This is a genomic window from Novosphingobium terrae, assembly GCF_017163935.1.
GTDB classification, from domain to species: domain Bacteria; phylum Pseudomonadota; class Alphaproteobacteria; order Sphingomonadales; family Sphingomonadaceae; genus Novosphingobium; species Novosphingobium terrae.
Map to the genome: position 1 here is coordinate 2680485 of NZ_JABVZR010000001.1, position 56034 is coordinate 2736518.

Consider the following 56034-nt stretch of genomic DNA (forward strand, 5'->3'; position numbering starts at 1 on the left):
CACCTTCCGGGGCCATGCCGGGCAGACCAAGCATCCCAAATCAGCGCTTCAGGAATGGGCTGCCGGCAACCGCCGCCGCCCGCCCGAATATGCGCTGATCGACCGTTCCGGCCCGGATCACTCGCTGCAGTTCACCGTCTCCGTGGCGGTGAAGGGCGTGGGTGAGGCCCGCGCCACCGCCAACAGCAAGCAGGAGGCCGAAACCAAGGCCGCCGGCGAATTCCTCCGACTTTACGCCTGAAAGCCTTTGTTATGACCGACCAACCCTCCACGCCCCCGATGACCTGCGGCCTCGTTGCCGTGCTGGGCGCGCCCAACGCTGGCAAATCCACGCTGGTGAATGCGCTGGTCGGCCAGAAGGTGGCGATCGTCAGCCAGAAGGCGCAGACCACCCGCGCCCGCCTGATGGGCATCGCGCTGGAGCAGAGCGACAAGCACAACGCCCAGATCATTCTGGCCGATACGCCGGGCCTCTTCGCCCCCAAGCGCCGTCTGGACCGCGCGATGGTCGCCGCCGCATGGGATGGCGCCGAGGAAGCCGATGCCATCCTGCTGGTGGTCGATGCCGCCAAGAAGCACCGCGACTATCTGGAGCCCATCCTTGAGCAGCTCCAGAACCGCAAGGAGCGCAAGATCCTCGTGCTCAACAAGGTGGACCTGACGGCCAAGGAGCCGCTGCTGGTGCTGGCGCAGGAGCTGACCCAGAAGGTGGACTTCGCGGAAGTGTTCTTCGTCTCCGCCCAGAGCAATGATGGCGTGGCCGGGCTGAAGGCCCATCTGGCCGGGCTGATGCCCGAGGGCCTCTGGCACTTCCCCGAGGATCAGGTGTCGGATGCCTCCGAACGCCTGATGGCCTGCGAGATCACCCGCGAGCAGCTCTACCGCCAGCTGCATGACGAATTGCCCTATGACAGCACGGTTCGTCCCGAAAGCTACAAGCACCGCAAGGACGGTTCAGTTGAAATTCATCAGCAGATCGTCATCGCCCGCGAGAGCCAGAAACCGATTGTTCTTGGTAAAAAAGGCGCGCGCATCCGGGCCCTCGGCGAGGCATCGCGTGCCGAACTGACACAGATTCTCGGGGTGCCGGTCCACCTCTTCCTCCATGTCAAAGTGGATGAAAACTGGGCCGATGCCAAGGAAATCTATGAGGAAATCGGCCTGGAATGGGTCCGCTGAGGCATTTTGCCGGATTTTCCATACCGGTGCAGCCAAGGCTTGTTATGAACCGCCTCTGCGCCCTATAGCGGCGTGATGGCGTGAAGCCATGTTCTGTGGATCGGGCCTGCGGGGGCGGGCCGGTCCATCGGGATCGCTGTGCAGGATTTGAAGGATGGTGGAATTCATCGCGGCACTGCCAGGGCGGGCGCGGGTTGCGCTGCTGGGCAATCTGGGCGTGCGGCTGCGCGTCCTCGCCGGCGACAAGGCGCTGGTGCTGCTGACCTATACGGTTCTGGCACTGGCCCTGCGCGGCTTCACCTTCGGCTCCCCCACGATCCAGATCGACGAACAGTTCTACCTGCTGGTCGGTGACCGCATGCTTCACGGTGCCCTGCCCTTCGTGGACATCTGGGACCGCAAGCCGATCGGCCTCTTCCTGATCTTCGCCGCGATCCGCCTGCTGGGCGGCGAGGGCATCGTGCAGTACCAGCTTGTCGCCATGCTCAGCGTGGTGGCCACCTCTCTGGTGATCTGGCGCACGGCGCGGATGATTGCCTCACCGCTGGGCGCGCTCTGCGCCGGCGTGGCCTATCAGCTTTTCCTCTCGGTGTTCTTCTGCTTTGGCGGGCAATCGCCGGTCTATTACAATTTGCCCGTGGCGCTGGTCGGCCTGTGGATGACCGATCTGATGATCCGCCGCCGCAAGCCCGGCGCGCTGCTCTGGCATGGGCTGGGCGTGATGCTGGTGATCGGCGTCGCCCTGCAGATCAAATACACCGTGATGTTCGAGGGTATCGGCTTTGGTCTGGCCCTGATGTGGCGCATCCGCCGCATGGGCTGGAACCGCCCGCAGGTCACGCTGGCCGCCGCCGCATGGTGCGCCGCCGCCCTGCTGCCCACCGCCGCCGCGCTGGCCTATTACGCCGCCATCGGCCATGCCGACGCCTTCATTCAGGCCAACTTCCTCTCGATCTTCGCCCGGCATGAGCCCTATCTCGCCTCCCTGTGGCGCCTGACCAAGGAGATGCTGGCCCTCACCCCCTTCTGGCTGGCACTGTTCCTCGCCCCCCGCCGCTTCGGCAAGCTGGGGCTGACCGCGGGCGGCGAAGCCCCACAGGCCCTGCCCTTCCTGCGCATCTGGGGCCTGACGGCCTTCGGCGGCTTCTTGCTTCTGGGCACTTGGTACGACCACTATCTGGCGCCCGTGCTGGTGCCCCTCTCAATCCTCTCCGCTCCCGCGCTGGGCCGCATGACTCCGCATCGCTGGTACACCCGCCTGCTGCTCGGCTTCGGCGCTGTCGCAGCACTGGTGGTGACCTCCGTGAACATGAGCGACCATGGCTCGCGCGCCGAGATGGATGTTCTCCTCACACAGATCGAAAGCGCCCGCGCCAAGGGCTGCCTCTATGTGGCCGAGGGCGATCCGATGCTCTACCATCTGTCGAACAGCTGCCTGCCCTCGCGCTACGTCTTCCCCAACCATCTGGTGAGCCTGACCGATTCCGAGGCTCTGGGCGTGGACGCGCAGGCCGAAGCACACCACATCATGGACAGCCGCCCGGACGTGGTGGTGATCACCGCGCAGCCTCAGGCGCATCCGGTGAACTGGCCGGTGCGCAACTTCCTGATGACGCGTTTGGGCAGCGATTATGTGCTGTATGGCAAAGCCCGCGTGGGGACGCGCGATTTTCTGGTGTTCCAGAACAAGGCTTTGAGCCGGAAGCGGGCTGTCGCTTCGCGTTAAGAAGCAGGAAGAGGAAATGCGAGGGTGTTACACCCTCGCGCTCCCATTCATTGTCAGCCAAAGCGCTACGGGTTCAGCCATAGATCTAACGTCGCAGCGCCGCAGGCTTTGAGACGAGAAAAGGCGCCGAGGCATCCCTGCCTGCGGCGCCTTTTTCGTGCCCGCGGAAAGGTTGCGCACCGATCGGATGCCACCAACCTTTTTGTCGGGAGAAGTCATGGGAGCGCGAGGGGGTAACCCCCTCGCACTTCTCTTATTCCCTTACTCTGCTGCTGCTTTCTTGGCCGGAGCCTTCTTCGCCGCAGGCTTCTTTGCAGCTGCTGCCTTCTTGGCGGGAGCCTTTTTCGGAGCCTCCTCACCGTCAGCCTTCTTCGCAGCGGCTTTCTTCGGCGCAGCCTTTTTGGCAGGCGCCTTCTTCTTACCCTTCGCAGGCCCCTTTGCCGCACGCTCGTCGATCAGCACCACGGCTTCTTCCAGCGTCAGCTCTGCCGGGTCCTTGGCCTTGGGCAGGGTGGCGTTGGTGGTGCCATCGGTCACATAAGGCCCGAAGCGACCAGCCATCAGCTTGATCTCACCGCCGTTCACCGGATGCGCGCCGAAGACCTTCAGCGGCTCGGCGGCGGCGCGGCGGTTGCCGCCACCGGCGGCGGCCTCGGCCAGCTTGGTCACGGCCATGTTCATGCCGGTGTCGAAGACCTCGGTCGTGCTGCGCAGGCGGGCGTATTTGCCGCTGTGGGCCAGATAGGGGCCATAGCGGCCGATGCTGGCGGTGATGGGCTCTCCCGTTTCCGGATGCGAGCCCACGGTGCGCGGCAGGCTGAGCAGCTTCACCGCCCAGTCCAGCGTCAGCTCCCCGATGTCCTTGGGGATGCTGGCCATCTTCTTGTCATCGCCATCGCCGGTCTGGATGTAGGGGCCGAAGCGACCGGCCTTGCGCATGATGGGCAGGCCGGTGTCGGGGTGCTTGCCGATCTCGCCTTCCTCGCCGCCATCCTGCGATCCGCCGGGCTGGGCGAATTTGCGGGTGAACTTGCACTCGGGATAGTTCGAGCAGGCGATGAAGGCGCCATAGCGGCCACCGCGCAGGCTCAGGCGCCCGGCGTGGCAGGCAGGGCATTCGCGCGGATCGCCGCCGCCGTCCTTGGGCGGGAAGAGGTAATCGGCGAGGAATTCGTCCAAAGCCTCGGTCACTTCCGAGGGCTTCTTCTCCATCACCTCGTCGGACTTGGGCTTGAAATCACGCCAGAAGGCTTCGAGCACGGCCTTCCACTCGCGGCTGCCGCCCGAGACGTCGTCCAGCTCTTCTTCCATGCCCGCGGTGAAGTCATAGCCGACATAGCGAGGGAAGAAGCGTTCCAGAAACGAGGTGAGAAGTCGCCCGGTTTCCTCTGCGAAGAAACGGTTTTTCTCGGCGCGCACATAGGCGCGGTCCTTCAGCACCTGAAGCGTGGCGGCATAGGTCGAGGGGCGACCGATGCCCAGCTCTTCCAGCCGCTTGACCAGCGAGGCTTCGGAATAGCGCGGCGGCGGCTGGGTGAAGTGCTGGGTGGCGTCCACGCCCTCCTTCACCGGCATGTCGCCCTTGTTCATCAGGGGGAGCAGGCCGCTTTCGTCCTCCTCGCTGTCCTGCTTCTGGTCACGGCTTTCATCATACACGGCCATAAAGCCGGGGAACTTCACCACCTGGCCGGTGGCGCGCAATTCATGCTGCCCGGTGCCGTCGCGCAGGGTGACGGTGGTGCGCTCCAACTGGGCGCTGGCCATCTGGCTCGCCAGAGCGCGCTTCCAGATCAGATCATACAGGCGCGCTTCGTCGCCGCTGCCATAGGTGTTGCGCGAGAAGTCGGTGGGGCGGATCGCCTCATGCGCTTCCTGAGCATTCTTGGCCTTGGTCTCGTAATGACGCGGCTTTTCCGGGCAGAAATGGCCCGAGAAACGCTCGGTGATTTCCTTGCGCGCGGCGTCGATGGCGCTGGGGTCCATCTGCACGCCGTCGGTACGCATATAGGTGATCGCGCCCGCCTCATACAGCGTCTGCGCCACGCGCATCGTGTGCATGGCCGAGAAGCCCAGCTTGCGCGCGGCCTCCTGCTGCAAGGTCGAGGTGGTGAAGGGCGGATAGGGATTGCGGCGGGTCGGACGGGTCTCGACCTCTTCCACACGGAAGGCGCCGCTTTCCACGGCGGCCTTGGCGCGCTTGGCGATGCCTTCCTCGCCAAGGCTCAGCTTGTCGAGCTTCTGGCCCTCAAACTTGACCAGACGGGCCGGGAAATGCGTGCCGTCATGCAGCAGCTTGGCGATGACCTGCCAGTATTCCTGCGGCTTGAAGCTTTCGATCTCGCGCTCACGCTCAACGATCAGGCGCAAAGCCACCGACTGCACGCGCCCCGCGCTCTTGGCGCCGGGCAGCTTGCGCCACAGCACCGGCGAGAGCGTGAAACCGAACAGGTAATCCAGCGCGCGGCGGGCCAGATAGGCGTCGATCAGATCCTGATCCAGCTCGCGCGGATGCTTCATCGCCGTGGTGACGGCATCCTTGGTGATCGCGTTGAAGGTCACGCGCTCCACCTGCTTGGGCAGGGCGCGGCGCTTCTTCAGCAATTCCTGAACGTGCCAGCTGATCGCCTCACCCTCGCGATCAGGGTCAGTCGCGAGGATCAGACGGTCGGCGGTTTTCGCGGCATCGGTGATTTCGCGCACGCGGGACTGTTTGTCGCCATACAGCTCCCAATCCATCGCGAAGCCCTCATCGGGGCGGACCGAGCCGTCCTTGGGCGGCAGATCGCGGATATGACCATAGGAGGCCAGAACCTTGTAGTCCTTGCCGAGATACTTCTCGATGGTCTTGGCCTTGGCCGGAGATTCGACGATGACGAGCTGCATAGGGCGGTTTCAGACACTTTCTTCGCGTGACTTCGCGTACACGCACGAGGGTGGTTCGCTGCGCTCCCTGCGTCAAGAGGGCGCTTATCGCAAGAGATAGGGACAAAAAGCCTCAGGCAAAGACCTCGCCGAGCGGGTCCTTGTCATGGGCCAGTTCCAGAAAGAAGCCGATCGCGAAGGCCAGCGAGGCAGCGGCACCCAGCGCCGTCAGCCCCATACGCGCCAGGGCAAAGGCGCTGAAGGGGCTCATGCCGTTGATCGCCAACAGCCCTCCGGCACTCCATGCCAGAAGCCCATAGGGCACCAGCCATAGCGTGAGCAGCACGCAAAGAGCCCCCAGCATCGCGCCGCGATGGCCCCGCGTGGCATCGCGGCTGGCGGCCAGGGCCTCAAGCGCGTTCATGCCGCGTGTCAGCGTGAAACCGGGGGCGATGAGCCAGCGCAGCAGGATCAGAACGCCCGGCACAACGAGCAGGATCATCCCCAGCAAGCCCGCGACATTGATCAGCATCAGCGCGAGAACGAAATGGCCATAACGCGCGGGTGTTTCCGGGCGAGCATAGCCTTCGCGCCGCAGAACCTGCCGGTAGACAAAGGCCTGGAGGCTGAATTGCAGCAAGACGGCCACCGTGGTGTACAGCAAGATCCTCGTCAGGCTGCTGGTGAAGGAGGGGTCATACATGGCCGGGTTCAACAGTGCGCGTTGCGCCATCTGCATCACAGCCTCGACCAGCCCGGTGCCCAGCAGCCAATGCCATTGCCGCAAGAACAGTCGCCAGCTTGCCCCGATCAGCGTGCCTGCCGTGATACGCATGATTGCCCCTTTCCTCCCTTACACCGCCCGGCTAACCCGCCCCCCGGCATGGCGAATGATCGCGCCGGTCAGCTCCATATCGACCAGTGCGGCCTGCACCACGCCGGCGGGCAAGCCGCAATGGCGGATCAGATCGTCCACACCGATGGGCGCCACGCCCAAGAGCGCCGTGATCCGCTCATCAGCACCATGACTGGCGGAGGATTGTTGCACCGGTGCTTCATCGGGAGCGGACACATCCGCAGCAGAGAGCGGCAGCGCCTCCTGCTTCGGCGCGCGCAGAGGCATGCGGGGGGCGCCCTGAAAGTCGGTCAGCAGCTCCAGAATATCCTCGACACGCTGGACCAGCACGGCGCCCTCACGGATCAGATCATTGCCGCCATGCGCGCGCGGATCGAGCGGAGAGCCCGGCACCGCCATCACCGCCCGCCCATAGTCCCCCGCCAGCCGCGCGGTGATCAGCGAGCCCGATTTCGGGGCCGCCTCCACCACCACCGTACCCATGGCCAGCCCGGCGATGATGCGGTTGCGCGCGGGGAAATGGCGCTGGGTCGGCTCGGTGCCGGGGGGCATTTCGCTGATCAGCAGGCCTTCATTCGCAATGCGCTCCTGCAGGGCGGCGTGTTCGGGGGGATAGGCGATGTCGATCCCGCCCGCGATCACGCCCACCGTGCCGGCACCGTTCTCCGCGCCCAGAGCGCCCTCATGCGCGGCAGCATCCACACCGCGCGCAAGGCCGGAGATCACCGCGCAGCCCTCGCCCGCCAGATCGCGAGCCAGCATGCGCGCCAGCTTCATCGCCCCTGCAGAGGCATTGCGCGCACCGACAATCGCCACCGGGCGCCGCTGGGCCATCAAAGGATCGCCGCGCACGATGAGGATGGGCGGCGCCCCCTCGGCCAGCCCCAACAGGGCGGGATAATCGGCACCATCATGGAACAGATAACGCCCGCCTGCCCCGCGCACGGCGGCCATCTCCGCCTCGACAGCCTTGACCGGAAACGGCCTGAACCCGGATTTGCCCAGCCCGGGCAGCGCCTCCAGCGCCGCGCTGGCCGAGCCGAAGCGGGCCAGCAGCTGATGATAACTCACCGGGCCGATGCCGCCGGAGCGGATCAGCCGGATACGGGCCACGCCTTCCTCGCGCGTCAGGCCACTGGGCTTGCGCGGTGGGGAGGCGTGATCGCTCACTCAGTCCTGTTTTTTGCTTGAGGAACCGACACGCGGCTCGGTGCCCTGCATCAGCCGGGCGATGTTCTGATGATGGCGCGCCACCACCAGCACCGCCAGCGCCGCCAAAACCGGCACCAGCGCGATATGGCCCAGCGCCAAAGCAGCCAGAGGCGCCGCAACCGCCGCGCTCATCCCGCCCACCGAGGAAATCTTCGAAAGCCGCGCCGCCGCCGCCCAGGCCAGAGCACTCACGAGGCCCACCGGCCAGACCAGACCCAGCGCCACGCCCAGCACCGTGGCCACGCCCTTGCCGCCGCGAAAGCCCAGCCACACCGGGAAGCAATGACCCAGCATCGCGCCCGCCGCTGCCAGTTGCGGAGCGGCGGTCCAATCGCCCGCAAAAGTGCCCGCCTCGCCCCAGAGCGCGCGGGCGATCATCACCGCCACCACGCCCTTGGCCATATCCAGCAGCAGTGTCGCCGCCGCCAGCCCCTTGCGGCCGGTGCGCAGCACATTGGTGGCGCCGATGTTGCCCGAACCGATCTGGCGCAGATCGCCCGCGCCCGTCACCCGCGTAAGGATCAGGCCGAAAGGCACCGATCCCAGCAGATAACCCAAGACCAGCGCCCCCAGCAGCGGGCTGAAACCTGTCGCACTCACTTGAAAAACCTCTCGATCCATATCGGGGGGCATGACTGCGCAGGCGCAACCTGCGCCTCTCCCCTGCCCGGCCCTTGTAGCGCCCGGCAGCCGCGACAGGAAAGCCCTGTCTTTGCTTTTTGCGCCGACGCCTTTTAGAAGCGGACGCCTGATCCCCCTGCCCAAGGCCCTGAAACGACGTGACCCAGCCAGCGATTGATCCAGCTTCCCCCGTGCTGATGTTCGATTCGGGCGTGGGCGGGCTGACGGTGCTGGATGCCTTGCGCGCCCAGCTTCCCGACGCTCCGGTGATCTATGCCGCCGATCTGGCGGGCCTGCCCTATGGCGAGAAAAGCGAGGCGCAGATCGCCGCCCGCGTCTCGGGCCTGCTGGGGCGCATGACCGAGCGGCTCAAGCCCCGTCTGGTCTGCATCGCCTGCAACACCGCTTCCACCATCGCCCTGTCCGCCGTGCGCGAGGTGCTGGAGGTGCCCATCGTCGGCACCGTGCCCGCCATCAAGCCCGCCGCCGCCATGACGCAGAGCGGCACCATCGGCCTGCTGGGCACCGCCGCCACCGTCCGCCAGACCTATGTCGACCAGCTGGAGGCCGAATTCGCCCAGGGCAAGCGCCTGCTGCGCCATGGCGCAGGCGAGCTGGTTTCCGCAGCGGAGGCCAAATTGCGGGGGAAGCCAGTGGACAAGGCCGTCATCGAGCGTGCCGTGAACGGCCTGCGCAGCCAGCCCGGCGGGCAGGACATCGATACGGTGGTGCTGGCGTGCACCCATTTTCCCCTGCTCATCGAGGAATTGGGCCAGATCTTCGGCCCCGGCGTGCGCTTTATCGATGGCGCTCAAGGCATTGCCCGCCGCATCGCCTCGCTGACGGAGGGGCAGAGCTTCGCCCGCACCCATGCCGATAGTGCTCTCTTCACCGGCACCGCAGGCGATGCAGCCCTGATGCCTGCCCTGCACCTGCGCGGACTGGCAAGCGCCGCACAGTTCTGACACCTGCGATAACATTCTTGCTTATTGCGCAACATAGCCTGCACTTTTGCGCAAATCCGACCGAAATGCCTACTGACAAGGGGCAAAAGTGCTGTCATCCTGACATTCGATCACTGTCTTTGACTCTGGTCATTTTACGGGTGCCACGCTATGTGGCATCGGGAGAAGACCCCAAAAATGGGGCGCCAGCAGGATGAATGCACTCGTGAATTACGACCAGATTTTCGATTCAGCGATCCAGCGCCTCCACACCGAGGGGCGCTACCGCGTCTTCATCGACATCCTGCGCAACAAGGGCGCCTATCCCAACGCCCGCTGCTTTGCCGGACACAACGGCCCCAAGCCGATCACCGTCTGGTGCTCGAACGATTATCTCGCCATGGGCCAGCACCCCAAGGTGATCGCCGCCATGGAGGAAGCGCTGCATGACGTCGGCGCGGGCTCTGGCGGCACGCGCAACATCGGCGGCAACACCCATTACCATGTCGATCTGGAAGCCGAGCTGGCCGATCTGCACGGCAAGCAGGGCGCGCTGCTGTTCACCTCGGGCTATGTCAGCAATGAGGCGACTCTGGCCACGCTGGCCAAGATCCTGCCCGGCTGCGTGATCTTCTCCGACGAGCTGAACCACGCCAGCATGATCGCCGGCATTCGCAATTCGGGCTGCGAGAAGAAGGTCTTCCGCCACAACGACCTCGAACATCTTGAGGAACTGCTGGCCGAGACCGATCCCGCCCTGCCCAAGCTGATCGCCTTCGAGAGCGTCTATTCGATGGACGGCGACATCGCCCCCATCCACGAGATCTGCGACCTCGCCGAAAAATACAACGCCCTGACCTACATCGATGAGGTCCATGCCGTGGGCATGTATGGCCCACGCGGCGGCGGCATCACTGACCGCGATAATGCCGCCCACCGCATCGACATCATCGAGGGCACGCTGGGCAAGGCTTTCGGCGTGATGGGCGGCTATATCGCTGCCGACACGCGGATCATCGATGTGATCCGCTCCTACGCGCCCGGTTTCATCTTCACGACCTCGCTGTCGCCGGTGCTGGTGGCGGGCGTGCTGGCCAGCGTGCGGCACCTCAAGTCCTCCAGCGTTGAGCGTGACGGCCAGCAGGCCGCCGCTGCAAAGCTGAAGAGCCTGTTCCGCGAGGCCGGTCTGCCGGTGATGAACAGCACCACCCATATCGTGCCGCTGATGGTGGGCGATCCGGTGAAAGCCAAGAAGATCAGCGACATTCTGCTCGCCGAATATGGCGTCTACGTCCAGCCGATCAACTTCCCCACCGTGCCGCGCGGCACAGAGCGTCTGCGCTTCACTCCCGGCCCGGCGCATACCGAGGCCATGATGGAAGAGCTGACCAAGGCTCTGGTGGAAATCTGGGACCGGATGGATCTCAAGCTGGCGGCTTGATTTCAGGGTTTCAAGAAACAAGAAAAGAGGTAATGCGAGGGTGTTACACCCTCGCGCTCCCATGAATGTCTACGTGGCGCGTAACCTATCGGTTCGGCACGAGTTCATGGCGCCGCAGGCAGGAAGTGCCTGGCGAAAACCTAGCGTTCAAATCTGAAATCTGATGGCCTGCGGCGCTTGGCATCGCGCCGGTGGAGAGCCTATGCGCCACATTTCGGCGCCACAACCCTATCGTCGGAAGACGTTATGGGAGCGCGAGGGGGTAACCCCCTCGCATCATCCTTCCTCCCTTAACCCTGCGCCAAAAATCAAAGATGATGCGTACACAGGGCAAGCAGCAGGATCACCGGAACCGGCACACCGATAAACCAGAGAATAACAGAGCGCATAGCGTATCTCCATGGCTGGGCCGAGGTTTCGGCGGGACAGCCATGGAGTGCGTAAACAGCCCAAAAGTTCCGTTTCGGGACGGCGCGCTTATTCCTCACCCATACGCAGCGCGGCGATAAAGGCCTCCTGCGGGATCTGGACCGAGCCATACTCGCGCATGCGCTTCTTGCCTTCCTTCTGCTTGTCGAGCAGCTTCTTCTTGCGGCTGATGTCGCCGCCGTAGCACTTGGCGGTCACGTCCTTGCGCATGGCGGCGATGGTTTCGCGCGCGATCACCTTGGCGCCGATGGCGGCCTGAATGGGGATCTTGAAGAGGTGGCGAGGGATGAGGTCCTTCAGGCGCTCGCACAGCTGGCGGCCGCGCGGGTCGGCCTGCGAGCGGTGAACGATCATCGACAGCGCATCGACCGGCTCGTTGTTCACGAGGATGTTCATCATCACGAGGTCACCCTCGCGCAGGCCGATCTGCTCATAGTCGAAGCTGGCATAGCCGCGCGAAATGCTCTTCAGGCGGTCATAGAAATCGAACACCACCTCGTTGAGCGGCAGCTCGTAATTCACCTGAGCGCGGCCACCGACATAGGTCAGCCCGGTCTGAATGCCACGGCGGTCCTGACACAGCTTCAGAATGCTGCCCAGATACTCATCCGGCGTGTAGATGGTGGCCTTGATCCAGGGCTCTTCCATGGTCTCGATTTTCACCGGATCGGGCATGTCGGAGGGATTGTGCATCTCCTTGACCGTGCCGTCCTTCATGGTGATGCGATAGACCACCGAAGGCGCCGTGGTGATGAGATCCAGATCGTATTCGCGGCTCAGGCGCTCCTGAATGATCTCCAGATGCAGCAGACCGAGGAAGCCGCAGCGGAAGCCGAAGCCCAGCGCGGCGCTGCTCTCCATCTCGAACGAGAACGAAGCATCGTTCAGGCGCAGCTTGCCGATGCTCTCGCGCAGCTTCTCGAAGTCGGCGGCATCGACGGGGAACAGCCCGCAGAACACCACCGGCTGCACTTCCTTATAGCCCGGCAGAGCCTCGGTCGCGCCGCCCTTCTGGGTGGTGATGGTGTCACCCACCTTGGCGGTTTCGACTTCCTTGATCTGCGCGGTGATGAAGCCGATCTCGCCCGGCCCCAGCTCGGCCAGTTCCTCGCGCTTGGGCGTGAAGCAGCCGACGCGGTCGATCAGGTGATCGGTGCCGCCGGCCATAAACTTGACCTGCAGGCCCTTCTTGATCACGCCATCGATCACACGCACCAGAATGACCACGCCCAGATAGGGGTCATACCAGCTGTCGACCAGCATGGCCTTCAGCGGCTTGGAGCGATCGCCCTTGGGCGCGGGGATCTTCTTGACCACCGCCTCAAGGATTTCCTCGATGCCGATGCCCGCCTTGGCCGAGGCCAGCACGGCTTCGGAGGCATCCAGCCCGATCACATCCTCGATCTCGGCCTTGACCTTTTCGGGCTCGGCGGCGGGCAGGTCGATCTTGTTGATGACGGGCACGATCTCGTGGTCATGCTCGATCGACTGGTAGACGTTGGCCAGCGTCTGCGCTTCCACGCCCTGCGCCGCGTCCACCACCAGCAGCGCGCCTTCACACGCTGCCAGCGAACGCGACACCTCATAGGCAAAGTCCACATGGCCCGGCGTGTCCATGAGGTTCAGCTCATAGGTTTCGCCATCATGGGCCTTGTAGTTCAGGCGCACGGTCTGCGCCTTGATGGTGATGCCGCGCTCTTTCTCGATGTCCATGTTGTCGAGCACCTGCTCGCTCATTTCGCGCGCTTGCAGGCCACCGGTGAACTGGATCAGCCGGTCAGCCAGCGTCGACTTGCCATGGTCGATATGGGCGATGATGGAGAAATTGCGGATTTTCGCGAGGTCGGTCATGGCGGTCTTTATATGAGAACGGGGACCGGAAGGCAGCGAGCCCCCCGGTTCATCGAGTCGCCGTTAGCAGCGTGTGGGGCTTATGTCACTCGCCTGTAACGGGGGTTTCCGGATCAACCTCCGGGTTGAGCGGGCCTTTGACCGCGCCCACCCATTCGCGCCACAGCAGCATCAGCACCGCCATCACCGCCGGGCCCATCACCAGCCCGATCAGGCCCCATGTCTCGACGCCGCCCAGAATGCCCAGCAACACCCAGAGGAAGGGCAGCCGCGTGGAGCCGCCGATAAAGGCCGGGCGCACGAAATGATCGGCCACGAAGACCACCACCCCGCCGATCACGCCCACCGCCACCGCCGCCGCAATGCTGCCGCTGGCCGCCAGCAGCGCCACCGCCGCGATCAGCGCCACGGTGGCGCCAAAGGGAATGGCAGAAAGCAGCCCCGTCACCAGCCCCAGCAGCGCCGCATGGCTGGCCCCGGCCAGACCATAGGTGATCCCCAGCAGCACGCCCTCGCCGAAGCCGACGATCACCAGACCGTTGACCGTGCCGCGAATGGCCTGCGTCGCCTGACGGATCACCCTTTCGCCCGCCTCGCCAAAGGCGCGGCGGCTGCCGATCCGCACGGATTTGGCCACATATTGCCCATCGCGCAGCAGGAAGAACAAGGTCACCAGCATAAAGCTGAGCAGCAGGAAGCGATGCGCCAGCCCGGTCAGGATCTTGCCGCCCCGCCCGATCGGCAGGCCGGTGGCGTGATGGGCCAGCCGGTCGATGGCCTCGGGCGTGGCCAGAGCCGATTGCCACCAGTTCATCAGCTGATCGCTGTAAGGCAGATGCTGAAGGAAATCGGGTGCGGGCACGCCCTGCTCGCGCGCCACAGCCAGCCATTGCGCCAGCGCCACGCTGTCATGCACCAGAGCCGCCGCCACCATCACCAAGGGAATGACGAAAACCAGCAGGATCAGCAGGGTGAAACCGGCGGGCAACAAAACTTTCTCGCCGCGCGGCCAGCGCTGCACGCTGCGCTCATAGAGCGGCCAGAGCGAGATGGCGAAGATGCTGCCCCAGCCCAGCGCGGGCAGAAAGGGCCGCAAGGTCCAGATCCCGGCCAGCACCAGCAGGATGATCGCCACCAGCACGGCGATGCCCTGCCCGCGTGACCAACTGCGCGGCCCCGCCGCAAACCAGGTACCGGGGGGCGAGCTGTCGTGATCCTCATGCATGGGGGGAGGCTAGACCATGCAAGGGCGCCGCGCCAACCCCTGTTTCATCAGCCTGCCCCAGCACTTAGGCCTCCTGCCCCTCTTCGACCTCGGCGCGCTTGTCGATGGTGACGCGGTTGCGGCCATCGCGCTTGGAACGGTAAAGGGCGGCATCGGCAGCGGAGATCAGCGTCGATCCGTCGCGCTCCATGCTGTCCTCCCATGTGGCGATGCCGAAGGACATGGTGACCGTGCCCAAGGTGCGCCCGGCGTGATGGACGGCCAGTTCGCTGATCGCCTGCCGCACCATATTGACACGATTGCTCAGGGTGGCGGCATTGGTGCCCGGCGCGATGATGGTGAACTCCTCGCCGCCAAAGCGGCAGATCACATCGCCGTCGCGGAAGCGGGCGCGCATCTCGGCGGAAACCGCCTGAAGCACCGCGTCGCCCGCATCATGGCCGAACTCGTCATTGTAGCGCTTGAAGTGATCGACATCGCACATCACCAGGCTGAGCGCGCTCTTCGAACGCGAGGCACGCGCCACCTCCAGCGCCAGCGTTTCCTCCATATAGCGGCGGTTGAACAGGCCGGTCAGCGGATCGCGGATGGTCTGTTCGCGCAGGCCGCGCTGCAGGCGATGGTTGACCAGCGCCGAAGCGATGTTCTCGGTCAGCACCGTCAGGCGGAAGCGGTTTTCGGCCTGCACCACGCCCTTCAAGTACAGCACACCGATCACCTCGCCGCCCGCCAGCAGGGGTTCGCAATGGTAATGGTCGGGCTGGTCATGCGGATTGTTCAGCACATGGGCGCAGACGATGTCCGATCCCGGCTCGATCACGAAATGGCTCTGGCCGCGCCTCAGGGCCCAGCACTGGTCGGGGGCGAAGCCGCTGCTTTCCACCTCCAGCCCGCCCCAGGCCGCGATCGGCACCAGCAGGTTGCGCGAATTGTTATGAGCATAAAGCGCACCGGGCATATCGGTCAGCACACGCGGCACGAAGACGCGGATGACAGATGCGAGTTCCTCATCGGTGCGCGCCGCCTGCATGCGATGCGCCATGCCGCCCAGCAGTTCGATCACCTCGCCGCGCTCACGCAGTTCCTCGCTGTTGCGGCTGAGTTCGAGATTGGCGATGCGCAACCGCTCCTCACTGTGGTTCTGATCGGCCACCGCCACAGACAGCTCATCGGCCATGGCATTGTAGCCCTGCGCCAGACGCTCGAACTCTTCCGAGCGCATCGCACCCTCGATGCGCGCGCTGCGGTCACCCGCGCCAAGCTGGCTCATCACCGCCATCATCGCCTCGACCGGGCGACGGATGCGGCGGATCAGCACCAGCCCCATCAGCACGATCAGCAGCATGGTGATCGGCACGCCCCCCACCACCAGCCAGCGAATGCCATCGAGGCGCGACCCCGCCGTGGCCATCCGCGAGTTGGACAGCATGCGCTCCTCGGTCAGGAAATCGCCCAGCCGCGCCTCGACCAGCAGCATGATGAAATGGCCACGCGCGCTGGTGGCGGGCTCAGCCGGGTCGCGCTGGCGGATCTGCTCGGAAGACTGGTGCAGATTGGCGGCGCGGTCGTCGATCAGCGCACGCACATTCTGGGCACGGGCGTTCTGGGAAGGATTGTCCAGCGTCAGCCAGGCGATGGTCGCGGCGGAGCGCCGGGCCTGCTGGCTCTCGCTTTCGATGAGTTTTGCCTGCTCGGGCTCATGGTTGAGCAGATAGGCGCGCTGGGCGCTCTCCGCAGCGCGCAGATGGCCAAGCGCCTGATTGGCGGTCTTGAGCACTTCGGCGGAATGCGAGACCCAGCTCAGGCTGCTGTGCATCTGTGCTGCCTCTTCAAGCAGCAAGCCGCCAAACAGCACCAGCACGGCGCAGACCATGCCACACAAAATCATGATCCGGCGGGAGAGCGATCCAGCCAAGGAAAACTCCACTATCCTGCGCCGCACGCGGCAGACGGCTAAGCGATGCCGCAAAAAACCATCAAAATGGTTAATATCCGGCAAATTGGGCGCGCGTCTGTTTCGATCCGTCGCATGGAGGGGGAAGTCAGAAGCAAGCGAGGGGGTTACCCCCTCGCGCTCCCATATCGTCTTCCGGCGACAGGGCAGTGGTAGCGTGTCCTTGCGTCCGAACGCTCCCCCTGTGCCGTCAGCCGCCGAGGCGGTTGCCGTAGCCGATGGTCACCGTGGCAGCCAGCAGGATGACGATGCCGCCCACCACCGTGGCCTTCACCCCGGCGCTGGCGCCCTTCCATTCCTTCAGCGCAAAGCCCCACAGCGTGCCGAAAATGATGATACTGGCCATATGCAGCACCCAGCTTGAAAAGCCGTAGCGCCCCATATTGCTCTCACCCATGGTGTAGAAGAAGAACTGGAAATACCACAGCGAGCCGCCAAAAATCGCCAGCAGATAGTTGAGCGCCAGCGGAGCGCTCTGCGCCTCGCCCTGCCCCAGCCATTGGCCAGCAGAACCATTGCGGCGTGTCAGGATCAGGCACCACACGCCATTGGTCAGCAGGCCGCCGAACATCACCAGACACAGCACCGGCAGGCCGGTCCACAGTGGGCCCGTGCCATGGGCGGCGGCAATGGCCTTCACCGGCTCGCCCGCCGCGAGGCCAAAGGCGAAGCAGGCCGACATCACGCCCGAAAAGATCGCCACAAGAATGCCCTTGCGGAAGTTGAACTCCGCGACGGTGGCGGCCTTTTCCTCGGGCGACTGGGCGCGGTCCTTGGCGGCGCCCGCCATGGCCACCACGCAGATGCCCAGCACGGTGATCCCCAGCCCCAGCAGCACAATCCGGCCCGACAGCGTATCGAGCAGCTTGGCCGCGAAATCGCCCTGCACCAGCGGCGGGATCAGCGTGCCGAACACCGTGCAAAGCCCCAGCACCACCGCCATGCCCAGGGACAGGCCAAGATAGCGCATGGTCAAACCATAGGTCAGCCCGCCAAAGCCCCACATCACGCCGAACAGCACGCAAAGCCCCACGATATGCGCCGGGATTTCCGCCATGATGCCAAAGAGATCGGGCACCAGCAGGCTGCCCATCACCCAGGGCATCACCACCCAGGAGAAGACACCGCCGGTCAGCCAGAAAATCTCCCAGTTCCAGCGCTTGATGCCGCGATACGGCACATAGAAGCTGGCTGAGGACAGGCCCCCCAGCCAGTGGTAAAACACGCCGATCAGCGGGTTGGCATCCATTTGGTCTCTCCCGGAGCGGCTTTTGCCTGCTCCCCCGTGGTTCAGTTCATTCAGGTGAGGTGGAACACCGTCTCCAACGGCACGCTGACCGGCGAGCCATCGGGATTGGTCTCCATCAGCGGCGCCATGGAGGTCCACCAGCGCTGCATCACCTCCAGCGAGGGCAGCGCGTCCATCGTGTGGGTCTCCTCACGCCACAGCGTGGCGAAAAGGGCGTTGGTTTCGGCATCGTAATGGATCGAATAGTCGCGGATGCCCGCAGCCTTGAGGACCTCGACCAGATCGGCCCAGATTTCGTCATGGCGCTTGCGGTATTCATCGAGATGGCCCGGTTTGAGGGTCATCCTGAAGGCGATTTTTTCCATACAAGCTGATCCTTAAACGTCGAGGCCGAGGCGGTAGATATGGTTGGCATTGCGGCCCCACAGGTCGCGCTGCTCATCCTCGCTGAAGCCTGCGGTGAAGGCCCGATAGGTCTCCAGATAGCGCGGCAGCGGGGCGAAAAGCTTGTCGGTGGGCGTATCGCTGGCGATCATGGCGCGCTGCGTGCCGAAGATATCGACCACCTCGCGCAGCAAGGGCAGCACCAGAGCCTGATCCCAATCGCGCCGGATAAAACCAAGGCCCGACAGCTTGATCGAGACATGCGGCAGCGCCGCCAGAGCGCGCAAACCGGTACGCCATGTCTCCAGACCATCGGCGTCCGAAATCACCGGCATGCCCAAATGGTTGATGATCACGGGCACTTCGGGATGGCGCGCGATCAGCGGCACAAGGCCCGCAAACTGGCCGGGATAGCACTGCAGATCGAAGGAAAGCCCATGCTCGCCCAGCTTGGCGAAGCCGGCCTGCCATGCCTCATCCTGCGTCACATCGCGCGGCGTGTAGCTGCGCTTGGGGTCGGCATGCCAGTTGACGATATGGCGGATGCCACGCACCCGGTCGTGCCGTGCCTGAGCCGCCAGCAGGATGTCGATCTGCGGATCATCCAACGCGGCAAAGGCCACCAGCCCGGTCGGGAAGGTCCCATCCTGCTCGGCCTGACCGTTGAGCCAATGCGTTTCATCGATGGCCTGAGCACCATCGGCACCGGCATCGACATGCACCGCGCCCACGGGGTTCCAGTCGGCCAGATCGCGGCGATAGTCGGCGGTCAGATAGTCCTGTGCGATGGGTTCAACGCTGCCGTTGGGGCCGTTATCGTCAAAAGGCCCGGTCAGCCACGCATAGCGCAGATGGTCGAGCTTCCAGAGATGGATATGCGCGTCAACGAAGGGGATCGCTCCCATGGTCCTGCTCCCTGCCCTTTCTGGCGGGCCCCGTCTTGAGTGGGGCTCCGCCAGATCAGTCGATCAATAGGTGGTGCGCCCGCCCGAGGTGTCGAACACCGAAGCGGTAGTGAAAGAGCATTCCTCGCTGGCCATAAAGCAGATGATCGCGGCGCTCTCCTCCACCTCGCCCAGACGGCCCATGGGGATCTTCGAACGCATATAATCCACCTGCGACTGTGGCAGCTGCGCCAGAATCGGGCTTTCGAAGGTGGCCGGGGTCAGCGCATTGGCGATCACGCCCTTGCCCGCCAGCTCCTTGCCGAGGCTCTTGGTCAGGCCGATCACCGCTGCCTTGCTGGCGCTGTAGGCGCTGGCGTTGGGATTGCCTTCCTTGCCCGCCACCGAGGAGACGTTGACGATGCGCCCATAGCCGCCCGCCAGCATATGCGGCACCACGGCGCGGTTGCAGTAGAACAGGCCGTTGACGTTGATGTCGAAGACCCGCAGCCAGCTGTCGATCGGGAACTCATGTACCGGCACGGTGGCGCCCGTAATTCCCGCCGAGCAGACCAGCACATCCACCTTGCCCAGCGCCTTCACGCTGGCCTCGGCAGCGGCGGCCACGGCGTCAGCATCGCTGACGTCGAGCGCCACGGTGAAGCTGGCGCCGGTTTCTGCCTTGCCGGCCTCCAGAGCATCGGCGTTCACATCCCAGAGGGCGACAGTGCCGCCCTCTGCCACGATGCGTGCAGCCACCGCCTTGCCGAGGCCGCTGGCCCCGCCCGTCACGATGGCAGCGCGGCCATCGTAACGGCCCGCATAGACCGCGCTCATGCCAGCTTCGCCAGATCGAAGGCGACGACATCCTGACGCTGCGTGCCAAGGCCCTCGATGCCCAGTTCCATCACGTCACCGGCCTTCAGGAAGATCTTCTCGGGCTTCTTGCCCTCGCCCACGCCCGGAGGGGTGCCGGTGATCACCAGATCGCCCGGCTCCAGCGTGACGAAGCGGCTGGCATAGCTGATGAGCTGGCGCAGATCGAAGATCATGGTCTTGGTGTTGCCGGTCTGCATGCGCTCGCCGTTCACGTCGAGATACATCGGCAGGTCCTGCGGATCGGTGATGTCCTCGGGCGTCACCAGCCAGGGGCCGACGGGGCAGAAGGTGTCATGACCCTTGCCCTTCGACCACTGCGTGCCGCGCTCCTTCTGGTTGAAACGCTCCGACACGTCATTGGCCAACACGTAACCGGCAACGTGATCGAGGGCATCCTCTTCCGAAACATAGCGCGCGGTCTTGCTGACGATGAAGCCCAGCTCGACCTCCCAGTCGCCATGGGTCGAACCCTCGGGCAGCATCACGAAATCATTGGGGCCGGTCAGGCTGGAGACCGCCTTCATGAACATCATCGGCTCGGCCGGGATCGGCAGGTTCGATTCGATGGCATGGTCGCGGTAGTTGAGACCGATGGCGACGATCTTGCCGATGCCCTTCACCGGCACGCCGTAACGCACATCGCCCTCGACCACCGGCAGGCTGGCGACATCCACGCCAGCGATCTGCGCAAGGGTGTCGACGGTGATGTCGGCCACATGGGCCGAGAGATCGCGGATCTTGCCCTCGGCATCGACCAGACCGGGCTTTTCAGCGCCCTTGGCGCCGTAACGAACGAGTTTCATGGGAAGATTTCCTTAACGAGCGTAGGGGCGATGAAGCGGAATGTCGCGGTTCAGCTCGACACCGAAACCGGGCTTGTCGAGCGCGCTGGCCTTGATGCGGCCATTGACGGGCACCGGCTCGCCCAGCAGCTGCGGGGCGAACATGGGCACGATCTCGGTCGGCCCGGGGTGCATCATCAGGAACTCGGCGAAGGGCGAGTTATGGCGCGTGATGACGAAGTGGTAGGAATAGACCGACGAACCATGCGGCACCATCATCACGCCCTTGCTGTCGGCGTAATTGGCGATCTTGATCAGCTCGGTCACGCCGCCGCACCAGCCCACGTCTGGCTGGATGATGTCGCAGCATTCCATGTCCATCAGCATGCGGAAGCCCCAGCGGGTCGACTCATGCTCGCCGGTGGTGACCAGCAGGCCCTTGGGGGCGTTGGCCTTCAGCTTCTGATAGGCCCAGTAATCGTCGGGGCTCAGCGCCTCCTCGATCCACTTGAGGCCGCATTCGTCCCAGGCGCGATGGGCAAGGCGCGTTGCGTATTCGACATCCAGCGACATCCAGCAATCGAACATCAGCCAGAAATCGTCGCCGACACGGCTGCGCATCTCGGCCAGTTCGGCGATGTTCTTGTGCAGGCCTTCCTCGCCCTCGGCGGGGCCGTGGTGCAGCGCCATCTTGCCGCCGATGAAGCCCAGTTCCTTGGCGATATCGGGACGGGCGCCGGTGGCATAGAACTGCAGCTCGTCACGCACCGCGCCGCCCAGCATGTGGTAGACCGGCTCGTCGCGCAGCTTGCCCAGCAGATCCCACAGGGCCAGATCGACGCCGGAAATGGCGTTCACCACCAGACCCTTGCGCCCGTAATACTGGGTCGAGAAATACATCTGGTCCCAGATCTTCTCGACCTCGCGCGGGTCGCGCCCTTCCAGAAAGCGCGAGAGGTGCTTTTCCACGATGCAGCAGGCCGGTTCGCCGCCCGTCGTCACCGCGAAACCGACGGTGCCGTCCTCGGCCTCGATCTCCACCACCAGCGTGCCCAGCACATTGATGCCGAAGCTTTGGCGTGACTGGCGATACTCGGGGTACTTGGCCATCGGGGTGGAAATATGGTCGTCGATCCAGTGGCCCGCGCCCTGATCGTGATAGTCGGCCCCGCCGCCTTTTGCGGTAAAGGCGCGAACGTGCTTGATACGTGGAAAGGGCATAGAATGATCCTCGTCACCGACGGCGGCTGCGTTCTTTTGCTACACAGCATCTTGCCACATCGTGGGAATGTGATTTAGGATATGGAAATCATGGCGTCAACCACCAACCCATCCTCCGGCGAAAATGCGCCCGAAACCGCTTCCAGCGCAGGGGGCGGCGCGCAGACGCTGCTGCGCGGCCTCGACGTGATCGAGGCGGTGGCCGATCAGACGCTGACCGCCACCGAACTGGCTGAAAGACTGGGGCTGACGAAGAGCACCGCGCATCGTCTGGCCAGCGCGCTGGTGGATCGCGGCTTCCTCGCCAACACCCCGCGCAGCGGATATCGCTTGGGCCCGCGCATCCTTGCGCTCGGCCATCGCGCCAGCGAGCAGGCCGACATCATCCAGCTGGCCCGCCCGCATCTCGAGTCGCTGGGCACGCTGACCGAGGACACAGTTCATCTGGGCATCATGGACGCCGATCACACCGCCGCGCTCTATCTCGACAAGATCACCGGGCGGCGGCGCATCAACATCTCCAGCCGCGTGGGCGAGCGCCATCCGCTGACCTGCACCGGGCTGGGCAAGGCGCTGATCCTCGATGAGAGCGAGGACTGGCTCGCGCAGCGTTTCGCGCTGGATCAGGCGGCGGGCGCCCCGCATGCCGATGCCGCGCTCTGGCAGGAGCGGATGCGCGGCTATGCGCAGGGCGGCTATGCCTTCGACCTTGAGGAAAACGAGGACCGTATCCGCTGCGTCTCGGCGCCGATCCGCAATGCCTCGGGCAAGATCGTCGCGGCGATCAGCGTGTCGAGCGCCGCGCAATATATGGATGACGACCGGATGGCCGGGCTGAGGAGCGACGTGCGCGCCACAGCCCATGCCATCAGCCACGAACTGGGCTGGAGCGACCAGCCTTAAGACTTTCAAGCATTTCGGGAGAGATTGATGACTTTGCTGGCAGGTAAGCGCGTTCTGATCACAGGCGGATCGACCGGCATTGGCGCGGCCGCTGCGGTTGAGGCCGCGCGCCAAGGCGCGGATGTGGCGATCAACTATGCCAGCAGCGAGGCACGTGCCTTGCAGGTCATCGAACAGATCGAGGCGCTGGGCCGCAAGGGTCTGGCCGTGCAGGGCGATGTCGCCGATCCGGCCACAGCCACGGATTTCGTGAACAAGGCAGTTGAGGCTCTGGGCGGCGTGGACGTGTTTGTCACCAACGCCGGGATCTGCCCCTTCCACGCCTTCCTCGACATGCCGGTCGAGGTGGTGGACCGCACCTTTCAGGTCAATCTGCATGGCGCCTATTACATGGTGCAGGCCGCCGCCAATCAGATGGTGAAGCAGGGCAAGGGCGGGTCCATCGTGGCCGTCTCGTCGATCTCGGCGCTGGTGGGCGGCGAGTTCCAGACCCATTACACCCCCACCAAGGCCGGTGTGCATTCTCTGATGCAGAGCGCCGCCATTGCGCTGGGTAAACACAACATTCGCTGCAACTCGGTGCTGCCCGGCACGATACTGACCGAGATCAACAAGGACGATCTGGCCGACACCGAAAAGCGCGACCGCATGGCCGCCCGCGTGCCGCTGGGCCGTCTGGGCGAGGCCGACGATCTGGCCGGGCCGATCGTGTTCCTCGCCTCGGACATGGCAAAGTATGTCACCGGTGCGGCGCTGCTGGTCGATGGCGGCGCTTTCGTGAACCTGCAGTAAGGGCCGGGCCGATGAAAGCCGCATCCGCGCTCGATTACCGCGAGCTGGCGCGCCGTCGCCTGCCCCCCTTCCTGTTCGAATACATCGACGGGGGCAGCTATGCCGAGGTGACCTTGCGCCGCAATGTCGCCGATCTGGAGGATATCGCGCTGCGCCAGCGGGTGCTCAACGATGTCTCGGCGCTGAACCTCTCGACCACCCTTTTCGGCCACCAGCAGAGCCTGCCGGTGGCGCTGGCCCCCATCGGCCTTGCGGGTATGAATGCGCGGCGCGGGGAAACGCAGGCGGTGCGCGCGGCCAATGCGGCCAATGTGCCCTTCTGCCTCTCCACCGTCTCGGTCTGCCCGATTGCCGAGGTGGCGGCGGCCAGCAGCCAGCCCTTCTGGTTCCAGCTCTATATGATCCGCGACCGCGCCTTTATGCGCGATCTGCTGGCTCAGGCGAAGGCTGCAGGCTGCACCACGCTGGTCTTCACCGTGGACATGCCGGTGCCGGGCTCGCGTTATCGCGATTATCATTCGGGCCTTGCCGGGGCGCCCGGCCTGCTCGGCGATCTGCGGCGCTGGTTTCAGGGCGCGATGCATCCCGACTGGGCATGGGATGTGGGGATCAACGGCAAGCCGCATCAGCTGGGCAATGTCGCCCCCGTGCTGAAGGAGAACACCGGGCTGGAGGATTTCTTCGCCTGGATGCGCAACAATTTCGATCCCTCGGTCACATGGCGTGATCTCGATTTCATCCGCGAGACATGGGACGGCCCGCTCATCATCAAAGGCATCCTCGATGAGGCCGATGCCCGCAACGCCGCCGATCTGGGGGCCGATGGCATTGTGGTCTCCAACCATGGCGGGCGCCAGCTGGACGGCGTGCCCTCCACCGCGCGCGCCCTGCCCGTGATTGCCGATGCCGTGGGTGACAGACTGACGGTGCTGGCCGATGGCGGCGTGCGTTCGGGTCTGGATGTGGTGCGGATGCTGGCGCTGGGCGCCAAGGGCGTGCTGCTGGGCCGGGCATGGGTCTATGCGCTGGCGGGCGGCGGTCAGGAGGGCGTGGCCCATATGCTGCGCCTGATCGAGGCCGAAATGCGCGTCGCCATGGCGCTCACCGGCTGCACCCGCATCGAGGACATCACCCGCGAGGCGCTGGTGAATATCCCGCGCCTGTGATGTTTATTATGCCCCTTCCCGGCGGGAGGGGGCATAGCGCTGGGCCTCAGAGAAAATCGCTCAACTCATAGAGCGGGCGGATTTCGATCTCGCTGGGGCCGGGCATGGGGTTGGGGCAGCGCTTCACCCAGGCCACGGCCTCCTCCATATCCTTCACCTCCCACAGCCAGAAACCGGCGACCAGCTCGCTGGTGTGCTGGAAAGGCCCGTCGATCAGCGTGCGACTGGCACCATCAAAAGCCACCCGTTTGCCATCGGAGGAAGGCCGCAAGCCATCGGCGGCACGCAGAATACCGGCCTCGCGCAGTTCATCGTTGAAACGGCCCATGGCGGCCAGCATCGCCGGGTCGGGCGGAGAACCGGCCTCGCTGTCTTGCGTGGCCTTGACCAGCACCATCACCCGCATCGTGTCTCTCCCACCCAAGCATCGTGCGAAAAAGTGAGAACCGGTTTTTCGCAAAAACGATGCGACAACAAAAAGCCGGAGAGAGGTTACACCGCATCCTCGGGCAAGACCATGGCTTCATCGCCCACGCGCCATGTGACGACCAAGGCATCGCGATAGGCCGGATGATCCGCCACGATGGGCCGGATCGGCGTGACGCCATGCATGATCCTCCGGTCATCGAGCAGCACCGCCTCACCCGGCAGGCCCAGCGTAAAGCGCCCCAATGGAGCGCCGTGAAGATCGGCGATCTCGGTTTCGCCCTGCTCCACATTGCGGCGGTCGATCAACATCACCAACACCCATTCGACACCGTCGCGGTGAAAACCCTCAGGTGTGGGGCGACCGGTCTCGGTGGGCGAGGTTTCGATGCGGAACTGATGGACTTCGCTGTGCCAGCTGGTGGCGGGATCGCGGCCATCCAGGGCGGTGAAGATCGGCGTGAACGTTTCAAAAATCGCGCGCAGCACGGGGCTCTCGGCAGCGGCATCCTTCATCGGCTCGAACCAGCGCTGCACCCCGCCGTTGAGCGGATTGTAGTCGCGCGACTGGAAATGCGGCTGATGCGGCCTGCGCTGCGCTTCCGCGCCTTGCACCGCAAAGGTGGCATGGCGGCGCAGGCGATAGCGCCCGCCATCAGCCATATAGCCATCGGGGCCGAGTTCATCCCAACTGGCGGCGAAAGCTGCCCATTCCATCTCGCTCCAGCCCAGTGCCTGCTGCACACCGGGAGCGGGCACATGGACGAAACCACCCTCACCCAGAGCATCGGCAATCTTGGCAGCAGCGGTGGTCGAACCGGAAAAGGTGGAAGTCATGCCGCGCAATGTGGACCTTTCCCCCGCCATGGCAAGGGGGGAAACGGCCCTTGTTACAGCTCCAGATGCAGGAACTGGTTGAAGGCGCTGGCCTCATAGCCACCAAAAGCCGGGCCATTGGCAAAGCCATGGCGCCGATACAGCGTCAGCGCGGCATCGAAGGACGGCCCGCTGCCGGTTTCCAGACTCAGCCGTTTGAGGGAGCGTTCCCGCGCGGTGGCGATGATGGTGGCCAGCACCGCCGCGCCTGCGCCCTGCCTCAGAAAATTAGGATGGGTGCGCATGGATTTGATCTCGGCCTGCTCCGCGCTCAACATTTTCAAAGCGCCGATGCTGGCGATCCTGTCGCCCTGCCATGCGCTCCACACCGTCACCTCGGGCACCTGAAGGCCGGAAAGATCCAGCGCGAAAACCGCCTCGGGCGGAGAATTGGCATGCATGCCCGCAAGATGCAGCGCCAACAGAGCACGGGTCGGCTCGCTCGAAAGGTCGTCCTTGCGAATCTGATACATAGGGCCAGCCTATCAGACAGCGCTTTAATGCGCGATCATCTCGTGGATCTTGCCCGCCAGCGTGTCCAGCGCGAAAGGCTTGGTGATCATATCCATATTGGTGCCCAGAAAACCGGCGCGGATCGCGGCATTCTCGGCATAGCCCGTCACGAAAAGGATCGGCAGATCGGGGCGATGCTCCCGCGCCACCTCGGCCAGTTGGCGCCCGTTCATCCCCGGCAGGCCAACATCGGACACCATCAGATCGAGCGGCTGGCCCGATTTCAGAATGGGGATCGCCTGCGCCGCATCCCCGGCCTCCACCGCGACATAGTGCAGTTCCTCCAGCACCTCGCGCACCAGCAGGCGGACGGAGGGATCGTCCTCCACCACCAGCACGGTCTGCCCCTGCCCCTCGCGCACGATGGCGCCGGGGTCACCGATGATATCGGCATCCGAGTCACTGACCGGCAGATAGAGGCTGACCCTCGTGCCTTGCCCCAGCTCGCTGTGAACCCGCACCTGCCCGCCCGACTGCCTCACAAAACCATAGACCATCGACAGGCCCAGACCCGTGCCCTGCCCGATCGGCTTGGTGGTGAAGAAGGGCTCGAACACCTTGTCCATCACCTCGGGCGCCATGCCCACGCCGGTATCCGACACAGCGATCACCACATAGCGGCCTGCATCGATCTCCGGCCCGGCCCCGGCCTCCAGCTCGGCGGTGCTGACCGAGACCGTCAGCGTGCCGCCTTCGGGCATGGCGTCGCGCGCATTGATTGCCAGATTGAGGATGGCGTTTTCCAACTGGTTGGCGTCCACAATGGCATGGGGGCAGCCCTCGCCCGGCTCGATGCGCAGGGCGATGTTTTCGTTCACCGTGCGGGCCAGCAGGTCGGACAGCGCCTCGGTCAGCGCATTGATGTCCACCGAGCGCGCATCGAGCGACTGCCGCCGGGAAAAGGCCAGCAGCCGCGAGGTGAGCGAGGCCGCGCGATGCGCCGAGGTGGTCGCCGCTTCCATAAAGCGGTCGAGATCCTCCAGCCGCCCGGAGGCAATACGCCGCTTGATCAGGTTCAGCCCACCGATCACACCCGAAAGCATATTATTGAAATCATGCGCGATGCCGCCGGTCAGCTGGCCGACGGCTTCCATCTTCTGCGCCTGACGCAGCGCCGCCTCGGTGCTGGCGCGCGCCGCCATCTCGCTTTCCAGCGCCTGCGTGCGCTCGGTGACCTTCTGCTCCAAAGTCTGGTTGAGGCGCTGCTGGGCCTGCACCAGACGGGCATTGTCGATGGCCGTGGCGGCCTGCGCCGCCAGCCCCAGCGCCAGCCTTTCGGAGCGCTCATCGAAGCGATCGGGCTGCATATGGCCGAAGAACAGCCCGCCGATCACCTCGCCCGAGCGCGCCGTGACCGGCACCGCCAGATAGCTCACCAGCGGCAGATGGCCCTTGGGCATGCCCTGATGCGGGGCATTGCGGCCATAGCGCGGGTCCTTGGTGATATCGCCCGAGCGCAACACGCCCTCACCCGCGAAGGTGGGGCTGAAGACCTGCGTGTTGCGCGGCATGGGAAATTTCTCGAAATCGCTCATCTGCGCGCCCGACAGGCTGTAGAGCAGATAGCGTTCTCCATCGTCATCGACGCGGTTGTAGAAGAAGGCGGCGATTTCCGCTCCGGTCAGCTCGCGCCCGGCATCGACCACCGCCTGCACCAGCGTATCGAGGTCAAGCTCAGCCGCCACCCGCTGCCCGGTGCGGTTGAGAATATCGAGCGCCAGACTTTCCTCGCGCAGCGCCGCCTCGGAGGCCGTCAAAGCCGCATCGGCCCGCTTGCGCTGCGAAATATCGATCACCGTGCCGATAAAGCGCACCGCCTGCCCGCTTTCAAAAACGGTGGCGCCGCGCGCCGCGATCCAGCGCTCCACCCCGTCCTCAAGGCCGATGGTGCGATATTCGATGTCGTACTGCCCATCGCCCGTCGGATCGAGCGCGGCCTGCACGGCGGTGTCCGCAAAGGCGCGGTCATCGGGGTGAAGGCCGCGCAGGAAGGCGCTTTCATAGCTGACCTCAGCCTCGGCAGGCAGACCGAACATCGCCTTGCAGCGCTCATCCCAGCGCAGGCGGTTGGCGACAGGATCGTAATCCCATGTGCCGATGTTGGCCGCCGCCGTGGCCAGGCGCAACCGGCTCTCGCTGCTGGCCAGATCATGGATGCGGTCCCGCATTTCGAACTGCTTGCGCCGCGCCCGCATCGCCGAGGCGATCGCGCTAAGCAGCGAGGCGGCGCCCAGCGGCCGTTCCAGCACCACCGCGTTGGTGATAAAATCGACCAGCCGCATCGGGCTGGCCCCCTCATCCGCCATGCGCCCGGAACGTGGCGCCTTCAGCAGCACAAAGGGCACGTCAGACCATGGCGGCTGCGCCTCGAAAGCCCGGCGCAAGGGCGCAAGGCCGCCGCGCAGGGCTTCCTCGGTCAGCAGGATCGCGCCGATGTCCTCATCGAAAGCGCGGCCCACCGCTTCGATATCGGCGCAAATGCCGACCGCATAGCCTTCGCTTTCCAGCAGCACCGTGACGCTGGCCGCATCGCGCCCGTAAGGCGCGCAGACCAGAATGCGGCGGCCTTCCTGTTGACGGGCCTGTTGCCCGGCGTCCTGTTGTCTGGCGCTCCGCCGTTCATCCGCCACGGGCGCGTTCATCCATCAGCGGCGCCGATCCGCCCAGATATTCCGGCGTTCCCGTCAGCACCCCCCGGAAATGCTCCAGCGGATCGCCCACGCGCAAGCCCTTGGCATCGATGCGGAACTCGCGGATGGCATCCTCATGGCTGCCGCCCCGGTTCTTGAGCACCGAGATCGCCTTGCGGATGCGCCCCTGCGCCTCGAAAAAGCGCAGCAGCAGCACGGCATCGGCCACATAGGAGATGTTGAGACTGGTCGTCATCGTGCCGACCAGCCCGCTCTGCGGACTGACCAGGAAGGTGACCACCCCCTGCTGATTGAGATAGGACAGCAGCTCATGCATCTGCAGCAGCAATTGCTGCTCCTGAGGCATGGCGGCCATATAGCCGTTCAGGCTGTCGATCACGATCATGCGGACGCCGCGCTGCTCGACCTCGTACCGCACGCGGGCGGCAAATTCGCCGGGAGAAATTTCCGCCGGATCGTTTTGCTGGATCGCCAAGCGACCTTCATCGACATGGCTGGCGATATCCAGCCCGAACGCCCTGGCGCGCGCCATCAGCGTGCCGACACGCTCATCGAATTCAAAGATGGTGCAGGGCTCGCCCCGCTCGCAGGCGGCATGGAGATATTGCAGCGCGATGGTGGTCTTGCCCGCCCCCGCCGGGCCGGTGATCAGCGTGCTGGTGCCGCGCAAGGGGCCGCCCGCCAGCAGATCGTCCAGCTCGGCAATCCCGCTGGGCACCGGATCGCCGACAAAGCTGGCGTGGTGGTCCGAGGCGATCAGGCGCGGGAAGATGTCCACCCCGCCCTTGCGGATCACCAGATCGTGGAAACCGGCGGTGAAATCCACCCCGCGCAATTTCTGCACCTGCATCCGCCGCCGCGCCGCGCCGAAATCCAGCGTCAGCCGCTCCAGCGTGATGACGCCATGGCAGAGGCTGTGGAGATGGGCATCGCGCGCATCGGCCGCACCGGTCATGTCATCGACAAGGATCACCGTGCTGTCACGCCCGGCAAAGAACTGCTTGAGCGCCAGCACCTGCCGCCGATAGCGCAGCGGGTCCTGCGCCAGCAGCCGCATTTCCGAAAGGCTGTCGAAGACCACGCGGGCCGGTTTGACCCGCTCGACCTCGTCCTGGATCAGGCGGATCGTCTCGCCCAGCTCCATCTCCCAGGGGTGGAGGATGGATTGTTCGCGACCGTCACCAAAAATACCCTCGGTGGAATCCAGTTCGAAGACATCGAAGCCATCCAGCGCCCAGCCATGGGAGGCGGCCACCACGCGCAATTCCTCACGCGTTTCGGAAAGGGTGATGTAGAGAACCCGCTCACCCCTTGCCACGCCCTCTCGCAGGAATTGCAGGGCCAGCGTGGTCTTGCCCGAACCAGGCGCCCCTTCCAGCAGATAGAGCCGATTGGCGGGAATGCCGCCCCTGAGTACGGTATCGAGGCCGGCGTTGCCGGTGGAAATCATCTTGAGATCGGTCATGCATCCCGCCCGTTGGCGCCCCGGGCGCGCCTGCTGCGCGTGTGAAACGCGGGCACAGGCGGAATGTTCCGCCCGTTTCAGGGGGTCTGGGTGTTTTCCCGCGCGGCGCGAACGGCATTGGCATGGCGCTGGCGATAACGGCGATAGAGCATCGTCCACAGCGCCAGACCGCCCATCGTGCCATAGCCGATCACCGGCCCGACAAGGAGATAAGCCTCAATCGACAGGACGTAGATCAAGCCCACGCTGACCAGGAAATCCGCCAGCAGGCCAAAGCCCCAGACCAGCGTCATCACCATCACCGTATGGCGCACCATGGCATCATTGCGCTTGGCATCGAAATCGGCCAGCGATTCAGCGGATTCGCGGGCCATGGTGGCACGCGCCAAGGGATAGACCAAAGGCTTGCCGATCGCCGCCGAGCCCAGAAAGGCCAGAGCGATCACCAAAGTCACCAGCTTCTCACGCAGTTGCAGGAACTGCGCCGAGCCGCCCCCCGCCATGGCCAGCAGCGAGAGCCCCAGCCCCACCAGAGCCAGCATGGACAGCGCATCGACGCTGCGGCTGCGCCAGAAGGTGACCACGCTCCAGACCAGCGGCGGCAGGCAGGAGGCGAGCAGCGCCGGCACCTGCCCCTGACTACCCTGCAAAGCGTGATAGATACCCAGCGGGGCGAGGATGTTGATGGCCACATCCAGCGCAAAGGCCGGGCCATTGTCACGCAGCCAGTGGGTGATGGTCGAGCGGTTCATGGCGGTCTCCGAAGCGGGCAGGCTGGGGGCGGTCACCGGGCGTCTCCCTCAGCAGTCTGGGCGGCAATCCAGTTGCCATGGAAGCCGGGGGGCACGCGATGCGGCAGGCGGATGCTGGCGACCGGTGCTTCCTCGAAGCAGCGGGCGTTCAGGATCACCAGATCGGTGGTCTGGCTGTTCATATCCACCACGAAGCCGATCAGCCAGCCCTCACCCTCGGGGCTGGTGTCGTGTTCGGGGACGAAGACGAATTCGCCGGGATGGCGGCCCGCACCGAAATCATGCACCTGCCGTGTGCCGCTCGCCAGATCGTGAGCGTAAAGCGCAGTCGCGCCGACAAAGCGATCCGCCGGATCGGAGGGCAGCGCCATGCTCCAGACGTAGCGATAGGGCTGGCCAAAGAAGCGCTCGTCACAGCGGGGGAATTCCTGAGGGGCGGCGTCCAGCGTGGTGATCGCCACGCTGCGGGTTTCGGGATCGACGGTCCAGCGCTCCAGCCCCCGGTTGCGGGCATCGGGGCCTTGGGCGCCCTCACCGAACATCGAGGCATAGGCGCAGACATCGATCACCACGCGGCCATCCGCATCGTCATAGGCATTGGCGACATGAAAGGCGAAGCCCGGCGCAATATCGCACCAGATGATCTCCTCCTGAGAGCCATGGCGCGGCATCAGGCCGATGCGGGCCTGATGATCGGGGTTCCAGCGATAGGGGAAGCTGTGCCCGGCGATCAGTGTCTTCATCGAGAAGGTGACGGGCAGATCCAGCACGATCACAAAGCGCTCGGTGATGGCGCAGTCATGGATCATCGGCCCGTGCTTCACGGAGATGGGTTCCTCGCGCACCACCTGCCCCGCGCGATCGACCACCACATGGCGGATGGTGCCGGGATCGCGGCCTTCGTAGCAGATGGCGTGGTTCTCGCCGGTGCGCGGATCGAGGTGCGGATGGGCTGAAAAGCTGCCCTTCAGCGTGCCGTCAAAGGGATTGTAGCGCTGCGCATCGAGCATCTCGCCCAGTTCGACCGGATAGGACCCCGCCTCGACCAGCGCGAAGCTGCGTTCGCCGATCTTCACGACATTGGTGTTCACATTGTCGAAGATATGGCGCGGGCCGGGTGCGGATTCCTCGCCCAGCGCCTTGGCCACCGCGTTGGAGCGGATCCAGCGGTTGCGATACCACTGCGCCTTGCCATCCGCGATGGCCAGCCCATGCACCATGCCGTCACCGGTGAACCAGTGGTAGGAGGCCGGATCGGCGGCGATCGGATTGGGGCCGATGCGCATGTAGCGCCCGTTCAAACCTTCGGGAATCGTGCCTGTTACCGCCAGATCGGTGAGGGTCACTTCCCCCTCCATCGGCGTGTGGATGCCGGTGAGGAAGGGGTTGCCGCCTTCGGGTTCGGGCAGGCGCTTGCGGTTGAACTCGGCCAGCGCTTCCACGCCTTTGGTGACTGCGGATCGGATCAGGGTTTCCATCTCGGCCTCCAATGTTTACACTGTTATCATGACTCAGAATGGTAACAGCGTCAACATCGATAAAAAGCCCTATCATCATGGAGATCTGCGCGCGACGCTGATTGCAGAGGGCCTCGCCTTGCTGGCCCAGCGCGACGCCGATTCGCTTTCTCTGCGTGAGGTGGCGCGCGCCGCCGGTGTCAGTGCGACTTCGGTCTATCGCCACTTCCCCGACAAGGAAGCGCTGTTCACCGCGCTGGCGCTGGAAGGGCTGACGCAGCTGGGCGTGGCCCAGAAAGCGGCAGCGCAAGCCGCAGGTGGCGGCAAGGAAGCCTTTGCCGCCACAGGCCGGGCCTATGTGCGCTTCGCTCTGGCCAATCCCGCGCTGTTCCGCCTGATCTTCGCCTCCCCCGCGCTGGAAGCGGCCAAGGCAGGCGGCACGCTGGATTCAGAAGCCTTTATGATGCTGCGCGCCAATGCCGCGGCGCAGACCGCCAACCATGGCGGTGAAACCGGCGTGCGCGCGGTGCAGGCCTGGGCGCTGGTGCATGGCCTTGCCATGCTGATGCTCGACGGCCAGATCGAGCCTGACGACAGCCTGATCGACCGCGTGGTGGGTTAAGATCCGCACCGGCCCGCTCCCCCGGCCCGGCCATCCATCGGTGGCATGCTGTGGGGGCTGGGCCGGGGGAGCGGGCGGTGCCGCAAAATCCGGCTCTTCCGCCGGATTTTCAAACAGACTCTAAGGCCGATACCGGCTCGGCGACACCCCTAGCGCCCGCCGGAACATGGTCGAGAAATTGCCCGGCCCCTCATAGCCCAGATCGAGCGCGATGGCGGTCACCGGCTCGCCCGCCGCCAGCCTTGGCAGCGCGGCGGAAAGGCAGGCCTGCTGACGCCATTGCGCGAAACTCATCCCCGTCTCGCGGCGGAACAGGCGGGTGAAGCGGCGCCGATTCATCACCAGAGCATCGGCCCATTCATCGATGGTGGCAGCCGCGCTGGGCCGCTCCAGAAAGGCATGGCAGCGCGCCGCCAGCGCCCCATGCGCCGGAAAGGGCACCGACAGCGGAATCGAGGGCGCACCGGCGATCTCCGCCACCAGCAACTGCATCACCAGCCCGTCGCGCCCCGCCTCGTCATAGAGCGTGGGCAGATCCGCCGCCGTCACCAGCAACTGGCGCAGCAGCGGCGAGACCGACACCACCCGGCAGCCCGTCTCCGGTGAGAGATCGGGATGCGGCGAGAGCAGCACGCTGCGCGTCTGCACCGCACCGACCATCCGCACCGCATGCGGCGTGCCGCCCGGAATCCACACCCCGCGCTCGGGCGGGGCGACCCATGCGCCCTCGGGCGTGCTGACCGTCACCACCCCGCTCACGGCATAGAGGAACTGCCCGCGCCGGTGGCGATGCGGCGCCAGTTCGAAATCGGGCGGATAGTCATGGCCGATCGCCATCACCGCGCGAGGAATCGACTCATCGCGCTGATCATAGAACGGGGGATCGCCGCTCCAACTCCGAAATGTCCTGCTCTCAAACATGAATGACCCATCGCCCAAAGCGGGACAGCGCGAATCGGTCTAGGCCTTGTCGCCAAGAGGAGCAAACACAATGCGTCAAACAGCCACGGCGAGCCCCCCCGGCGCCGTCCCCTCCCCCCAGCCGACAGCCAGCGTGGAAGGCACCGTCTTCAGCGTGATCCTGGCGATCAGCTTCTGCCATCTGCTCAACGACATGATGCAGTCGCTGCTGCCCGCGATCTATCCCGGGCTGAAAAGCGAGCTGAACCTCAGCTTCGGGCAGATCGGCATGATCACGCTGGTCTATCAGATCACCGCCTCGATCCTGCAGCCGCTGGTGGGCCTCTATGCCGACAAGCGCCCCACGCCCATGGCCCTGCCGGGCGGCACGCTGTTCTCGCTGGCGGGTCTGGCGGTGCTGTCGGTGGCGCATGTCTATCCGCTGGTGCTGCTGGGCGCGGCGCTGCTGGGCGTGGGGTCGTCGGTGTTCCATCCCGAAAGCTCACGCGTGGCGCGTATGGCCTCGGGCGGGCGGCATGGGCTGGCGCAGTCGATGTTCCAGGTCGGCGGCAACGCCGGGCAGGCATTGGGTCCGCTGGCTGCTGCGCTGGTGGTGGTGCGCTGGGGCCAGTCAAGCTTGGCGTTCTTCGCGCTGCTGGCGCTGCTCTCGGGCGCGATCCTGTGGAATGTCGCGACATGGTATCGTCATCACGGGCTGGCGCGGCTGAAGATCGGCAGAGGCGCGGGCCATGTGGAGCTGCCGCGCGGTGACGCGGCACGCGGCATCTCGATCCTGCTGGCGCTGATTTTCTCGAAATATGTCTATCTCGCCAGCCTGACGAGCTATTTCACCTTCTATCTGATCCACCGCTTCGGCGTTTCGGTGCAGAATGCCCAGTTCCACCTCTTCGCCTTTCTGGCGGCGGTGGCCGTTGGCACGGTGGTCGGCGGCCCGCTGGGTGACCGCTTCGGGCGCAAATATGTGATCTGGTGCTCGATCCTTGGCGCCCTGCCCTTCACCCTGCTGCTGCCCTATGCCAGCCTGTTCTGGACGGGCCCGCTGACGGTGATCATCGGCCTGATCCTCGCCTCGGCCTTCCCCGCCATTGTGGTCTTCGCTCAGGAGCTGGTGCCGGGCAAGGTGGGGATGATCTCCGGCCTGTTCTTCGGCTTTTCCTTCGGCATGGGCGGGCTTGGCGCCGCCGTGCTGGGCTGGATCGCCGACCGGGAGGGCATCGAGGCGGTCTATCAGATCTGCGCCTTCCTGCCCGCCATCGGCCTGCTTACCGCATTCCTCCCCACTATGGAGAAGAAGCGGTAAGGTTTAATCGAGCAGAGCGTTCAAAGCGGGCAGGAAATGCTCGCGATGCTCTGCCGGGATGCGCGCCATCAGATCGCCTTCGAAACGGGCGGTGGTGGCGCGCACCTCCTCCAGCTTCGCCTCGCCCTCCGGCGTGAGCACAATGGCCTGCGACTTGCGGTCGATCGGCTCGCGCATGATCAGCCCGGCCCCCTCCAGCCGGTTGAGCAGCGGCACCATATTGGCCCGCTGAATATCCAGCAGCCGCCCGATATCGCTGGAGGTCATGTCCGCGCGGCCGCCCACCAGCAGCAGCACCGAAGCGTCCGAAATCTTCAGATCAAGCGCCACCAGACGCCCCGCCAGTTCCGCCATCATCGCATTGGCCGCGCGGCGCAGGGTAAAGCCCGGCAGGGCGCTCATCGGGTGATCGGCGTCTGCGTTCACCGCGGTCTCATTCACATCATCCCCCAACGTCATACTCCATCACGCGCTCTGTAGCGACAGCATCCCTAACGCTATCGAAAATAGCAACTACAGGATTTGCGGGAGAATGCCACGTCTCGGAAGACGGATGAAGGGCGGGAAGAAGGAAAAGGACATGCGAGGGTGTTACACCCTCGCGCTCCCATTTTTGTCTGCGTTGCGCATCGGATTCGGCGGTGGGGCAACATCGCAGCGCCGCAGGCTTGACAATGCGGACGCAGTCCATGGGCATGATGCGATTGCCTGCGGCGCTTCAAGTTACGCAGGTGGAGAGGCTGGGCGCATCAATTCGGTGCCGCTGCCCTTCCGTCAGAAGACGTTATGGGAGTGCAAGGGCCCGGAGCATGTCTCTTGAGACATGCGACCAGCAAGGCCCCCCTCGCATCTTCCTTCTTCACGCCTGCATCGCTGAAACCTCTTCCCCTTCCAGCAACAACGTCGCCGCCGCCGTGTTCGAAATCGGCAGATGGTAGTTGCGGTGGATTTCGCGTGCCCGGGGGCCCAGCGCGCCGCGTGCCGCGATCCAGTTCAAGATTTCCACCCCTTGCGTGCCGGCCTTGCGGACGATCTCATGGATGGAATCGTGAGTCAGCGCATCGGGATCGCTGGCGAGGTGGTCGAGACAGAAGCGGTCATAGCTGGGGTTCATGAAGCCGGAGCGCTCGCCGTCGAGCTGGTGCGACAAGCCGCCGGTGCCAATGATGACGATACGTTCCGCGCCTTGCCAGCTTTGCAGGGCGCGATGCACGCTGCGGCCAAGGGCCAGACAGCGCTTCGCCGAGGGCAAGGGATGCTGCACCGTGTTGAGCGCGAAGGGCACCAGTTTCACCGGCCATGCCTCGGCGCCGGGCCATGCCAGTTCGAAGGGGATCGAGAGGGCGTGGTCAACCTTCATCGACTGGCAGGTGGTGATGTCGAACTCATCGGCGATCAGTTGCTCGATGATATACCATGAGAGGGCGGGGTGGCCGGTGAAGCTCTTGTAGAGCGGCAGGCCCCAGCCTTCGTCATCATTGTGGTATTCCGCCGCCGCGCCCACGGCGAAGGTCGGCATGGCATCGAGGAAGAAGTTGAGGCCGTGGTCATTGTTGAACACCACCGCGACATCGGGTTTGACCTGCGCCAGCCATGCGTGGACCTTGGTGTAGCCATCAAAGAAGGGCTTCCAATAGGGCGTCTGCTGCTCGCCGCGATGGATGGCCTTGCCGATGGCGGGCACATGGCTGGTGAAATAGGCGCCGACGATCTTGGCCATGGCTCAGGCCTCCGCTTGCTTGGGAAGGGCCTGATCGAGCAGGAACTGGCGGAATTGCTCGACGCTCATGCCGGTCTGCATGGCGCCGACATCCTGCACGGTCAGGCCAAAGATGCCCGCCAGCTTGGCGAGGTAATAGATGTTGCCGCCCGCCGCGATCATGCCCGGCACGTCGCGCCGGGCCACGGCTTCGCGCTGCTGCGGGGTCAGGTGGAATTTGGCGCAATAGGCTTCTTCATCGGCGCGGAAGGCGTCGCGGTTGGCCGCCTCGTTGAAGGAAAAGCACATGGCGTTGAGCGCCAGCCCGCGTGAGGCTGCCGCGCCATCGAACAGGGTGGTGCCGGGAATGGTTGTGTCTTGCATGCGATCGAACTCCTCTCTGATCGCAGCGATGAACCATCTGGTACACACCGTCTTTGATCGCTATCAAGGAAGCGCATAAGCGCGGGGCCGGCAGAGTCCCGCCACCTCATGGAGAGCCCCGCATGCATGTCGAGCGTATCGGCCACGTTAACATCCGCACCCCTCTGGTGGAGGAGACACTGGTCTTCTACGAAACCTATCTGGGCTTGCGCCGGGGGGATGCCGTCTCGGCGGTGTGGCGCGCGGACAATGTGTGGCTTTACGATGCTCAGGGCTTTCCGCTGATCCATGTCAACGGCCCGCTGCCGGATGAGATCGCGGCGCCTGAGGGGCTGACCAGCCGGTTGGACCATGTGGCCTTCGATTGTTCGGGGCTGAAGGCCTGCCGCGAAAGGCTGACGGCAGGCGGCATCGCCTTTCGCGAACAGCCCCTGCCCGCGCGGCAGATGCATCAGCTCAACCTGCTCGACCCCAATGGCATCAAGGTGGAACTGACCTTCCGCGACGATGAAGTGGACGCCTGACACGCGAAAAGGCTGCATGGCCGGGAGCCCATGCAGCCTTCCTGCTGACGGGATTTGGTGTCAGTCCCGCACCAGCCGCTCGACCTTGTTGACGACAAAGGCATAGGACAGTGCGCCAAGCGCCGCCATCGCCCCGATATAGGCCAGCCCCGACACGAAAGAGCCGGTGCGCCCCACCGTCAGCCCGATCACGATGGGCGTGACGATCCCGGCCAGATTGGTGCAGAGGTTGAACAGCCCCCCGGTCAGCCCCACCAGCGACTGCGGGGCGATCTCGGAAATCAGCGTCCAGCCCAGATTGGACATGCCCTGCCCGAAAAAGGCGACCGACATCACCGCGATCACCGCCATATCGCTGGGCAACCATATGGCCAGCACGATCATCATCGACATCATCAGACCGGCGATAATGGGCGTCTTGCGCGCCACCGCCAGCGAGACGCCGCCGCGCACCAGCCGGTCCGAAAGCTGCCCGCCCGACAGCACGCCGAGCGAGGCCGCCATAAAGGGCACCATCGCGAAGACGCCGCTTTTCAGCCAGTCCATATGCCGCTCGGTGGTGAGATAGCTGGGGAACCACGTCAGGAAGAACACCAGCGTTGAGTTGGTGGCGAACTGACCGATGGCCGCCCCCAGAATGGAACGCTGGCTGAGCAGCCAGCCCACATCGTCCCAGCGGAAGGGGCGCGGAACTGGGGCTTGGGTGATACCGCCATCCTCGCGGATCAGCGCCAGTTCGGCATCGTTGATGCCTGTGTGATCGGCGGGATCACGGTACAGGCGATGCCACACAAAGCCATAGGCGATGCCCACACTGCCCACGATCCAGAACAGGGATCGCCAGCCCCAGTGCCCCGCCATCCAGAACAGCACGGGGCTGAGAAAGGCGATGCCGAAATACATGCCGACCGAATAGATGCTGTTGGCCCGCGCCCGCTCGCCGCGCGGGAACCATGCGACCAGCACCCGGCTGTTGGCGGGAAAGCAGGGCGCCTCGGCCACGCCCAGCCCCAGCCGCACGCCGATCAGCGCCCAGAGCGAGCGCACCAGCCCCTGACTCACCGTGCAGGCCGACCACACCACCAGCGAGAGCGCATAGGTCAGCCGCGTGCCAAAGCGGTCGAGGAAGACGCCGCCGGGCAATTGCGCCAGCGCATAGCTCCATGAAAAGGCCGAGAAGACCAGCCCCATTTCCGCCGGACTCAGGCCCAGTTCGCGGCTCATGGAGGGGGCCGCGACACCCATCAATGTACGGTCCAGATAGTTGAGCGCCGTGGCAAAGGCCACCAGCGCCAGCATGACATGCCGCTTGTGCGTGGGCCGGGAGGATGGGGCCAGCATGGTCATTGCGCCTCCCGCTTTTCCAGCGTGTAGGCCACGTCATAGGGCTGGAACAGGCCATCGGGGAAACCGGCCTGAGCCAGATGATCCAGCACAGCGGGCCCAGCCTCCCCGGCTTCGGCCAGCCCCATGGTTTCCACCACCACCACCAGATCGAAGGGTTGTTCGCTCATGGGCGGACGAAGCTGGGTTTCGGAGGTTTCGCCGCTGGTGAAATCCGGGCGCGCGGCGGCCAGATGGACGGCGGTGACCTGATCCAGAGCCTCAATGGCTATCAGCGCCGGGGCCAGCGCGGCCTGCGCCTCAGCCTCATTCATTCCCTGGGGCAAGGTCAGCCGCACCGTCGCCACCGCGCCGCCCACGCCGCGCCCGCTGGTGTGCAGCACCTCGCAGGACATGCGCAGGAAGTTGCGGAAATGCGGGGCGATCCACTGAGTCCATTCGGTGGGATGGTTCAGGCTTTGCGTATAATCGGGGCCGGTAAAGCCCTGCAGATTCTGCCCCTCATAGAGGGTGAAATAGATCTGCCGCTCCAACCCCCGGTTCACCCCCCGGCGCGAGCGCAGGAAATTCTGATGATCCAGCCTTTCGGGCATATGCTGGCGCGTATGCCATTGATGATACTGGGCATCCCCCTGCGGCGTGATGTCATGCCACATGATGATGAATGCCTGCCCCTTCAACGCCATCGATGCGCTCCCTTCCCTTGGCCCTTCCCTTTGGCCTTCCACCTCAGGGGTAACATCACGGCCGGGCCGGAGCGCTGTTTCAGCGTGAACAATTCCCTTGTCTGCCAGAATGCAAAAGGCCCTTAATGCGCCCGGTCATGCCCCCGCCACTGGCCCGGCGTCTGGCCGAACTGCGCCTTGAAACGGCGCGAGAAATGGCTGGGATCGCAAAAGCCCGAACGCCAGCCGATCTCCGAAATCGAGAGACCCGCAAAGCGCGGATCGCTCAGCAGATCACGCGCGTGATGCAGCCTGACGGAGAACAGCTCCTGCACATAGGTCGTGCCCTCCTGCGCCAGAATCTTGTGCAGATAGCGCGGAGAAATCGCCACCGTGGCGGCGATCATCGCGGCATCGAGATCATGCTCGAAAAAGCGCTCCTGAATGGCGGTCTGGATGCGGCGGAACAGCTGGCGTGTATGGTTGGAAAGGCGGCTCTCGCTCGCCCCCAGAGTCAGCGCCAGAGCGCCGCCGATCTGCTGGGTGCAGAGCTTGCGCCATGTCGTATCGTCACGCTCGTCGCGCATCGCCTCGCCCAAAGTGGCGACCAGCGCGCCATGCCACGGATCGCCCGCGCGCACCGGGCGGGCCACGGCGGCCTCTGGCGTGGGGAGCCAGCATTTGATCCATTCGATGGGCAGGCGCGCCACCATATGCAGGCTGCCCTGCCGCGCAGTGACGCTGTAGGGCTGGCGGTTGTCGAGCAGCACCATATCGCCCTGCGCCAGATCGATCAGCCGCCCGTAATGCTCCACCTGCCACGCCCCGCCGCGCACCCAGTTGAGGTTGAGATGCGGCTGGCGTTCACGAGAAGCCGCGCGGGAAGAGCGCGTGACGCTATGCGCGCTACCGATGGAAATATCGCTCAGCTGCAACGGGCCCAGATCATGCTGGCGCATACGCGCCTCGATCTTTTCATCGGCGCTGGCGAAATCGAGTTCGAAGATAGCCTCGCAAATGGCATCCCGCCAGTAACCCAGCCGGTTGGCACCATCCTGCGACGTCGTTGACCACGAGCGCATCGCATCCCCCATTGTATAAGACCGGCTCTTGTGGCCGATCCTTGTGACGGCACGATAGAACCGCCCGGGGGGCAATTCAAGACATTATACCATTTCGTACATTACGGCGTGCCGGGAGCAGCTTCATCAACATCGCGCATCTCATGGCCGATCACCATGCGCGCATGCAGGTTCGCCGCGACCTGTTCGATGCGGTCCATCGAGGCCAGCGTCTCGGCCCGGCTGGTGTTGATTTTGGGCACGCCATGGACCTCGCGCTGTTCACGGAAATGCCAGAGGTCGCCGGTCAGGATCACCGGGCCACTCGCAAGCCTCACCAGCAAGGAATGATGGCCCGGCGTATGGCCCGGCGTGGCCAGCATGATCACCTTGCCATCGCCGAACACGTCGCGATCGCCGGTCACTTCATCCACCTTGCCGCCGCCCTGGGTCCAAGGCGCGAACTCCGCGCGATCGAGATTGAAGGCCGCGCCTGTACCTCGCACCACCGCCATATCCTCCGCCCCGATCATCAGCGTGGCCCATGGGAAGCTGGCCGCCTGCCCGCTATGGTCGGAATGGTCATGGCTCAGCCCGACCAGCGTGATCGTGTGCGGATCGATACCGCGATCCTTGAGTTGATCGATCAGCGAGCGCCTCAACTGCGCCTTGCCTCCGCCCACGCTGAGTTTGCCCGCGCCCAGCCGCGAGAGCGGCAGGCCGGTGTCCCACAGGAACCAGCGCGCGCCCTCCCGGATAAGATAGCAACTGACCGCCACCATGCGCGACTGGCCGGAAAAGCGGAAACTGTCGGACAGGAAATCCAGATCGGGCACAAAGACCGTGCCGCAATCGAGCCTTTCCAGCGTGACCGTTGCAGGCTCTGCCGCCGGGGCGGATCCTGCCAGCCCCATCAACAGCGCAGCCGCCAGCCCCCGTCCGACACTCACGCTATTTGTTGCTCACCAGAAAGGCGATCACATCGGCGCGCTGGGCGGCATCGGGCACGGCAATCACCATTTTCGTGCCGGGCACCAGTTTGCCGGGGGCCTGAAGGAAGGCATCCAGTCTGGCGGGCGTCCAGGTGATGTTGGCGCCCTTCAAAGCCGCGGAATATTGCGCATAATCGCTCGAACCCGCCTTGCGACCCACCACGCCGCTCAGATTGGGCGCCATCGGTGTGGGCTTCTGCCCCTTGGCCAGCACATGGCACATCTGGCAGCGCGCCTTGACCAGCGCCGCCCCGGCCTTCGCATCCCCCGCCGCCTGAGCGCCGGACGCCATCGCCCCCAATGCCAGAACCGGCACAACAAACTTCAGCATGCAAAATCCTCTTCAGCGGCAGAAGGGCTCGGCGCCCATCACCGATTTGATGCCGCCCACGATCAGCGACTGGAACTGGCTCGCGCCCGGCTCGCCATCCTTTTCGAAGGCCTTGGCGTCATGGCCCAAGGTGGTGGCAAAGACCTTGCCGCCATCGTAATACTGGCACCACGCCACCGGGTGGAAGCTGCCATGCCCCGGGCTGCGCCCCACCACCGAAGGATAACGCGACAGAGGCGGCAGATTGGCCGGGCGCGGGCCATTGGGCGCGCCGATGGGCAGCGGCTCGGCCCTCACATCCCCGGCGCCCCATGACTTTTCATCGACCGTCGCCAGAAAGCGGACCTTCGTGGGGAACGGCACCAGATTGTACCATTCGTCATGGAAGCGCCAGCGCGCAGGCAGGCCCTTGGTGGCGGCATTCTTGCCATCCACCACCACGACATCGGCAGGGCGCGCCGGGCCATGATCGTAGAAATTGGCGTTGCCCAGTAAGCCCTCATACCACGGCCAGTTGTAGAGCGTGCCGAACGCGTTGTGGATCGCCACAAAGCCACCGCCCGCGCGTATATACTGGCGCAGCGCAGTTTTGCCGGTGTCGTCCAGCGCCTCACGCGAGGTGGAGATGAAGATCACCGCATTGTAGCCGCTGAGATTGGCCATCTGCGACGGGTCTTCGGTGTAATCGATGGCCCAGCCGTTCTCCCCGGCGATGCGCAGCATTTCGCGCTGCACCACATTGTTCTCGGCCAGCGCCGGGTTCAGCCCCGGCGCCAGAGGCGTGCCCAGATTGGCATGACGCGGCCCGGCGGTATGGGTGTAGAGCAGCACGCGATACTGCTTGACCGGCGCGCGCGCCCAATCGTGATAGCACACCGGATCGACGCCCCGGCACACGCCGTAATCGTAGTCGCCCAGATGATCGTTGATCGGCCCGCCCGGATTGCCCGTCTGGGCCGAAGCGGCGGTGGCACAAGCCCCAAGCAGCAGGGCGCTGATGAGTGTCTTCATAAGGCTTCCCCTCACTTCAGGCTGTAGACGATCAGGCTATCGCTGGTGACCGGCGTGCCCAGAAAGCTGCCGCCCGTGGCGACAATCGCGACATATTGCTTGCCCTTCACACTGTAGCTGACAGGCGCGGCATGGGCGGCGGCGGGGAGCTTTTCGCTCCACAATTCCTTGCCGGTTCTGGTGTCGAAGGCGCGGAAACGGGCATCGTCGGTGCCGCCGATAAAGGTAACACCGCCTGCCGTGCTGGTCGGTCCGCCGGCCGAGGGGCGGCCGGTCAACTGCTTGTCGGCGGGCAGACTGTCGGTCACGCCAAGGCGGCTGCGCCACGCCACCTTACCGGTGTTGACGTCCACCGCCACCAGATCGCCCCATGATCCGCTCTGGCAAAGCATGCGGTTCGATGGGTCCCAGAAGCGCCCGTTCAGCTCGCCCTGATTGGCGTAACCGCCGCTGCCGTTGGGAACGATCTCCTGAATCTGCCCCAGCGGCGAGATGTTGATGAGATACAGCCCGCGCACAGGGTCGAAACTACCGCCAAACAGCGCGCCGATCGTGCCGGGCATATAGACCATCGGGCGGTTGAAGGTCGGCGGGTTGTAGGGGCCGCCCAGCGCCATCTTATTGTCATCCACCAGCTTGCGGCAGAAGGCTTCATGTTCCGGCGTGATCTTCGAAAGGCCATCCGATGTCAGCGACATTTGCGCCAGCGGCCCCGGGGCCACCGGGAAAGGCTGGGTGGGAGAGGTCACCTCACCCGGCACATCGCTCTTGGGCACGGGCCTTTCCTCGACGCCGTAAATCGGCTTGCCCGTCACGCGGTCGAGAATGAACAGCATCTGGTTTTTCGAAAGGATGCCCACCGCCGGGATCAGTTTGCCACCCTTCCTCACATCGAAGAGCGTGGGCGGAGTTTCGGCATCATTGTCCCAGATGTCGTGATGCACGATCTGGAAATGCCAGAGGTAACGCCCCGTCGCCGCCTCCACCGCAACGACCGAGGTGCTGTAGAGATTGTTGCCGGGCCTATCGACGCCCACCCGGTCGTCGGCAGGCGCGCCAAAGGGCAGATAGACGATGCCGCGCCTGGCATCGACGCTCATCATGCCCCAGACGTTCACGCCAGAGCGGTTGTTGCCGCTGTCGCCCGCCCATGTGCCGGTGTTGGGCTCGCCCTGATGCGGCACGGAGTGGAAAGTCCAGACCAGCTTTCCGGTCCTCACATCCCAGGCGCGCACATCGCCCACCGCGCCGCCGATGGCCTCACCCACCGCCGCGCCGGTGATGACCAGATTCCCCCAGACCTGCGGCGGCGAGGTCATGGAATAGGGCTTTGTCATCCCCGTAACCATCACCTCGGGCGTCTTGAGGTTGATCGAGCCATTCTCACCAAAGCCCGCGCTGGGCTGGCCATCGGCAAGGTTGAAGGAATAGAGCCGCCCATCGGTGGCACCGAACAACAGCGCGGCGCCCTTGCCGTTTTCACCGGGCCAGTAATCCATGCCGCGCCTCGCAGGCTGCGCGCCCTTGGGCAGATCATGGGCCCAGATTTTCTCGCCGGTGGCAGCGTTCAGCGCCACAAGCTGGTTGTAGGGCGTGGCGACATACATCACCCCATCGATTACCAGCGGCGCGGTTTCCGAAGCGCTGAAGCGTCCATTGCCAAAGAAATTGGGGAAGCGGCGGGGGGCGCCCGCTGGCGCTCCGGCGGGAGGGCCGGCCTGCTCGGCGGCGGCCTGCGCTTTGTCAGCGGCACTGGGTCCGGCGACGGGCGCGGCGGCATTGGGCTTCATATGGAAGACCCACGCCTGCTGCAGATGCGCGACATTGGCGGGGGTGATTTCGCTGGCGGTGGAGAAGCGCGTCGCCGCACCGTCGCCATTGGGGCGCTGCCAGTCCGCATCCGGAGCGGCCATCCCGGCGGTTGCTACCGCCATCAGCATCGCGCTGACACCGCTTCGCAAGATCAGTTTCATCCTCTCGCCCTTCGTTTTGTTTTGAAAATCAGCCCTCTGCGGGCAGGCGATGCACATCGCCGATGATAAACAGGTAAGATGCCACCCCCAGCAGGGCCACGGTGCCAATATAGGCCAGTGCCCCGTGAAAAGACCCGCTGGCCTGCACCACAAAGCCGATCACCATCGGCGTGACGATCCCGGCGATGTTGGTGCAAAGGTTGAACAGCCCGCTGGTGAGACCGATCTCGCCCTCGGGCGCGACGTCGGAAATCAGCGTCCAGCCCAGATTGCAGATGCCCTGCCCGAAGGCCGCCACGGACATCACCGCGATCAGCACATTGTTGTCGCGGATAAAACCCAGCGACAGAATGGTAGAGATCAGCAGCAGCCCCGCCACCACCGGCCCCTTGCGCCCGATGCTGGCCGATCCGGTGCGGCGCACCAGCCAGTCTGACACCAACCCGCCCGACAGCACCCCCGCCGAGGCCGCCACATAGGGCAGCGCCACGTAAAAGCCCGATTTGATGAAGTCGAGATGCCGCTCGGTGGAGAGATAGGTCGGGAACCAGGTGATGAGGAAGACCAGCGCCGAATTGCTGCAGAACTGCCCCAGCGAAGCGCCCAGAATTTGCCGCTTGCCCAGCAGGCGCAGCATCCGGCCCCATGAGAAAGGCGGCGCGGGCTTGGCATTCAGGCCGCCGCCCGCCGCGATATGCGCGAGTTCAGCCTGATTGACCCGGGTGCTATTCAAAGGATCGCGATAAACGCCATACCACGCCAGCCCAAAGGCAATCCCGATGCCGCCCACCAGCAAAAACAGGCTGCGCCAGCCCCAGTTGCCCACGATCCAGAACAGCAGCGGGCTGAGAAACGCCAGCCCGAAATACTGCCCGATGGAATAGACGCCCGTCGCCCGTGCCCGCTCGCCCTGCGGGAACCATGAGGCCAGAATGCGGCTGTTGCAGGGATAGCAGGGCGCCTCGGCCAGACCGAGGCCGAAGCGCAGCCCGATCAGCGTGCCGATGCTGCCCGCAAAGCCATGCAGCAGCGTAAACGCCGACCACAGGGTGAGCGAGCAGGCATAGGTGATCCGCGTGCCCAGCCTGTCGAGCAGCAATCCGCCCGGGATCTGCGCCGCCGCATAGGTCCATGAAAAGGCGGAAAAGATGATGCCCAGCATGGCGGGGGAGAGATGCAGCTCGCCGCTCATCGGCTTGGCCGCCACGCTCATCACGCTGCGGTCGAGGTAGTTGAGCACCGTGGCCGCCGTCACCAGCGCCAGCACCGCCAGACGCGCCCGCGTCGGCCTCTGCCGCAAGGCCTGATCCGACACGGGCATCGGGCCGTTCACCGCCCTGCCCGTGCGCGCATGATATGGCGCACGCCCAGCCCATAGACATCGATGCCAAGCCCGCTGATCATCCCCGTCACGCCCTGCGTGAGGATCGATTTGGAGCGCCACTCGGCCTCGCGGTTGTGGATGTTGGTGATGTGCACCTCCACGATCGGGCAGTCGCACATTTTCAGCGCATCCAGCACCGGATAGCCCGCATAGCAAAAGGCGGCCGGATTGATGACGATGCCCGCCGCGCCCACGCGCGCGTCATGGATGAAATGCACCATCTCATGTTCGGCATCGGTCTGGCGGAAGAGGATTTCGAACCCGGCGGCCTCGGCGATGGCGCGGCATTCCTGCTCGACATCGGCCAGCGTAGCGGTGCCATAAAGTTCGGGCTGACGAACGCCGAGCAGCCCGAGGTTGGGGCCGTTCAGAACGTGGATTACCTTGGTCATTCTGCTTGTGTCCGATCAAATCTGTTATCAGGCCCCTTGATGCGCCGCGAGCCAGGCGATGATCCTGTCGCGATCCTCCTCGGAGGTAATTTGCGCACCAAGGCCGATCATCTTGTCGACGGTGGTCGCCCAGTCGGCGGCGCTTTTATGCTTGGCCCTCACCTGAGCGATGGGGTGGCAGGTGCTGCAGGTGGTTTCGACAAACTGGCCATCGGCATCGCCCGCAGCTGACGCCTGAGGCGAAGCGGCCGGAGCAGGCACCGATGGCTGGGCATGCAGCAGCGCCGAGGAACTCGCCGCCACCATGGCCAGACATGCCGCCCATCTGAGAAATTTCGCGCCCATATCATCCTCTTTCGCGCCGCCATCCGGCTGCGCGGCATCCGGCTTCATGCCTGTTTTGCCGCGATTCCCTGTATCCTGCCTCACCGCATCTTGTCCGGCAAGATGGATTTTCAGAAATCTCGTGATCGCCCTGATCCGCCAGAATACCGTGGCAAACCGGCCACATTTTGAGATTCATCCGCAACAGAGTGGCAATGATGTTGACATTATCCGCTCGAATCGCAATTCTGGTCAGACAAGAACAAATACATATGGAGAGGACAATGCCGGCACGCCGTGCGTTTTGGCTCGCGTCTGCAAGCGCAGCGATTTTCATCACCCCTGCCATCGCCATGGCTCAATCCGCCCCGGCGGATCAGGCAGCGACGGGCGCCCCCACCACACAGGGCGACAAGGACATCATCGTCACCGGTTCCAGCCTGAAGGGCGTGGCCCCGGTCGGCTCGGCGCTGACCACGCTGGGCCATGCCCAGATCGAGAACACCGCCGCGCAATCGGTGCAGCAAATTCTGAAATCCGTGCCCGCCGTCACCGGCCTGCAGGCGCCCAGTCAGGGCAGCTCGGGCTCGGCGGACGGCTCGGGCACCAATGCACCCACGATCCACGGGCTGGGTGCTTCGGCCTCCAACTCCACGCTGGTGTTGATGAACGGTCATCGCCTGCCGACCTCGGGCGTGAACCATGCGCTGGCCGATCCCAACATCATCCCCACCATCGCGCTGGAGCGCGTCGAGGTGCTGGCTGACGGCGCCTCCTCGGTCTATGGTTCGGATGCGGTCGCGGGCGTGATCAACTTCATCACCCGCAAGAATTTCAACGGTTTCGAGGTCGATGCCCAGCATGGCTTCGGCAGCTCCTATCACACCAACAGCGCCGCCGCGATGTGGGGCAAGACGTGGGATACGGGTTCAATTCTGGCGGCCTACAGCTTTTCGCAAAGGTCCAATCTGGCCGCATCGGCGCGGCCCTATTCCAGCAGCCTGAACCTCACGCCCTATGGCGGCACCAACCAGTCCACCAACAAATGCGGCACGCTGACCCCCAGCGCCACGGGCATCACCGGCACCAATTGCTCGCCCACCGCATGGGATCTGCTGCCCAGCGAGGTGCGCCACACCGCCTATCTGCAATTCCGTCAGGATGTGGGCGACAAGCTGCATATCACCGCCGATTTCGACTATGCCTATCGCAAGGATGTGCAGAACATCTCACGCGGCAGCGCCACGGCGACGATCTATGGCCTGGGCTCCACCCCGCCTGCCGGCTCCTCGATCAACCCCTTCTTCACCGGCAGCGGCGCCACATCGGCGGTGGTGAATTTCGACGGCAATGCCCTCTTCGGCAAAGGCGCCACCAGCACCGGCACGGCGGAGGACTTCTACGCCCATCTCGACGCGACCTATGATCTGACCCCTGTGTGGTCGATCAATGTCGGCGGGCTGATCGGGCGGGACCGCTCTCAGCTGATCTCGGCAGGCACGATCAATTCGGGCACGTTCAATCTGGCGGTCAATGGCTACACCTCAGCCTCGATCAACGGCAACAACCAGTCGGTCTCGCAGCTGCTGACCACGGCCAATGCCTTCGATCCCTTCAACGGGCGCACCTCCGCCGCCACGCTGGCCGCACTGACTGACAGCACCACCTTCTACAACACCGTGCAGACCGTGCGGAACGCCTATGCCAAGATCAGCGGCGACCTCTTCAACCTGCCGGGCGGCGCGGTGAAGCTGGCCGTGGGCGGCGAGCTGCTGGGCTATGGCATCGACCAGTCGCACACCGCGCTCAACGGCCTTGGCGGGGCCAGCACCTCCTCGGTCTACATCCCGCTGAAATATGGGCGCAATGTGCAGTCGGCCTATGGCGAGCTGTATCTGCCGCTGGTGAAGGACAGCTTCGTCAAGTCGCTGGCCGTCAATGTCTCGGGCCGCTTCGATCATTACAGCGATTTCGGCACCACCACCAACCCCAAGGTCGGCGCCAATTTCGAGCCGGTGCGCGGCATCAAGTTCCGCGCCAACTGGTCGCGCTCCTTCGTGGCGCCTTCGCTGATGAGCATCGGCGCCAATTCCTCGGGCCAGACGGGCGAGTCGGTGTTCTCCTATCAGGCCGGCACCGGCGTGGCGGGTGGCCTCAGCAATGTGCCGCTCTCGCTCTATCCCAGTGCCTCGGCCATTCCCGGCGCTGTGTGCAATGCCACCACCTGCAATCTCAACAATGTCTTCGGCGCGGAAATTCAGGGCGGCAACGCCAAGCTGAAGCCCCAGACCGGCACCGACTGGAGCGTCGGTTTCGACTTCACACCCGTGCAGGTGCCCGGCCTGCGCATCAGCATGACCTATTGGAGCGACGCGCTGCGCAACGGCATCACCTCGCCCACCAGCGCCTATGCCTTTGGCGCGGCCAGCCTCTCCAATCTGCTGACGCTCTATCCGGGCGGCGCCACTTCGGCACAGATCGCGGCGGCACAGGGCGCCTTGCCCCAGTCAGGCGCCACGCCCAGCGCGGTCTATTACATCTACAACTACACCCAGAACAACGTGCTGAACCTCAATGTGGCAGGCATCGATTTCGAGGCGATGTACCACTTCAACACCGGCATCGGTAACTTCACCCTCGATGGCTCCTTCACCCGCAAGACCAAGTTCGAGCAGTGGTTCGGCACCGACGGCACGCATTTCAGCGTGCTGGGCACGGCAGGCTTCAACACCACCTTCCCCTCGCTCAAGACCGAAGGCCGGGCCAACATCGGCTATGACAAGGGCGCCTTCAACGCCGTGCTGGGCGTCAATTACGAGGGCCCCTACATGTGGTGGGGATCGGGCGTGATGAACCCCATCGTGCGCAATGCTGCAGGCGTGCCCATCGGCGGCGGCGATCATGTATCCGCCTTCACCACCGTCGATCTGCATGTGTCCTACACGCTGAAGGACTTCGGGGCGCTGAAAAAGGCCAATGTCTATGTCGATGCCACCAACCTCTTCGACAAGAACCCGCCCTTCGTGAACCAGGCCGCCAACAATGGCGCCGTGGGCTACGATTCGAACAGCGCCAACCCGCTGGGACGCGTGGTGTCGATCGGTATCCGCTCGAACTTCTGAGTTTGGTTCGGTTCCTCCCTGCCCGCCTGCATCCTTGTGATGTGGGCGGGATTTTTTGTTCGGGAGTTCAGGATGGAAGATCGATGCGAGGGGGTTACCCCCTCGCGCTCCCATGACGTCTTCCGGCGCATGGGCAGTGGTGCCGCATCGTGGCGCCTTACCTCTTTGCCTGCGTCATGTGCGGGTCAGCGGACATATGCGAAGATCAGCATGATGATGCCGATGAAGGTCAGCAAAACCCCTCTCAGCCTCCATGCGGAGGTAGGATAAGTCTGGATGGAGCGGCCTTCCTCGAAATAGGCCTCGGACTCTCCTGCCGCGAGCTGCGCCTTTCGCAGAACCGCAGCCAGACGCTGCTTCCGGGAGAACGCCAGCATGGCCAAACCGGAAAGAGAGATCACTCCCCCTATCAACAATGCTTGAGACTCCATGCCACCCTCCACTGGTCCAAGCCGGGCATATCACAAACAACAAGCGCCGCAGGCTTTAAAACCACCAACACAACACCACCGTTTTATACCATCGGCGCTGCAAATTTACTCTATGGCCGAACCCGAAGCGCAACGTAGACATGAATGGGAGCGCGAGGGTGTAACACCCTCGCATGCCCTCTTTCCTTCTACCGTTCCCCCCCGTCGAACAGATCCTCGGTATCCTCCCGAGCATGCTCGATCAGGTTCAGAACGATCGACCGCGCCGCCTCGCTGCGCCGCGCCGCGATGGCACGGAACAAGGCATCATGATCCGGCTTGGGATCGCGGCGCACATGGCGGTCGCGCTTGAACTCGGCGATGTAGCTCACCGAGGCGCCGATCAGCGAGGCAAGCTGCGAGAGGATTTCATTGTCCGCCGCATCGAGCAGGATCTGGTGGAACAGCTCATCAGCCGCCTGCCCCTCGGGACTGTCATGCTGATGGCGCCCCATCACATCCAGAGCATCGGCCATCTGCTCCAGATGAGCCTGCGTTCGGCGCTGGGCCGCCAGAGCCGCAGCGGCAGGCTCGACAATCATGCGCACATCGAACAGGGCGGTGAGGAAGGTGTCCGTGGGCGCATTCTTCAGCACCCAGCCCAGCACATCGGGGTCCAGCAGGTTCCACTGGCGGCGGGGCAGCACGCGGGTGCCGGATTTGGGCCGGATCTCGACCAGATTCTTCGCCGCCAGCATGCGGATCGCCTCGCGATAGGCGGGGCGCGAGATCTTGAGCGACTGGATCGCGGTCAGCTCACTGGGCAGCATCTCGCCGGGAGCATAGCGGCCCTGCACAATGGCGATGCCCAGATCGCGCGCCACGGTGGTGTGCAGCAGATCCGCGTTCTGGGTCGCATCCAGCCTGCGGCGTTCCTGTCCGTCATATGCCTCATCCATGCCGGGCATGTTCACCACTTATCCGGCCTTGGCAAGCGACTTAGGACGGCGTGGGCGCCGCTCCTTCCGCCGGTTTCACCTCGCTGACGCGGGGCGGCAGCTTGGCGGGCTTGTCCTTGCGGGGGCGGTGGTAATGCAGGCCCTCGATCTCAAGGCGGCGGCGCAGCATGTAATCCTCGCGCATGGCGGCATAGGGATCGGCGGCCTTGCGGGCGCCCTCGATCCGGCCATTGTTCTTCAGGCGGCGGTCCATGGCGCCGAAGACCACCAGCGGCGCGCCATAGAGCGGATTGCGCGCCACCCGGCCGATCGAAAGCGGGATGACCAGCCGGTCCAGCGTGTTGCCCAGCAGATCGCGAATGGTGGTCGGCCCCACCAGCGGCAGGAAGAGATAGGGCCCCGACCTCACGCCATAGAAGGCCATGGTGTCAGCAAAGCCGTTGGGACGACGCGGCAGATGGAAGGGCTTGCGCTTGGCGATATCGAACAGGCCAGCCACCCCGATGGTGGAGTTGATGATCAGGCGCCCGACGGTCTCCACGCTCTTGCCCACGCGGTGCTGGAGCAGGAAGTTGATGGCGATATAGGGCTCGCGCAGATTGTGGACCATATTGTGGATGCCGTCACGCGCGGGCTCGGGAATGATGCGTTCGTAAGTGTTGGCCAGCGGCGAGACCACCGCGCGATCCACGGCCTGCACCGCATCGAAGGAGACCTTGTTCACCTTTTCCAGCGGATCGTAACGCACATGGCGGTGGCCTGAGACCAGAATATCCGTGGTTTCATCCTGCACATCCTGCTTCTGCACTTCGGGCAGGGTCGGCGGCGGAGGCGGCAGCATGTCGTAAAGATCGTCGTCATCGAACATGCCGGGGGACGACGCGGAGGGCGCGGGCGTGGCCGGCTGCGTTGCGGGCGTTGTCTGCGCGTCCGTTTCCCCGCTTTCCGTGCAGGTTGCGCCGCAAGACGGCATCTGGGCAGAGGCCGCAGGCGCGGCATTCGTCGGCGGCGTTACTTGCGCCACCTCCGGAGCCGTTCCTGCAGGCGTCAACAGTGCAAAACCCAACCATGCTGAAAAACCAGCAGCCACAGCCATACAGTCCCCCCCGGGCGCGACCATGCCCGGATCAAAAAGTCTAAAATGTATGGATGCCCCCACCCATTCAAACAGTTGTAACGATTTACATCGCCGCGCCTAGTGGCTTTGCGACAATTTGCGACGGACCGCATGAGCCGTCCCAATCGCGGACATATGCGCGGCGATCTCTTGCAACAGCATTCTACGCATAAATCCGGAGCAATATTTCGACAGATATCAGAGCCGAAGCAGACATGATTTTACCAAAATGAATAGAATCACGATTCATCGCATTACGATAAACGAATCAAAGCAGCGCAGATGATATGATGCAACTTGTCACCCCTCTCGAAAAACCCTAATATATGGTGTATCAGGAGAGACCGATTGCCCTTTGTTGCGCTGGATATGCTGGAATGGGTTCTTGCCCATCTCGACCAATCGGACATGCATATTGCCGCGGCCCATGTCGCCGCGGCCATCGACGTTGTGCGCGAAGAGGTCGAGAAGCTGGATGCCGCAAACAACGCGCAGGCTCAGGCCTGATCGCGGGCCAAAACGCTCAGGCGCAGCTTCAGTCATACCAAATCCATATCGGCTCTGATGGGGGGTGCCGCTGGTCCGACATATGCGTTAAGGTTGTGGTGAGGGGCCGCAGCGCGGTCTGAGCAGCATGATGCCGGAGGACCGCTCGCCATGAACCATACGGCCATGAACGACAGGATCAGTCTCGACAGCCTGACGGCCAAGCAATGCGAGTGCCTGGAACTCGTGCTGCATCATTTGACCTCGAAGCAGATCGCGCTGGAGCTGGGGATTTCCCCCCATACGGTCAACCAGCGGCTGGACAGCGCGCGCCAGCGTCTGGGCGCGGCAACCCGGCATGAGGCGGCCATCCTCTATGCGAAACTCAAGGGCATACCTGAATCGCTGGCATATCATGCGCTTGGGGACGGCGCGCGGGATATGCAGCCCACCACAGAGAGTGCAGACGAATCCGGCGATTTCAGCAATATGGCCCCGCCTGCCATACCCGAACGGCTCGTATATGAACCGCTCATGCTGGCGCAAGATCACAACAATCCGCTTACTGGCCCTGCCTCGCCAGAGGGGCCCTTGCTCAGTTTCGCCGATGCCGCCACGGCACCCGGTGAAACGCGGAAGGCTCCGCAACCGGCCTGGATGGGAACGGACCCGGCTCAACCGGACATTATTCCACGTCTGCTGCAAATCTTCGCACTGGCTGCGGCGATCATGGTGATGATCCTGGTCGCGGTGGCTGCCGGAGAAGGCATGACGAGGATTTTCCACGGTCGCTGATCCGCTCCCCTGTGTCTTCAGGGAGTAAGCATCATGACCATGACGATTTCCGCCGCCACCGCCCGCCTGGCCCGTCAGCTGCCTCAGGCCGAACAAGATATCGATCAGGCGCTGATGGCGCTGACCACGCTGCTCAATTCGATGGTTGCCGCGCGCAGCGCCGAAGGCGTAGCCCCCGGCACCGGCGAAATGGCGATCCAGCATGTCGGCAAGGCCATCGAAGGCCTGATCAGCGCCAGCGGCGAAGTGGCCAAGGCCCATGGCCGCCTGCGCAAGATCCATCAGGAAACCGGGCTGGCCGACATTGGCGACTGCCCCTCCGGTTCCGCCACGCTGACCGAGACCGCGCGGCTGGCGGTCTAAGCGCTTCGGCCTTATTCGAGGCGTGCATGGCCGCTCCCTCCATGCGATGGGACGGCCATGCGTACCGCCATTTTCCTGATTCTCTGGCTCCTGAGTTCCGGCGCCGCCGTCCTTGCGGGCGGGCGCGCGGAACGCATCGGGGCCTCGATCTTTCTCTGGATCACGGCGGGCACGGCGGTTCTGAAGCTGCCCTACACCGCCCATCATCTGGATTTGGATCTGGGAGGAAGCCTGATCGACGCTCTGGCCACGCCGGCGTGCTTCTATCTGGCCCTCACCACCAGACGAAGTTGGACTTTATGGTTTTGCGCAGCGCAGGTCGTCGCTCTTCTGGGCCATATGGTGCATTACCTGCTCACGGGGGAAGCCGGGCTGGCCTATGGCATCATGACAAGGGTCCCGTCCTATATCCAGAGTTTCGCTCTGCTGGCCGGGACGATCTCGTTCCGGCATCGTCAGCGCCGCCATCCGGCGAGCAGCCCGATGAACCGCAAGGGCAATTCCTCACCGCCCTGATCGCCAGCGCCGATGCCGGTGCCGATCAAGCCCAGCCACAGGCCGTCGCGGACCGCCTGCTGGGGCGTTATCAGTCGCTGGCGGGCATCTTCCGCGCCCTGATCGACAGTCTCGATGTACCCTCCTCCACCAAGGCCGATCTGGCTCGCAAGCTGATCGCTCTGGCCGGTGTCGAGCCTCCCCTGCCCCGCATCGACGGCAGGCTGTTCACCTATCTGGTGCAGACGCTGGGCAGCCGCGAGGACGAAGCGCTGCTGGCCCTGTTTCTGGGTCCGGACAGCACTTGCATCGATGTCCAAATTCTGGCTTACGGCGCCGCGCGTGAGGTTTCGCTGGGCACTCGGCGCCTGCTGCGCGCGGCGATCCGTTGCGGGGCCAGCTCCTTTATCCTCGCCCATAATCATCCGAGCGGACAGCCAGAACCGAGTACCATGGATTATCAATCGACCCGCTCCGCGCAGGACGCCGCCCGGGCCATCGGCATAGAGTTGGTGGACCATCTGATCGTGGGCGGCGAAGCGATCTACAGCATGCGCCACGCACGAAGAGTGGAAGGAACGCCGCATGACTGATGCCGCCGACCGCATCACTCAGAAGCAAATCGAAAAAGCGCGAGAGATGCTGGAAAAGGTCTGCGCC

55 protein-coding genes (2 of these 55 running past the window's edge) are annotated in these 56034 nt (G+C 64.3%); 18 read left to right on the forward strand and 37 right to left on the reverse strand.

Annotation, left to right across the window (positions count from 1 at the left end; genetic code table 11):
- The 3 genes from rnc to HGK27_RS12030 all read left to right on the forward strand — a co-directional run.
- Positions 1–241, forward strand: the 3' portion of a protein-coding gene (gene rnc / locus HGK27_RS12020) for a ribonuclease III (protein WP_241127072.1). It extends 500 nt beyond the left edge of the window; 241 of the gene's 741 nt are visible here — the last part of the coding sequence; the start codon falls outside the window, past its left edge; its stop codon occupies positions 239–241.
- A gap of 11 nt (positions 242–252) precedes the next feature.
- Positions 253–1179 carry a GTPase Era gene (era, locus tag HGK27_RS12025; RefSeq protein WP_241127075.1) on the forward strand — a complete coding sequence of 309 codons (927 nt, stop codon included), beginning with the start codon at positions 253–255 and terminating at the stop codon, positions 1177–1179.
- A gap of 154 nt (positions 1180–1333) precedes the next feature.
- Positions 1334–2905: an ArnT family glycosyltransferase gene (locus HGK27_RS12030; protein ID WP_206240825.1), complete on the forward strand. Its 1572-nt coding sequence runs from the start codon at positions 1334–1336 to the stop codon at positions 2903–2905.
- A 261-nt stretch (positions 2906–3166) separates the two neighbouring features.
- Here the strand turns inward: HGK27_RS12030 and topA are convergent, their stop codons facing one another.
- The 4 genes from topA to plsY all read right to left on the reverse strand — a co-directional run bounded on the left by topA (position 3167) and on the right by plsY (position 8435).
- The gene (topA, locus tag HGK27_RS12035) at positions 3167–5788 is read right to left on the reverse strand and encodes a type I DNA topoisomerase (protein WP_206240827.1); all 2622 of its coding nucleotides are present in this window, start codon (positions 5786–5788) and stop codon (positions 3167–3169) included.
- Positions 5789–5900: 112 nt separating this feature from the next.
- On the reverse strand, positions 5901–6602 hold the full coding sequence (locus HGK27_RS12040) for a hypothetical protein (RefSeq protein ID WP_206240829.1): 702 nt from the start codon (positions 6600–6602) through the stop codon (positions 5901–5903).
- 18 nt (positions 6603–6620) lie between these two features.
- Positions 6621–7793, reverse strand: coding sequence for a DNA-processing protein DprA (gene dprA / locus HGK27_RS12045; protein ID WP_206240831.1), 1173 nt, complete (start codon positions 7791–7793; stop codon positions 6621–6623).
- Positions 7794–8435, reverse strand: coding sequence for a glycerol-3-phosphate 1-O-acyltransferase PlsY (gene plsY, locus HGK27_RS12050; RefSeq protein ID WP_241127077.1), 642 nt, complete (start codon positions 8433–8435; stop codon positions 7794–7796).
- Positions 8436–8653: 218 nt separating this feature from the next.
- Here plsY and murI point away from each other — a divergent pair, with 218 nt between their 5' ends.
- Positions 8654–9421: a glutamate racemase gene (murI, locus tag HGK27_RS12055; protein ID WP_206243098.1), complete on the forward strand. Its 768-nt coding sequence runs from the start codon at positions 8654–8656 to the stop codon at positions 9419–9421.
- A 205-nt stretch (positions 9422–9626) separates the two neighbouring features.
- Complete coding sequence (gene hemA / locus HGK27_RS12060; RefSeq protein WP_206243099.1) at positions 9627–10841, forward strand: 5-aminolevulinate synthase; 1215 nt, start codon at positions 9627–9629, stop codon at positions 10839–10841.
- A gap of 477 nt (positions 10842–11318) precedes the next feature.
- Here hemA and lepA read toward each other — a convergent pair whose 3' ends face one another.
- The 9 genes from lepA to rhmD all read right to left on the reverse strand — a co-directional run bounded on the left by lepA (position 11319) and on the right by rhmD (position 21699).
- A complete protein-coding gene (gene lepA, locus HGK27_RS12065; RefSeq protein WP_206240835.1) occupies positions 11319–13121 on the reverse strand; it encodes a translation elongation factor 4 in 1803 nt (600 codons plus the stop codon).
- An 85-nt stretch (positions 13122–13206) separates the two neighbouring features.
- Positions 13207–14346, reverse strand: coding sequence for an AI-2E family transporter (locus tag HGK27_RS12070; RefSeq protein WP_206240837.1), 1140 nt, complete (start codon positions 14344–14346; stop codon positions 13207–13209).
- A gap of 64 nt (positions 14347–14410) precedes the next feature.
- On the reverse strand, positions 14411–16234 hold the full coding sequence (locus HGK27_RS12075) for a sensor domain-containing diguanylate cyclase (RefSeq protein WP_206243101.1): 1824 nt from the start codon (positions 16232–16234) through the stop codon (positions 14411–14413).
- 256 nt (positions 16235–16490) lie between these two features.
- Complete coding sequence (gene rhaT / locus HGK27_RS12080) at positions 16491–17549, reverse strand: L-rhamnose/proton symporter RhaT (protein ID WP_206240839.1); 1059 nt, start codon at positions 17547–17549, stop codon at positions 16491–16493.
- A gap of 50 nt (positions 17550–17599) precedes the next feature.
- The gene (gene rhaM / locus HGK27_RS12085) at positions 17600–17914 is read right to left on the reverse strand and encodes an L-rhamnose mutarotase (protein ID WP_206240841.1); all 315 of its coding nucleotides are present in this window, start codon (positions 17912–17914) and stop codon (positions 17600–17602) included.
- A gap of 12 nt (positions 17915–17926) precedes the next feature.
- Positions 17927–18838, reverse strand: coding sequence for an amidohydrolase family protein (locus tag HGK27_RS12090; RefSeq protein ID WP_206240843.1), 912 nt, complete (start codon positions 18836–18838; stop codon positions 17927–17929).
- A gap of 63 nt (positions 18839–18901) precedes the next feature.
- Positions 18902–19654: an SDR family NAD(P)-dependent oxidoreductase gene (locus HGK27_RS12095; RefSeq protein WP_206240845.1), complete on the reverse strand. Its 753-nt coding sequence runs from the start codon at positions 19652–19654 to the stop codon at positions 18902–18904.
- Positions 19651–20499: a fumarylacetoacetate hydrolase family protein gene (locus HGK27_RS12100; protein ID WP_206240847.1), complete on the reverse strand. Its 849-nt coding sequence runs from the start codon at positions 20497–20499 to the stop codon at positions 19651–19653. Before HGK27_RS12100 ends, HGK27_RS12095 begins: the two co-directional genes overlap by 4 nt.
- Before the next feature lie 12 nt (positions 20500–20511).
- Positions 20512–21699: an L-rhamnonate dehydratase gene (gene rhmD / locus HGK27_RS12105; protein WP_206240849.1), complete on the reverse strand. Its 1188-nt coding sequence runs from the start codon at positions 21697–21699 to the stop codon at positions 20512–20514.
- Between the two features lie 90 nt (positions 21700–21789).
- Between rhmD and HGK27_RS12110 the strand changes: the two genes are divergently transcribed.
- Genes HGK27_RS12110 through lldD form a run of 3 tightly spaced genes read left to right on the forward strand, consistent with a single transcriptional unit; the run spans position 21790 to position 24560 of the window.
- Complete coding sequence (locus HGK27_RS12110; RefSeq protein ID WP_206240851.1) at positions 21790–22602, forward strand: IclR family transcriptional regulator; 813 nt, start codon at positions 21790–21792, stop codon at positions 22600–22602.
- 27 nt (positions 22603–22629) lie between these two features.
- Positions 22630–23394, forward strand: coding sequence for an SDR family NAD(P)-dependent oxidoreductase (locus HGK27_RS12115; protein ID WP_206240852.1), 765 nt, complete (start codon positions 22630–22632; stop codon positions 23392–23394).
- Between the two features lie 11 nt (positions 23395–23405).
- Positions 23406–24560 (forward strand): FMN-dependent L-lactate dehydrogenase LldD, encoded by a 1155-nt coding sequence (gene lldD / locus HGK27_RS12120; RefSeq protein WP_206240853.1) that lies wholly within the window; start codon positions 23406–23408, stop codon positions 24558–24560.
- A gap of 46 nt (positions 24561–24606) precedes the next feature.
- Here the strand turns inward: lldD and HGK27_RS12125 are convergent, their stop codons facing one another.
- From HGK27_RS12125 to HGK27_RS12155, 7 genes are all read right to left on the reverse strand, one after another.
- Positions 24607–24966 (reverse strand): YciI family protein, encoded by a 360-nt coding sequence (locus HGK27_RS12125; protein WP_206240854.1) that lies wholly within the window; start codon positions 24964–24966, stop codon positions 24607–24609.
- Between the two features lie 86 nt (positions 24967–25052).
- Positions 25053–25823 carry a 2OG-Fe dioxygenase family protein gene (locus HGK27_RS12130; RefSeq protein WP_206240855.1) on the reverse strand — a complete coding sequence of 257 codons (771 nt, stop codon included), beginning with the start codon at positions 25821–25823 and terminating at the stop codon, positions 25053–25055.
- Positions 25824–25876: 53 nt separating this feature from the next.
- Complete coding sequence (locus tag HGK27_RS12135; protein WP_206240857.1) at positions 25877–26335, reverse strand: GNAT family N-acetyltransferase; 459 nt, start codon at positions 26333–26335, stop codon at positions 25877–25879.
- A gap of 24 nt (positions 26336–26359) precedes the next feature.
- Positions 26360–29005 (reverse strand): ATP-binding protein, encoded by a 2646-nt coding sequence (locus HGK27_RS12140; protein WP_241127082.1) that lies wholly within the window; start codon positions 29003–29005, stop codon positions 26360–26362.
- The gene (locus tag HGK27_RS12145; protein ID WP_206240861.1) at positions 28995–30491 is read right to left on the reverse strand and encodes an ATPase domain-containing protein; all 1497 of its coding nucleotides are present in this window, start codon (positions 30489–30491) and stop codon (positions 28995–28997) included. Before HGK27_RS12145 ends, HGK27_RS12140 begins: the two co-directional genes overlap by 11 nt.
- Before the next feature lie 77 nt (positions 30492–30568).
- Positions 30569–31279: a VC0807 family protein gene (locus HGK27_RS12150; RefSeq protein ID WP_206240863.1), complete on the reverse strand. Its 711-nt coding sequence runs from the start codon at positions 31277–31279 to the stop codon at positions 30569–30571.
- On the reverse strand, positions 31276–32721 hold the full coding sequence (locus HGK27_RS12155) for an 8'-apo-carotenoid 13,14-cleaving dioxygenase (RefSeq protein ID WP_206240865.1): 1446 nt from the start codon (positions 32719–32721) through the stop codon (positions 31276–31278). Before HGK27_RS12155 ends, HGK27_RS12150 begins: the two co-directional genes overlap by 4 nt.
- A 28-nt stretch (positions 32722–32749) precedes the next feature.
- Between HGK27_RS12155 and HGK27_RS12160 the strand changes: the two genes are divergently transcribed.
- Positions 32750–33322 carry a TetR/AcrR family transcriptional regulator gene (locus HGK27_RS12160; protein ID WP_241127084.1) on the forward strand — a complete coding sequence of 191 codons (573 nt, stop codon included), beginning with the start codon at positions 32750–32752 and terminating at the stop codon, positions 33320–33322.
- A gap of 120 nt (positions 33323–33442) precedes the next feature.
- On the opposite strand, the gene HGK27_RS12165 is transcribed toward HGK27_RS12160, so the two are convergent.
- Complete coding sequence (locus HGK27_RS12165; protein ID WP_206240867.1) at positions 33443–34243, reverse strand: AraC family transcriptional regulator; 801 nt, start codon at positions 34241–34243, stop codon at positions 33443–33445.
- A 70-nt stretch (positions 34244–34313) separates the two neighbouring features.
- Between HGK27_RS12165 and HGK27_RS12170 the strand changes: the two genes are divergently transcribed.
- The gene (locus HGK27_RS12170) at positions 34314–35543 is read left to right on the forward strand and encodes an MFS transporter (RefSeq protein WP_206240868.1); all 1230 of its coding nucleotides are present in this window, start codon (positions 34314–34316) and stop codon (positions 35541–35543) included.
- A gap of 3 nt (positions 35544–35546) precedes the next feature.
- On the opposite strand, the gene HGK27_RS12175 is transcribed toward HGK27_RS12170, so the two are convergent.
- The 3 genes from HGK27_RS12175 to HGK27_RS12185 all read right to left on the reverse strand — a co-directional run bounded on the left by HGK27_RS12175 (position 35547) and on the right by HGK27_RS12185 (position 37626).
- Positions 35547–35969, reverse strand: a complete 423-nt coding sequence (locus tag HGK27_RS12175) for a MarR family winged helix-turn-helix transcriptional regulator (RefSeq protein WP_241127087.1) — start codon at positions 35967–35969, stop codon at positions 35547–35549.
- A gap of 433 nt (positions 35970–36402) precedes the next feature.
- Positions 36403–37263 (reverse strand): class III extradiol dioxygenase family protein, encoded by an 861-nt coding sequence (locus HGK27_RS12180; protein WP_206240870.1) that lies wholly within the window; start codon positions 37261–37263, stop codon positions 36403–36405.
- Positions 37264–37266: 3 nt separating this feature from the next.
- Positions 37267–37626: a protocatechuate 4,5-dioxygenase subunit alpha gene (locus tag HGK27_RS12185; RefSeq protein ID WP_206240872.1), complete on the reverse strand. Its 360-nt coding sequence runs from the start codon at positions 37624–37626 to the stop codon at positions 37267–37269.
- A 122-nt stretch (positions 37627–37748) separates the two neighbouring features.
- On the opposite strand from HGK27_RS12185, the gene HGK27_RS12190 reads away from it, so the two are divergent.
- Positions 37749–38150, forward strand: a complete 402-nt coding sequence (locus tag HGK27_RS12190) for a VOC family protein (protein ID WP_206240874.1) — start codon at positions 37749–37751, stop codon at positions 38148–38150.
- Positions 38151–38210: 60 nt separating this feature from the next.
- On the opposite strand, the gene HGK27_RS12195 is transcribed toward HGK27_RS12190, so the two are convergent.
- The 10 genes from HGK27_RS12195 to HGK27_RS12240 all read right to left on the reverse strand — a co-directional run bounded on the left by HGK27_RS12195 (position 38211) and on the right by HGK27_RS12240 (position 47696).
- A complete protein-coding gene (locus HGK27_RS12195) occupies positions 38211–39497 on the reverse strand; it encodes an MFS transporter (protein ID WP_206240876.1) in 1287 nt (428 codons plus the stop codon).
- Complete coding sequence (locus HGK27_RS12200) at positions 39494–40180, reverse strand: hypothetical protein (protein WP_206240877.1); 687 nt, start codon at positions 40178–40180, stop codon at positions 39494–39496. Before HGK27_RS12200 ends, HGK27_RS12195 begins: the two co-directional genes overlap by 4 nt.
- A 122-nt stretch (positions 40181–40302) precedes the next feature.
- A complete protein-coding gene (locus HGK27_RS12205; RefSeq protein WP_206240878.1) occupies positions 40303–41241 on the reverse strand; it encodes a helix-turn-helix domain-containing protein in 939 nt (312 codons plus the stop codon).
- Between the two features lie 101 nt (positions 41242–41342).
- Positions 41343–42170 (reverse strand): N-acyl homoserine lactonase family protein, encoded by an 828-nt coding sequence (locus tag HGK27_RS12210; protein WP_241127089.1) that lies wholly within the window; start codon positions 42168–42170, stop codon positions 41343–41345.
- 1 nt (position 42171) lies between these two features.
- On the reverse strand, positions 42172–42543 hold the full coding sequence (locus HGK27_RS12215) for a c-type cytochrome (protein WP_206240879.1): 372 nt from the start codon (positions 42541–42543) through the stop codon (positions 42172–42174).
- A 12-nt stretch (positions 42544–42555) separates the two neighbouring features.
- Positions 42556–43554 carry a ThuA domain-containing protein gene (locus HGK27_RS12220; RefSeq protein WP_206240880.1) on the reverse strand — a complete coding sequence of 333 codons (999 nt, stop codon included), beginning with the start codon at positions 43552–43554 and terminating at the stop codon, positions 42556–42558.
- An 11-nt stretch (positions 43555–43565) separates the two neighbouring features.
- Positions 43566–45527 (reverse strand): outer membrane protein assembly factor BamB family protein, encoded by a 1962-nt coding sequence (locus tag HGK27_RS12225; RefSeq protein ID WP_206240881.1) that lies wholly within the window; start codon positions 45525–45527, stop codon positions 43566–43568.
- A gap of 28 nt (positions 45528–45555) precedes the next feature.
- Positions 45556–46848: an MFS transporter gene (locus HGK27_RS12230; protein WP_206240883.1), complete on the reverse strand. Its 1293-nt coding sequence runs from the start codon at positions 46846–46848 to the stop codon at positions 45556–45558.
- 8 nt (positions 46849–46856) lie between these two features.
- The gene (locus tag HGK27_RS12235) at positions 46857–47303 is read right to left on the reverse strand and encodes a type II 3-dehydroquinate dehydratase (protein ID WP_206240885.1); all 447 of its coding nucleotides are present in this window, start codon (positions 47301–47303) and stop codon (positions 46857–46859) included.
- A 27-nt stretch (positions 47304–47330) separates the two neighbouring features.
- A complete protein-coding gene (locus tag HGK27_RS12240; RefSeq protein ID WP_206240887.1) occupies positions 47331–47696 on the reverse strand; it encodes a hypothetical protein in 366 nt (121 codons plus the stop codon).
- A 215-nt stretch (positions 47697–47911) separates the two neighbouring features.
- Between HGK27_RS12240 and HGK27_RS12245 the strand changes: the two genes are divergently transcribed.
- A complete protein-coding gene (locus tag HGK27_RS12245) occupies positions 47912–50749 on the forward strand; it encodes a TonB-dependent receptor domain-containing protein (RefSeq protein WP_206240888.1) in 2838 nt (945 codons plus the stop codon).
- Positions 50750–50934: 185 nt separating this feature from the next.
- Here the strand turns inward: HGK27_RS12245 and HGK27_RS12250 are convergent, their stop codons facing one another.
- The 3 genes from HGK27_RS12250 to HGK27_RS12260 all read right to left on the reverse strand — a co-directional run bounded on the left by HGK27_RS12250 (position 50935) and on the right by HGK27_RS12260 (position 53214).
- A complete protein-coding gene (locus tag HGK27_RS12250) occupies positions 50935–51180 on the reverse strand; it encodes a hypothetical protein (protein WP_206240889.1) in 246 nt (81 codons plus the stop codon).
- 188 nt (positions 51181–51368) lie between these two features.
- Positions 51369–52118, reverse strand: a complete 750-nt coding sequence (locus HGK27_RS12255) for a FadR/GntR family transcriptional regulator (protein ID WP_206240890.1) — start codon at positions 52116–52118, stop codon at positions 51369–51371.
- A 40-nt stretch (positions 52119–52158) separates the two neighbouring features.
- Positions 52159–53214 (reverse strand): MlaA family lipoprotein, encoded by a 1056-nt coding sequence (locus HGK27_RS12260; RefSeq protein ID WP_206240891.1) that lies wholly within the window; start codon positions 53212–53214, stop codon positions 52159–52161.
- Between the two features lie 369 nt (positions 53215–53583).
- On the opposite strand from HGK27_RS12260, the gene HGK27_RS12265 reads away from it, so the two are divergent.
- The 6 genes from HGK27_RS12265 to HGK27_RS12285 form a co-directional block, all read left to right on the forward strand.
- Positions 53584–53742 carry a hypothetical protein gene (locus tag HGK27_RS12265; protein WP_206240892.1) on the forward strand — a complete coding sequence of 53 codons (159 nt, stop codon included), beginning with the start codon at positions 53584–53586 and terminating at the stop codon, positions 53740–53742.
- Positions 53743–53892: 150 nt separating this feature from the next.
- Complete coding sequence (locus tag HGK27_RS12270) at positions 53893–54516, forward strand: helix-turn-helix domain-containing protein (RefSeq protein ID WP_206240894.1); 624 nt, start codon at positions 53893–53895, stop codon at positions 54514–54516.
- Between the two features lie 33 nt (positions 54517–54549).
- Positions 54550–54879, forward strand: a complete 330-nt coding sequence (locus HGK27_RS12275; RefSeq protein ID WP_206240895.1) for a hypothetical protein — start codon at positions 54550–54552, stop codon at positions 54877–54879.
- Positions 54880–54936: 57 nt separating this feature from the next.
- Entirely contained in the window at positions 54937–55395 is a 459-nt protein-coding gene (locus HGK27_RS31040; protein WP_241127091.1) for a hypothetical protein, read from the forward strand.
- 215 nt (positions 55396–55610) lie between these two features.
- Positions 55611–55967: a JAB domain-containing protein gene (locus HGK27_RS31045; RefSeq protein ID WP_274617180.1), complete on the forward strand. Its 357-nt coding sequence runs from the start codon at positions 55611–55613 to the stop codon at positions 55965–55967.
- Positions 55960–56034, forward strand: partial view of a hypothetical protein gene (locus HGK27_RS12285; protein ID WP_206240898.1) — the 5' portion only. It continues 252 nt past the right edge of the window; only the first 75 of its 327 coding nucleotides appear in the window; the start codon lies at positions 55960–55962; its stop codon lies off the right edge, out of view. Before HGK27_RS31045 ends, HGK27_RS12285 begins: the two co-directional genes overlap by 8 nt.

What these genes read in the sequence shown, in the direction of transcription:
- era (WP_241127075.1), top strand. Translation starts at nt 253, where the DNA reads ATGACCGACCAACCCTCCACGCCCCCGATGACCTGCGGCCTCGTTGCC.
- HGK27_RS12030 (WP_206240825.1), top strand. Translation starts at nt 1,334, where the DNA reads ATGGTGGAATTCATCGCGGCACTGCCAGGGCGGGCGCGGGTTGCGCTG.
- topA (WP_206240827.1), bottom strand. Translation starts at nt 5,788, where the DNA reads ATGCAGCTCGTCATCGTCGAATCTCCGGCCAAGGCCAAGACCATCGAG.
- HGK27_RS12040 (WP_206240829.1), bottom strand. Translation starts at nt 6,602, where the DNA reads ATGCGTATCACGGCAGGCACGCTGATCGGGGCAAGCTGGCGACTGTTC.
- murI (WP_206243098.1), top strand. Translation starts at nt 8,654, where the DNA reads ATGTTCGATTCGGGCGTGGGCGGGCTGACGGTGCTGGATGCCTTGCGC.
- lepA (WP_206240835.1), bottom strand. Translation starts at nt 13,121, where the DNA reads ATGACCGACCTCGCGAAAATCCGCAATTTCTCCATCATCGCCCATATC.
- HGK27_RS12070 (WP_206240837.1), bottom strand. Translation starts at nt 14,346, where the DNA reads ATGCATGAGGATCACGACAGCTCGCCCCCCGGTACCTGGTTTGCGGCG.
- HGK27_RS12075 (WP_206243101.1), bottom strand. Translation starts at nt 16,234, where the DNA reads ATGATTTTGTGTGGCATGGTCTGCGCCGTGCTGGTGCTGTTTGGCGGC.
- rhaT (WP_206240839.1), bottom strand. Translation starts at nt 17,549, where the DNA reads ATGGATGCCAACCCGCTGATCGGCGTGTTTTACCACTGGCTGGGGGGC.
- rhaM (WP_206240841.1), bottom strand. Translation starts at nt 17,914, where the DNA reads ATGGAAAAAATCGCCTTCAGGATGACCCTCAAACCGGGCCATCTCGAT.
- HGK27_RS12090 (WP_206240843.1), bottom strand. Translation starts at nt 18,838, where the DNA reads ATGGGAGCGATCCCCTTCGTTGACGCGCATATCCATCTCTGGAAGCTC.
- HGK27_RS12095 (WP_206240845.1), bottom strand. Translation starts at nt 19,654, where the DNA reads ATGAGCGCGGTCTATGCGGGCCGTTACGATGGCCGCGCTGCCATCGTG.
- HGK27_RS12100 (WP_206240847.1), bottom strand. Translation starts at nt 20,499, where the DNA reads ATGAAACTCGTTCGTTACGGCGCCAAGGGCGCTGAAAAGCCCGGTCTG.
- rhmD (WP_206240849.1), bottom strand. Translation starts at nt 21,699, where the DNA reads ATGCCCTTTCCACGTATCAAGCACGTTCGCGCCTTTACCGCAAAAGGC.
- HGK27_RS12110 (WP_206240851.1), top strand. Translation starts at nt 21,790, where the DNA reads ATGGCGTCAACCACCAACCCATCCTCCGGCGAAAATGCGCCCGAAACC.
- HGK27_RS12115 (WP_206240852.1), top strand. Translation starts at nt 22,630, where the DNA reads ATGACTTTGCTGGCAGGTAAGCGCGTTCTGATCACAGGCGGATCGACC.
- lldD (WP_206240853.1), top strand. Translation starts at nt 23,406, where the DNA reads ATGAAAGCCGCATCCGCGCTCGATTACCGCGAGCTGGCGCGCCGTCGC.
- HGK27_RS12125 (WP_206240854.1), bottom strand. Translation starts at nt 24,966, where the DNA reads ATGCGGGTGATGGTGCTGGTCAAGGCCACGCAAGACAGCGAGGCCGGT.
- HGK27_RS12130 (WP_206240855.1), bottom strand. Translation starts at nt 25,823, where the DNA reads ATGACTTCCACCTTTTCCGGTTCGACCACCGCTGCTGCCAAGATTGCC.
- HGK27_RS12135 (WP_206240857.1), bottom strand. Translation starts at nt 26,335, where the DNA reads ATGTATCAGATTCGCAAGGACGACCTTTCGAGCGAGCCGACCCGTGCT.
- HGK27_RS12145 (WP_206240861.1), bottom strand. Translation starts at nt 30,491, where the DNA reads ATGACCGATCTCAAGATGATTTCCACCGGCAACGCCGGCCTCGATACC.
- HGK27_RS12155 (WP_206240865.1), bottom strand. Translation starts at nt 32,721, where the DNA reads ATGGAAACCCTGATCCGATCCGCAGTCACCAAAGGCGTGGAAGCGCTG.
- HGK27_RS12160 (WP_241127084.1), top strand. Translation starts at nt 32,750, where the DNA reads ATGACTCAGAATGGTAACAGCGTCAACATCGATAAAAAGCCCTATCAT.
- HGK27_RS12165 (WP_206240867.1), bottom strand. Translation starts at nt 34,243, where the DNA reads ATGTTTGAGAGCAGGACATTTCGGAGTTGGAGCGGCGATCCCCCGTTC.
- HGK27_RS12170 (WP_206240868.1), top strand. Translation starts at nt 34,314, where the DNA reads ATGCGTCAAACAGCCACGGCGAGCCCCCCCGGCGCCGTCCCCTCCCCC.
- HGK27_RS12180 (WP_206240870.1), bottom strand. Translation starts at nt 37,263, where the DNA reads ATGGCCAAGATCGTCGGCGCCTATTTCACCAGCCATGTGCCCGCCATC.
- HGK27_RS12185 (WP_206240872.1), bottom strand. Translation starts at nt 37,626, where the DNA reads ATGCAAGACACAACCATTCCCGGCACCACCCTGTTCGATGGCGCGGCA.
- HGK27_RS12190 (WP_206240874.1), top strand. Translation starts at nt 37,749, where the DNA reads ATGCATGTCGAGCGTATCGGCCACGTTAACATCCGCACCCCTCTGGTG.
- HGK27_RS12195 (WP_206240876.1), bottom strand. Translation starts at nt 39,497, where the DNA reads ATGACCATGCTGGCCCCATCCTCCCGGCCCACGCACAAGCGGCATGTC.
- HGK27_RS12200 (WP_206240877.1), bottom strand. Translation starts at nt 40,180, where the DNA reads ATGGCGTTGAAGGGGCAGGCATTCATCATCATGTGGCATGACATCACG.
- HGK27_RS12205 (WP_206240878.1), bottom strand. Translation starts at nt 41,241, where the DNA reads ATGCGCTCGTGGTCAACGACGTCGCAGGATGGTGCCAACCGGCTGGGT.
- HGK27_RS12215 (WP_206240879.1), bottom strand. Translation starts at nt 42,543, where the DNA reads ATGCTGAAGTTTGTTGTGCCGGTTCTGGCATTGGGGGCGATGGCGTCC.
- HGK27_RS12220 (WP_206240880.1), bottom strand. Translation starts at nt 43,554, where the DNA reads ATGAAGACACTCATCAGCGCCCTGCTGCTTGGGGCTTGTGCCACCGCC.
- HGK27_RS12225 (WP_206240881.1), bottom strand. Translation starts at nt 45,527, where the DNA reads ATGAAACTGATCTTGCGAAGCGGTGTCAGCGCGATGCTGATGGCGGTA.
- HGK27_RS12230 (WP_206240883.1), bottom strand. Translation starts at nt 46,848, where the DNA reads ATGCCCGTGTCGGATCAGGCCTTGCGGCAGAGGCCGACGCGGGCGCGT.
- HGK27_RS12235 (WP_206240885.1), bottom strand. Translation starts at nt 47,303, where the DNA reads ATGACCAAGGTAATCCACGTTCTGAACGGCCCCAACCTCGGGCTGCTC.
- HGK27_RS12240 (WP_206240887.1), bottom strand. Translation starts at nt 47,696, where the DNA reads ATGAAGCCGGATGCCGCGCAGCCGGATGGCGGCGCGAAAGAGGATGAT.
- HGK27_RS12245 (WP_206240888.1), top strand. Translation starts at nt 47,912, where the DNA reads ATGCCGGCACGCCGTGCGTTTTGGCTCGCGTCTGCAAGCGCAGCGATT.
- HGK27_RS12250 (WP_206240889.1), bottom strand. Translation starts at nt 51,180, where the DNA reads ATGGAGTCTCAAGCATTGTTGATAGGGGGAGTGATCTCTCTTTCCGGT.
- HGK27_RS12255 (WP_206240890.1), bottom strand. Translation starts at nt 52,118, where the DNA reads ATGGATGAGGCATATGACGGACAGGAACGCCGCAGGCTGGATGCGACC.
- HGK27_RS12260 (WP_206240891.1), bottom strand. Translation starts at nt 53,214, where the DNA reads ATGGCTGTGGCTGCTGGTTTTTCAGCATGGTTGGGTTTTGCACTGTTG.
- HGK27_RS12270 (WP_206240894.1), top strand. Translation starts at nt 53,893, where the DNA reads ATGAACCATACGGCCATGAACGACAGGATCAGTCTCGACAGCCTGACG.
- HGK27_RS12275 (WP_206240895.1), top strand. Translation starts at nt 54,550, where the DNA reads ATGACCATGACGATTTCCGCCGCCACCGCCCGCCTGGCCCGTCAGCTG.
- HGK27_RS31040 (WP_241127091.1), top strand. Translation starts at nt 54,937, where the DNA reads ATGCGTACCGCCATTTTCCTGATTCTCTGGCTCCTGAGTTCCGGCGCC.